This is a genomic window from Streptomyces sp. NPDC044003, assembly GCF_056435185.1.
On the sequence record NZ_JBWKFA010000001.1, the window covers coordinates 170888 to 228558 of the forward strand.

Consider the following 57671-nt stretch of genomic DNA (forward strand, 5'->3'; position numbering starts at 1 on the left):
CCCGTGGCTACCTGAACTTCACCGACGAGTACAGCACCAAGATCTCCGCCATGAACCGCATCGAGCGAGGTCTGCTCGGTGACATGGAGACCATGGCGCGTGAGCTGAAGCAGGAGTCGCAGCGCGACGCCATCATCAACGGTGCGCTGATCCTCCTCGTCCTCGGCGTCTCGCTCATCGGCGCCTTCGTCGTGGCCCGGTCCATGATCCGCTCGCTGCGCAGGCTCCAGGACACCGCGACCAAGGTCGCCCAGGACCGTCTGCCCGAGCTCGTCAAGCAGCTCTCCGAGTCCGACCCGCAGGACGTCGACACCTCCGTCGAGTCCGTCGGTGTGCACTCCCGGGACGAGATCGGCCAGGTGGCCGCGGCCTTCGACGACGTGCACCGCGAGGCGGTCCGCCTCGCCGCCGAGCAGGCCCTCCTCCGGGGCAACGTCAACGCGATGTTCACCAACCTCTCGCGCCGTTCCCAGGGCCTCATCCAGCGTCAGCTCTCGCTCATCTCCGAGCTGGAGTCCCGCGAGGCCGACCCGGACCAGCTCTCCTCGCTGTTCAAGCTCGACCACCTCGCGACCCGTATGCGCCGGAACGGCGAGAACCTCCTCGTCCTCGCCGGCGAGGAGCCGGGCCGCCGCTGGACCCGTCCGGTCCCGCTGGTCGACGTCCTCCGTGCCGCCGCCTCCGAGGTGGAGCAGTACGAGCGCATCGAACTGGCCGCGGTCCCGGCGACCGAGGTCGCCGGCCGGGTCGTCAACGACCTCGTGCACCTCCTCGCCGAGCTGCTGGAGAACGCCACGTCGTTCTCCTCGCCGCAGACGAAGGTCCGGGTCACCGGTCACGCGCTGCCCGACGGCCGCGTGCTCGTCGAGATCCACGACACCGGCATCGGCCTCTCCCCCGAGGACCTCGCCGCGATCAACGAGCGGCTCGCCTCGCCGCCCACCGTGGACGTCTCCGTCTCCCGCCGCATGGGTCTGTTCGTGGTCGGCCGCCTGTCCCTGCGACACGGCATCCGGATCCAGCTGCGCCCGTCCGACTCGGGCGGCACCACCGCGCTCGTCATGCTCCCCGTCGACGTCGCCCAGGGCGGCAAGAAGCCCATGCCCAAGCCGGGCGCGGGCGGCCAGGGTGCGATGCCGCAGGGTGCCTCCGCCCCCGGCGGCCGTCTCCCCGGCGGCCCCGGCGCGGCCGGCGGTCCCGGTGCTCCGGGCATCCCCGGCGGGCGTCCGGGCCAGGGCGGTGCCCCGTCCTCGGCGGCCGGCCGTCTCGGCGCCGGTGCCGGCGCCGGGCGCGGTCAGGTCGGTACGAGCGGTCCCCGGGCCGCGCTGCCCGCCCGTGACGGTGCCCCGCTCGCCGGCGGCCCGCAGGGCGCGCCGCAGTCCCGCACCCCGCAGCCGCAGAACGCGCAGCTGGACCAGACCGGCCGACTGCCGCAGGCCCCGCAGGCTCCCCAGTCGCCCGACGCGCAGCGTCCGGGCCCCGGCGGGGGCGGCCTCATCGGCGGCGCCGCGAGCGCCATCCCGTCCCGTACGGACGTGTGGGGCAACCAGTCCGGACCCGCCGCGCAGCAGCCGCAGCAGCCGCAGCAGCAGGGCCAGGCCCAGCAGGGTGGTTACGACTTCCCGCGCGCCGAGCTTCCCGGCGGGAACCCCCAGCCGCAGCGCCCGCAGGCCGCGAGCTGGGGCAACGACCCGCAGCAGCAGCCGGTCCGGCGCCCGCAGCAGGAGATGTCCCCGCTGGACGCCCCGCGCGGTCACGAGGAGCCGGAGTCGGCGGGCCTGTTCGGCGGGCCGGCGGCTCCGCAGGGTCCCGGTTCCACGGGCCAGTTCCCGCGCCCGGACTTCGGCGCCCCGCAGCAGCCGCAGGCTCCCCAGCAGCCGCAGGCCCCGCAGGGGTACCAGCAGGACCCGGCGTCGACGGCGCAGTTCCCGCGCCCCGACTTCGGTGCCCCGCAGGGCCCCGGCTCCACCGGTCAGTTCCCGCGCCCGGACTTCGGCGCCCCGCAGCAGCAGGCTCCCCAGCAGCCGCAGGCCCCGCAGCCCCAGGCGTACCAGGGCGGACAGCAGCAGCAGTTCGGCCGCCAGCCCTTCGTACCGCAGGCGCAGCAGCAGGCCCAGGCCCCGGCGCCGCGTCAGCGGACCGGCGAGGACTTCAGTGCCCCGCGTCCGGCCGAGCCGGTCCGGCAGCCGCAGCAGCAGCCGCAGCTCCAGCAGCCGCGCCGTCCGGAGGCCCTGCCGCCGGCCGGAGGCCCGGGCGAGGGTCGTGCCCCGCTGAACGACCCGCTGGAAGGCAACTGGTACGCCCAGCAGCAGGCCCAGCAGGTGGACCTGACGCAGACGATGCCGACCCCGGTCGTGTCGCAGCCATCCGCTCCGGCGGCCCGTCCGGCCGGTGACCCGGCCACCGACGGCCGCCAGAACGGCGGGGCCGCCTGGCGGACCTCGCCCAACGACGAGCTGGTGCGCCAGGCGGAGCGGGTGCGCAAGCCCGCGGCCGGCGGCGTCACCACCTCCGGTCTTCCGCGCCGTGTGCCGAAGGCCAACCTCGTACCCGGGACCGCACAGGAGCAGGCCCACACGGCCGGCCCCCAGGTCTCGCGTGCACCCGACGACGTCCGCGGCCGGCTCACGAATCTGCGCCGCGGCATCCAGCAGGGCCGCCAGGCCGGCAACTCGACCACGGGTAGCCACCACCTCGGTCCGAACCATCAGCAGGAGCGTTAGTTGAACGCGATGAGCCAGGCGGCGCAGAATCTGAACTGGTTGATCACCAACTTCGTGGACAACACCCCCGGGGTGTCCCACACGGTGGTGGTCTCCGCCGACGGACTCCTGCTGGCCATGTCCGAAGGATTCCCCCGCGACCGCGCCGACCAGCTGGCGGCGGTCGCATCCGGACTGACCTCGCTGACCGCGGGCGCGTCCCGGATCTTCGAGGGCGGACCCGTCGCACAGACCGTGGTGGAGATGGAGCGCGGCTTCCTCTTCCTCATGCAGGTGTCCGACGGCTCCTCGCTGGCCGTGCTCGCGCACCCCGAGTGCGACATCGGTCTCGTGGGCTACGAGATGGCGCTGCTGGTCGACCGGGCCGGCAGCGTCCTCACCCCGGATCTCCGTGCGGAGCTCCAGGGCAGCCTGCTCCACTAGGTCACGCACGGCGGACGGACCCCACATCCGTCCGCCTCGACCGACCCGCAGGGCGGTACGCCCCTCCGTACCGTTCTGGGCACTGTTCATCGTCCGGCCGCCCCACCCGGCCCCCCACCGGCCCCATCAGACGGCAGAAGTCTTGCTGTCACGCCCGGAGGATTCATGACCCCGCCCCCCGCCTCTCACGATCCGTACGGCGCCTCAGTCGACGAGTACGGACACGAGGGCGACCAGCCGCTGGTGCGTCCTTATGCGATGACCGGCGGCCGGACCCGGCCGCGCTACCAGCTCGCCATCGAGGCGCTGGTCAGCACCACGGCCGACCCGGCACACCTCGCCACGCTCCTGCCGGAGCACCAGCGGATCTGCCACCTCTGCCGCGAGGTCAAGTCGGTGGCCGAGGTGTCGGCCCTCCTGTCGATGCCGCTCGGTGTCGCCCGGATCCTCGTGGCCGACCTGGCGGAGGCCGGCATGGTGGCGATCCACCAGCCGGGCAACGGAGAGACCGGCGGCACGCCGGACGTGACACTGCTCGAAAGGGTGCTCAGTGGACTTCGCAAGCTCTAGCGGCGGCGCGGCCAGATCGACCACCAGCGCGAAGATCGTGGTGGCGGGCGGCTTCGGCGTGGGCAAGACCACGTTCGTCGGCGCCGTCTCGGAGATCAACCCGCTGCGTACCGAAGCCGTCATGACCTCCGCTTCCGCGGGCATCGACGACCTCACCCACACCGGCGGCAAGACGACGACGACCGTCGCCATGGACTTCGGCCGCATCACCCTGGACCAGGACCTGATCCTGTACCTCTTCGGTACGCCCGGACAGGACCGCTTCTGGTTCATGTGGGACGACCTGGTCCGCGGCGCCATCGGCGCCGTCGTGCTGGTCGACACCCGCCGCCTCGCCGACTGCTTCCCCGCCGTCGACTACTTCGAGAACAGCGGGCTGCCGTTCGTCATCGCCCTGAACGGCTTCGACGGCGCCCAGCCGTACCAGCCGGAAGAGGTCCGCGAGGCCCTCCAGATCGGCCCCGACACCCCCATCATCACCACCGACGCCCGCCACCGCGCCGACGCCAAGAGCGCGCTCATCACTCTCGTGGAGCACGCGCTGATGGCCCGCCTCAAGTAGAGGGACGGGGCAGGGCAGTTGTCATATGCCGCTGCCAGGGGCGGTCTGTGTCCTTCGACACGGCCGCCCGCGCGTTCATAACATTTCGACAGAGAATTGGGGCGCCTCGGACACCCGACGCATCCGATCGGTGTCACTGCGCTCACCTGAGCCCCGCCATTTGGCGGGGCTCGTTCTTTATGCCCGTTTTATGTGAGGCCTGGACCACTGGAAGGGGCCGCTTCCCACTGTTTGGAACGGACCCCCTTCACGTGCTGCAATTCATGAACTCCCGAGTAGTACGGCCCTGAACGAAACACCGGCACAACGTAGGTGCCGACGCCGAGAGGTTGTTGGTCGAGTGAGGCGAAGCAAGGAAAGCTCCGCGGAGCAGGAGACGCGGGGCAACTTCACGCCGCCGTCGCGGACGGCGATGTCGCCCGCGGACGTGCCCGTGACGCCGCCCCCTGTCGAGGCGCCCAAGGGAAGCTCCAGCAAGCTGTCGCCCCGCAACTGGCGGGTGCCCACCCGCCTGAACGCGATCCTCTGCATACCCGTGCTCGTCGGCCTCGTCATGGGCAGTTTCCAGGTCAAGGCGGCGATCGACACCTGGCAGGAGGCGCAGGACGCCGAGAAGACGGCGCTCATCGTGCGCGCCGCCTCGGAGTACAGCACCGCCCTCCTCAACGAGCGCGACCTGACCGCCGGCCCCCTGCTCGCCGCGAAGAACCCCGAGGACCGCAAGGCCGACGAGGTCACGCAGGCGTACGCCGCGACCGACGCCGCCAAGGCGAAGTTCGACGAGGCCGTCAAGAACATGCCGTCGGGCCAGGGCCTGGAGCGCCGTCTGCGGCTGTTCCAGGACGAGGAGCCGAAGCTGGCGGCGCTGCGCAAGACCGCGTACACCGCCTCGCTCGACCCGGTGAACACCCAGCTCGGGTACACGAGCGTCCAGCACTACCTCACCGAGTTCTCCAACGAGCTCGGCCTGGGCACCGGCAACGTCACCAGCTACGGCCGCAGCGTCTACGCGATCCAGCTCTCGAAGGGTGCGGAGTCCCTCCAGCGCTCCATCGGCACGCAGCTCCTGGTCCGGCCCAGCCAGAAGGCGAACGTCTTCGCCCAGCAGTCCGTGGCGTTCAACTCGTACAACTACCTGGAGCAGATCGCCCTCGGCGAGTTCGCCTCCGGTGGTCTGCCCGAGGACGTCGAGCTGCTGAAGAAGGTCATGGCCGGCAAGGCCGCCGAGGGCGAGAAGCGGATGTCCGCGGCCGGCGTCGAGCTGCCCAAGGGCAAGGACGGCTCCGTCTACTCCGGCGTCGCCTCGCAGATCGGCACCGCCAAGGGTCCCGAGGGCATCGCGGCCCTGAAGGGCAAGGGCATCACCCCCGAGACCTGGATGGCCGTCGCCACCGCCAAGTTCGACGGCTACAGCGAGGTCGAGAAGGCCCTCGTGGACAAGGCCGTGGCCGAGGCCGCCAGGGTCTCCGACGAGGCCAAGACGGACGCCTGGGTCAACGGCGGCATCGTCGTCGTCGCCCTGCTCGCCGCCTTCATCCTCGCCGGGATGATGGCCCGCCAGATGAGCCGCTCGATGCGCGAGCTGCGGACCGCCGCCTTCGGCATCGCCGAGCAGCGCCTGCCGATGCTGGTCGACCAGCTCTCCCGTACGGAGCCGGGCCGGGTCGACACCCGCGTCCAGCCCATCCCGATCGACTCGCAGGACGAGATCGGCGAGGTCGCCCGCGCCTTCGACCAGGTCCACCGCGAGGCCGTCCGGCTCGCCGCCGAGCAGGCCATGCTCCGCGGCAACGTCAACGCGATCTTCACCAACCTCTCGCGCCGCAACCAGTCGCTGATCGAGGGCCAGCTGACCCTCATCACCGACCTGGAGAACAACGAGGCCGACCCGGACCAGCTGGAGAACCTCTTCCGCCTGGACCACCTGGCCACCCGTATGCGCCGCAACGGCGAGAACCTCCTCGTCCTCGCCGGCGAGGAGCCCGGCCGCCGCTGGGACCAGCCGGTCCCGCTGGTCGACGTCATGCGCGCCGCCTCCTCCGAGGTGGAGCAGTACGAGCGCATCGAGCTGGCCGGCGTGCCGGAGGCCGAGATCCACGGCCAGGCCGTGACCGACCTCGTGCACCTGCTCGCCGAGCTCCTGGAGAACGCCACCACGTTCTCCTCCCCGCAGACCAAGGTCCGCGTCACCGCGACCCGTCTCCCCGACGGCCGCGTCATGGTCGAGATCCACGACAAGGGCATCGGCCTCACCGCCGAGGACTTCGCGGACATCAACCACAAGCTGGCGAACCCGCCGACCGTCGACGCCGCCGTCTCGCAGCGCATGGGCCTCTTCGTGGTCGGCCGGCTCGCCGACCGGCACGGCATCCGGGTCCAGCTCCGCCCCTCGGGCGAGCAGGCCGGAACGACCTCGCTGGTCATGCTGCCGGACGCGATCACGCACGGTGGTGGCGGCGAGCAGCCGCTCCAGGACGACTTCACCGTCTCGCAGATCATTCCGCAGCAGCAGCTGCAGAACGCCTTCGAGGCCCCCGCCGCGCAGCCGATGCTCACGGCGGCCGATCTCGGCTTCGACGACTCGCGCTACGAGCAGCCGGCCGAGGACGAGCGCCAGCTCGACCCGGTCAACCGCTCGCTGCAGCGCGAGGAGCGGCGTGCCGCCCTTGAGGCGCAGGCGCAGGGCGACAGCCGTCCGCTCTTCCGCGACGAGGCGGAGCCGGCCGAGCAGTACGGCCAGGCCCAGGGGTACGACCAGGGTCAGGAGTACGGGCAGCAGCAGGCCCAGGAGTACCCGGCGGAGCAGTACCCGGCGCAGGAGTACGCGCAGCCCCAGCAGGCGCAGGAGTACGGCCAGGAGTACGCGGCCGGCTACCCGCAGCAGGACGGCTACGACTACTCCCAGCAGGGCTACGAGACCTACCCGCAGCAGGGCTATGCGGAAGCCTCGTACGAGACGCCGGGAACCGAACACCAGCAGTACGGCAATGCGTTCGATACCCAGCCCCACCAGGCAGAGTGGCCGGATCAGAACGCTTACCAGGGCGGCTACGGACAGGATTTCGGAGCGGAATCGGAATCTGCTCCGAGCGCTCCCGAACAGGCCCCCGACCGCGTAGGCTTCGACCGTCCGGGTCCGACCTCGAGTCCCGCCCCGGACGCCGGACACGCGCTGACCGACGCAGGTCTGCCGCGCCGCGGCAGCGTCGCCCCGCAGACGCAGCAGGTGCCGCAGCAGGCGCCGCAGCAGCCGAAGCCCGCGCAGCCGGTACAGCAGCAGGACGAAGCCGACGGCTCCGACGAATGGCGCTCGACCAACGACGAGCGCTGGCAGCGGGCCGGAAAGCTCAAGGACCCCAAGGCGGGCGGGGTCACCTCGTCCGGTCTCCCCCGGCGGGTCCCGAAGGCCAACCTGGTCGAGGGCACGGCTGAGCAGACCCCGCAGGGCGGCCCCCAGGTCTCCCGCGCACCCGAGGACGTACGGGGCAGGTTGAGCAACCTGCGCCGGGGCGTCCAGCAGGGACGCAACGCGGGAACGGACACGAACGGATCGGGCCTCGGCCCGGGCAGTACCTACAACCAGGAGCGTTAGTGTGAGCATGAGCCAGGCGGCGCAGAATCTGAACTGGTTGATCACCAACTTCGTGGACAACACCCCCGGGGTGTCGCACACGGTGGTGGTCTCCGCCGACGGACTCCTGCTGGCGATGTCCGAGGGTTTCCCCCGTGACCGCGCCGACCAGCTGGCGGCCGTCGCCTCCGGACTGACCTCGCTGACCGCGGGCGCGTCCCGGATCTTCGAGGGCGGTGCGGTCAACCAGACCGTGGTGGAGATGGAGCGCGGCTTCCTCTTCATCATGTCGATCTCGGACGGTTCCTCGCTGGCCGTCCTCGCCCACCCGGAGGCCGACATCGGTCTCGTGGGCTACGAGATGGCCCTGCTCGTGGATCGCGCGGGCACGGTTCTGACCCCCGACCTCCGGGCGGAACTTCAGGGAAGTCTTCTCAACTAACAGACAGACAGTGCGTTTCGTGCCACCGCACCGTAGGGTGCGGTGGCGCGGTTTCCAAGGGACATGGGACCGCGAGGCAGTCGGAGGAGGAGACCAGACGTGGGTACACCACCGGGCGCGAGCCCTTACAACGGCTATGACGCGCACCAGGCGCCGATGGGCGACACCACGCAGAACCGCTTCAACTTTCCCTCCGCCCCGAGCAGACAGGGCGTGTCGCAGCCCTACGCGCAGCCTCAGGTCCCGACGACGGCCGCGGGTTCACCGGCCGCCTCGCGCGGCCCGTCCGCCGCGGGCGGTTCCGGCGGCCACAACCCGCTGGTGCGTCCCTACGCGATGACCGGCGGCCGGACCCGGCCGCGCTACCAGCTCGCCATCGAGGCGCTGGTCAGTACGACGGCCGATCCCTCCCGGCTGCAGGGGCAGTTGCCCGAGCACCAGCGGATCTGCCGGCTCTGCTTCGAGATCAAGTCGGTCGCGGAGATCTCGGCACTTCTCTCCATTCCCCTCGGCGTCGCCCGAATCCTCGTCGCCGACCTGGCCGAGGCCGGACTTGTCGCCATCCACCAGCCCGGCGGCGACGAGGCCGCCGGCGGTCAGCCAGACGTGACACTGCTCGAAAGGGTGCTCAGTGGACTTCGCAAGCTCTAGCGGCGGCGCGGCCCGTTCAACCACCAGCGCGAAGATCGTGGTGGCGGGCGGCTTCGGCGTGGGCAAGACCACGTTCGTCGGCGCCGTCTCGGAGATCAACCCGCTGCGTACCGAAGCCGTCATGACCTCCGCTTCCGCGGGCATCGACGACCTCACCCACACCGGCGACAAGACGACGACGACCGTCGCCATGGACTTCGGCCGCATCACCCTGGACCAGGACCTGATCCTGTACCTCTTCGGTACGCCCGGACAGGACCGCTTCTGGTTCATGTGGGACGACCTGGTCCGCGGCGCCATCGGCGCCGTCGTGCTGGTCGACACCCGCCGCCTCGCCGACTGCTTCCCCGCCGTCGACTACTTCGAGAACAGCGGGCTGCCGTTCGTCATCGCCCTCAACGGCTTCGACGGCAACCAGCCCTACCAGCCCGAGGAAGTCCGCGAGGCCCTCCAGATCGGCCCCGACACCCCCATCATCACCACCGACGCCCGCCACCGCGCCGACGCCAAGAGCGCGCTCATCACTCTCGTGGAGCACGCGCTGATGGCCCGCCTGCGGTAAGTCCCCGACGGACGCACGGTAAGAGGCCCCGCACCGGAAACGGTGCGGGGCCTTCGTGTCGTGGGCCTCCGGAGCGGACGCGCCCGCAAGGGCGCCGTTCCGTTGTGCCCACCCTCCCCCAAGCTCTCGGCTTCGCTCGAGCAGGGGGCGCCCCCATCGCCCGTGCGGAACGATTGCCCACAACGTGCCGAAGGGCCCCGCACCGGTCTCGGTGCGGGGCCCTTCCGTACAGCGGGGCGTCAGCGCCAGCTGTGCGGCGCGCGGAAGCCGTGCTCGCGCTCCAGGCGGCGCCAGCCGGCCGTCGTGCGGCCGTGCGGGGCGGTCTCGGCGGGCTGGGAGGCCGCGCGGGCGAGCAGCACGGCCGTGATGGCGGCGAGCTCCTCGGGGTCGGCGGTGCCCTTCTCGACGCGGAGAAGGTTGGCAGGCGTGGTCACGTGGATGACTCCTCTTACTGAGGCGGGTTGCCGTGCTTGCGGGACGGCAGGTCGGCGTGCTTGGTGCGGAGCATCGCGAGGGACCTGATGAGCACCTGGCGGGTGTCGGCGGGGTCGATGACGTCGTCGACCAGGCCGCGCTCCGCCGCGTAGTACGGGTGCATCAGCTCGGCCTTGTACTCCTTGACCATGCGGGCCCGCATGGCCTCGGGGTCCTCGGCCTCCGCGATCTGCTTGCGGAAGATGACGTTGGCGGCGCCTTCGGCGCCCATGACCGCGATTTCGTTGGTGGGCCAGGCGTACGTCAGGTCGGCGCCGATGGACTGGGAGTCCATCACGATGTACGCGCCGCCGTAGGCCTTGCGCAGGATCAGGGAGATCCGGGGCACGGTCGCGTTGCAGTACGCGTACAGCAGCTTCGCGCCGTGCCTGATGATTCCACCGTGCTCCTGGTCGACGCCCGGCAGGAAGCCGGGTACGTCCAGAAGGGTGATGATCGGGATGTTGAAGGCGTCGCACATCTGCACGAAGCGCGCGGCCTTCTCGGAGGCCTCGATGTCGAGGACGCCGGCCAGCGACTGGGGCTGGTTGGCGACGATGCCGACGACCTGGCCGTCGAGCCGGGCCAGGGCGCAGATGATGTTGCGGGCCCAGCGCTCGTGGATCTCCAGGTAGTCGCCGTCGTCGACGAGCTCCTCGATGACCTTGTGCATGTCGTACGGGCGGTTGCCGTCGGCGGGCACGAGGTCGAGGAGGACGTCGGAGCGGCGGTCGGCCGGGTCCTCGGAGGCGACGGTCGGCGGGTTCTCGCGGTTGTTCTGCGGGAGCATCGACAGGAGGTAGCGGACCTCGGCGATGCAGGTCTCCTCGTCGTCGTACGCGAAGTGCGCGACGCCCGAGGTCTCGGCGTGGACGTCGGCGCCGCCGAGGCCGTTCTGGGTGATCTCCTCGCCGGTGACCGCCTTGACGACGTCCGGGCCGGTGATGAACATCTGCGAGGTCTCGCGGACCATGAAGACGAAGTCCGTGAGGGCCGGGCTGTAGGCCGCGCCGCCGGCGCACGGGCCGAGCATCACCGAGATCTGCGGGATGACACCCGAGGCCTTGGTGTTGCGCTGGAAGATGCCGCCGTAACCGGCGAGGGCGGAGACGCCCTCCTGGATGCGGGCGCCGGCGCCGTCGTTCAGGGAGACCAGCGGCGCACCGGCCGCGATGGCCATGTCCATGATCTTGTGGATCTTGGTGGCGTGGGCCTCGCCGAGGGCGCCGCCGAAGATCCGGAAGTCGTGCGCGTAGACGAAGACCGTGCGGCCCTCGACCGTGCCCCAGCCGGTGATGACACCGTCGGTGTACGGCTTCTTGGCCTCCAGGCCGAAGCCCTGCGCGCGGTGCCGGCGCAGCTGCTCGACCTCGTTGAAGGAACCAGGGTCGAGCAGCAGCTCGATGCGCTCACGCGCCGTCAGCTTGCCCTTCGCGTGCTGGGCCTCGGTGGCGCGCTCACTCGGGCCACGGAGCGCCTGCTCGCGCAGGACGTGCAGCTCGGCCACTCGGCCACGGGCGTCAGCGGGCTCGCTCGGGATCTGGTCCACAACGGTCATGTTCCGACCCTACGAAGTCACGCAAGAAAACCCCGCCGTCGACTCCGTACAGTCTCGCGTGTCGAATCCTGGTGGGGCTGGACAGAACCCTGGTCCGTCCAGCCCGAGTCAACAGCCAGACACCCCCTGTGTTTGTGGGGTTCCGACATAGACCTAGAGGAGAACCTCGCAACCTTGGGTCGTTCCCCCGGTACCCGGGGTGATCCGCAGCCGCAGCGCGGGCCCGGTGGCGAGGACCTCCACCGAGGGGTCGTGGCGGACGACGGCGCGGACCGGACGGTTCCACACCAGCTCCAGCGGCTGCCCCGTGCGGAGCGGCTCGGAGACCCTCAGGTCGAGGACGGAGCGGCGGCGCCGGACGAGGACGCTCGCGGGCGCGGTGACGGTGAGGGGTCCCACCGTACCGGCCTGCCAGAAGTTGGCCGCGGTCAGTCCGAGGGACGGGACGGCGACCGCCTGCCGCTCGGCGGTGTTGTCGAGAACCTGCAGCCAGTCCGGGTCGGCGGCCCGGGCGGCGAGCGTTCTTGCGGAGGCGCCCGGCATCAGGAGGTACGCGTAGGAGGCGGCGACCGGGTCGGTGCCGTGGTCCAGCCAGAGGGTCTGGTAGCGGCGGGTCCTGCGCTCGGTGGAGCTGGTGGTGTTGATGTCGCTCCAGGCGCCGGTGCGGTCCTCGCGCAGGCTCCGCAGGTTCGCCGTCCCCTCGGGGAAGACCCAGCCGCCGTGGCCCTCCAGGTGGGCCCAGCCGTCGCCGGTGGTGAAGGCCTGGGTGCCTCCCTCCCCGAGGAGGCGGTTGTCCACCACCGTCTCGACGGGCACGCCGTCGGTCGCGGTGATCCCGGCCCCCAGGCAGACGACCGCGTCCGCCGCGCAGAACCAGGACTTGCGGGCCTCCAGGGTGGAGCCGAGGCCCTTGAGGTGCTGGCCGACGGCCGCGTACTCGCCGTCGGTGGCCCCGCCGACCCAGCGGACGGCCGGCCGGGCCGCGCCCCAGTCGCCGCCCGCCCGGTCGGCGAGGCGCTTGGTCGAGACGGTGGTGCCGGGGAGGCGGTACGGGTCGACGGTGGGCCAGAACCAGTCGGTGTACTGGTCGCCGAGGTCCGGGGTCCACCAGGAGAGCATCCCGGCGCCGGTGTGCCAGCCGCGCGGGTTCTCGCCGTTGCCGCACTCGTAGTACGTGATCCGGTTCGAGGCCATGGAGATGTTCGCGGCCCAGCCGGGGCGGCGGTGGACGGCCCGGTCCATGGCGGCGAAGAGCCGGTGCCCGGTCGGTTCGGGGGCGGCGGGGACGGGGGACGCGGCCACGGCGTGCAGCCGGGCGAGGTCGGCGACGCCGAACTGGCGGGCGGCCAGGATCGGGGAGACGGTGTCGCGTGCGATCCACCCCTTCACGCGCGCGTGCCACCGGTCCCGCTCGGCGGCGGACGCCCCGCCCGCGAGGAGGGCGATGGCCGCGATGACGCCCTGGCCGTGGAAGTGGTCGGAGCGCATGATCCGCCGGTCGTCGTTCTTGAGGTAGCCACGGCTGATGGCGCGTCCGTTGACGCTGTCCATCATCAGGCCGTCGTAGATGAAGGGCGCGTAGGCCTTCTCGACGCTGTCGAGGACGATCTGCCGGTTCGGGTCGGTGACGGCCCAGGTGGAGCCGGCGAGGAGGGTGAAGAGCCGGCCGAGGCCGTCGAGCATGACCTGCCCGTAGGTGCCGGAGTAGGCGACCCAGGTGTGCTGGACGAAGGAGCCGTCGGCGTAGAGGCCGTCGCCCTGGGTCACGTACGGGAAGACGGGCGAGAGGGCGTCGCGGGCGAGCGCGATCTTGGCGGGGTTCGCGCCGAGGACCCCGCGCAGGGCGACCGAGCGGCAGAGGTCGACGCGGTTGGCACCGGTGGAGGTGCCGGAGTAGGTCGCGAGGACGGAGTCGGGTACGAAGTGGTCGACGGCGGCGCAGGCGGCGGCGATGCGCTCGGCGCCGAGGCGGGGGTGGAGCGCGGCGACGATGTCCATGAGGAGCCGGGGCGCCCCGATCTGCCACTCCCACCAGTTGCCGTAGCGCGGGGCGCCCGCCCTGTAGACCGTGGCGGAGAGGTGGTCGAGGCCGCGGAGCACGTCGGCGAGCAGGCCCTCGTCGCCGGTGAGGCCGGTGCCGGGCTGCAGGTACGCCTGGGTCATGGTCCACAGGCGGCTGTAGCTCTGGGAGATGCCGGCCGGCGGGTCGAAGGGGGCGTCGGGCCAGAGCGAGGTGGGGGTGGGGGCCATGCTCGCGCGGAAGGTACGCGCGAGCGTGCCCGTCTCGGCGAGCTTGCCGGCGTAGGGCTCGGCCCCGGCGTCGAAGCCGGAGCCGAGCTGGAGGTCGAGCCAGCGGAGCCGCAACGCCTCGAACTCGTCGGCCGAGGCGGCCGCGTGGGCGGAGGGGGACAGCGTGAGGGCGGCCGCTGCGGCGGCCGTCGTGCTCAGGAAGGTGCGGCGGGACCAGAGGGGCAGGGACACGGGAGCCTCCCGGGGGAAGTGGTGGAGACCGGTCGGCGCCCGGTGTAACACCCTGTTTCCGACGCAATCAATGAGCACGGCAGCAAGCGCTTACTGGCCGTCAGCCTCCGCAGTGGAAGCGGGCGCTGCCCCAGTCCGCGTGGTCGTTGCCGTTCCCGTCGCCGCCGTCGCCGACCACCAGGTCGACGTAGGAGGCGCCGGTGACGTCGGCGGTGAGCTGCCAGGCCGGGTCCGCGGCCCTGAGGACCGGGGACTTCACCTTCTCCGCGCCGTCCGCGAGGACGCTGAACTGGACGCTGCCCCGGGTGGTCTGGACGTCGTCCACGCCGACCTCGGCGGTGAGCGAGGTGCACCGGCCGCCGAGGTAGTAGCGGACCTTGGCCGGGGCGTGGGTGCCGAGACCCTTGGCGTAGGCCACACCGCCGATCCCCAGCGGGGAGCCGTCGCCGGTGCCGGTCTCGCCGTTGGAGAGGTCCCGCTCGACGGGTCCCCAGCCGTTGGTGGCCGAGGTCCAGTCGAGGTCGCTGGCCCAGCTGTCGGCGGTGGGCGGCGGGGGCAGGGTGCGGACGGTGGTGGCGGCGGTCAGCTTCCGCTGCCCTCCCCCGATCCCGTACGCGACGGAGGCGCCCAGCGCGTACGGCTGGTAGGCCGCGTCCACCGGCGGCGTCACCTGCCAGGTCGCGGTGGCCTCGGCGCCCGGGGCGACCGTGCCGAGGGCGACGGGCGCGGCGGGCTCGGCGGTCCAGCCCTCGGGGAGGGCGAGGACGGCCTGGGCGCCGGTGACGTCGGCGGCCTCGTCGTTGGCGAAGGTGGCCGTGACCTGGTTCGGGTGGCCGGGTTCCAGGGTGTCGGGCGCGGTGACGGTGAGCGTGCCGCAGGCGGCGCGCTCGGCGGCGGGTCCGAGGTCGGTGACGGTGAAGCCGTCCAGGACGAAGTCGGCGCCCTCCGGGGCGTCCTCGCGCTTGCGCAGGCCGGTCCAGGTGTCGCCGCAGCCGGCGGTGACGGTCTCGGCGAAGTGCCCGGTGCCCCTCCCCCAGCTACCGCTGGGAGGTGCCCCCAGCTGCCCGAGGGGGGTGCGGCGGGTCTCGACGGCCGGTCCGTTGCCGTTCGTACGGTCGTAGCCGGTGACCCACTCGTACGCGCCCGCGTGGCTGGACTGGTAGTCGTACTCCACGCGGTAGCTGTGGCCGTCCTTCATCGGGACGGTCCAGGGCGCGGTCCGGTAGACGAGTCCGCTGTTCTCGTCGTGCGACTTGAGGCTCTCGGCGCCGCCGATCACGTCGTCGATCAGCTTTCCGTTCCAGCCGGCCTGGGTGTACGGGGCGTGCAGTTGGGCGATGTGGGTGCGCGGGTCGGTGATGCCGCCCGCGTCGCCCTTGAGGAAGGGGCCCCAGCCCTGGTCGACGGCCTCGAAGTCCTCGTACGCGACCGTGCCCGCCTTCGTCGCCGGGTCATCGGCGACGATCCTCACGTCGTCGATCCGGACGGTCGCCGGGCTGCCGCTCGCGGCCTCGATCCGCAGGGGGACGGAGCCGTCGGCGGGTGCGGTGAAGGTGACCTTGGCGCGCTGGAGGCGGGTGCCGTTCCAGTCGGAGGCGGCGACCTGGTTCTCCAGGGAGGACCGCTCGACGGTGACGGAGGCGCCGCCGGCGGAGAGGGTGGTGGGGCGGGTCTTTCCGGGTTCGACCTCGATGAGGGCGGAGGCGGTGTACCGCTTGCCGGGGGTGAGGCCGGTGATCTGCTGACGGACCGAGGCGGTGGCGGTGCCGCCGATCTTCGCGCTGTTGCGGCCCTGGTCGTCGGTGTCACGGGCGACGGTGCCGGCCTTGGTCCAGGCGCCGAGCTTCGCGTCGTTGAAGCCGGGGTCCTTCACCGGGGTGCCCTGGCCCCACTGGGGGGCGGCCTGCGCGGGCGCGCTGTCGGGGTAGAGGACGTAGGGCTGTCCGGCGACGGCGTCGAGGGTGATGCGCCCGCCGGAGGGGCGCACGGTGGCGGTCTTCACGCGCCCGTTGTCGGTGAGCTTGTACACGGTGTACGCGCGCGTGGAGCCGGGGACGGCCCAACTGGTCTTCCCGCCGGACTTGTTGAAGTGGTAGAGCTTCTTGCCGCCGTCCCAGGGGAGCAGGTAGCTCTCGCCGTCGAGGACCTTGCGGCCGTTCTCGTAGAAGGTGCGGCGGCCGTTCTCGACGGTGCCGCGGACGCCTCCGGTGAAGGTGATGTCGTCGCCGTTCCAGCGGGTGATCTTCTGCTGCTGCAGGTACTTGGCGGGCAGGTTCCGCTGCCAGATGTTGGCGGAGAAGGCGTTCCAGTCGGTCTCGCCGGTCCAGCCCTCGAAGTCGACGAGGGCGGTCTGGCCGAGGACCGGGTGGTTGTTCCAGACGTCCTTCTCACCGTTGCGGATGAAGCGGATGATCTTCGAGTTGAGGCCCTTGTTGGTGGCGCCGCCGTAGTCGAGGTCGTTGGCCCAGTGGGACCAGAGGGAGGCCCGCTCGAACTTCTCGGACCACTCGGTGGCGACGTTCCAGCCCTGCGCCTGGACGGCCTGCATCGTCTTGTCGGCGATCCAGCCGTGCGTGTAGTAGACGTCGATGTAGAGCATCGACAGGTTGGGGTCGGTCTCGTCGCGGAGCTGCTTGAAGCGGCGGGCGAGGTCGCCGCTGTTCACGTCCCGGCGCTGGTCGATGTAGTAGCTCTGGTTGAGCCAGTTCCAGCCGGGCTTGGTCTTGTCGACGAGGGTCTCGCTGAAGTTCTTCGCCTCGGGGTACGACTCGGTGGCGTTCACGTGGACGCCGAAGCCGGCGCCCCACTTCTTGCCCTCCCTGAGGAGGGTGTTGAGGTCGGCGAGGCCGCCGGCCCGCTTGTTGTAGTTGCCGCCGTAGTCGGGGTGGGCGGAGTCGTGGCCCTCGGAGCCGTACCCCTTGAGCAGCGCGAACTGGCCGAGTCCGTCGGTGGAGAGCGAGATCCGCTTGACGTCGTCGAGGGTGCGCAGGAAGGGGTGGGTGGCCTGGGAGGCGAAGTTGAACGGGATGTGGGCGACGACCCGGTTCGGGGTCTGGTCGCTGCCGGGGGCCTTGATCCCGATCGTACGGAAGGCGACGGCGCCGTCCTGCCAGTCGACGGCTCCGTCGGCGTTGGCGTCGGGGGTGACGACGACCTTCGCCCAGGGCAGGTTGTCGCCGCTCTCGGGCTGCGGGGCGCCGGCGCCGCGGTAGGTCCACTGGCCGGACCAGACGCCGACGCGGGTCTCGGTGCCGCTCCTGCGGGCCTGGTGCCAGAAGCGGGCGCCGTCGCGGGCGGAGGCGCCGGAGGGCTTGTCGTAGCTGGAGTTGGACTCGACGGCGGCGGCGAGCTGCCCGCTGTTGACGATCGCGTAGCTCGCGCCGACCGGGTTCGCCTCGGCGGCGGTCGCGTCGGTGACCTGGGCGAAGACGTCGGCGGTACGGGTGGAGTCGGGGTCGAGCCGGGTGAACGCGGTCGCGGCGCCGGCGTCCGAGGAGCCGACGGAGACCAGGTCGTGGCCGGGGACGTCGATGGTGCCGACGCGGAGGGTCTCGGTGTCGCGGACGGCGGTCACCTCGAAGGTGGTGGTCCGGCCGTCGACGCTCAGCCGGGCGTCGATCTCGACCCCGGGCAGGTCGGGGAAGGCGAGGGTGTACGCGGCGGAGGTCGCGGTCAGGACGGGGGCGCCCTTGGCCTGGACGGCGTGGGCGGTGCCGTTGAGCACGACCTGCGTGACCGGGGCCGTACTCCCGAGGAGGCGGGCGCCGCTCGCGCGGTCGGTGTACGAGAGGACGCGGGGGAAGTCCTCGGCGACGGCGACGGAGAGCTGGTCGGAGCCGATGACGGCGTCGGCGGCCGTGACGGTGCCGGCCGTGGCGCCTTCGGCGAGGGCGGGCCCGGACAGGGCGAACACCGTGGCCGAGGCGGCCGCGAGCGCGCAGGCCGCACGGAGTCTGGGTGAGAGGGGGAGGGACATGCGGACCAGTCAGCCGCGCCGCGGCGGCAGCGTCAACGAGATCGCGCCGCGCGGGCCTCTCCAGTCCAAGAACCCCCTTCGGTTAGTCCAAGTGACTGCCGAAGGGGGTGCATGGGGGGCTGGTACGAGGATCAGCAGCCGCCGCAGTTGTAGAAGGTCACGTCCCAGTGGCTGCCCTCGTCGGCGTAGACGTTGCCCGCGCCGGACTTCCACTGCGGGGCCCCGTCGCCGCGCAGCCCGATGTAGCTGAAGGTGTTCTTGATGTAGTTCCCGACGCAGGTGTACTTGCTGAGGTCCAGCTTGTAGCCGTTCCAGTGCGAGTACGTGCCGCTCGCGTGCCCGACCTCGGTACCGCCGGTGATGTTGAGGGCGCAGCCGCTGGCGCTCTTGAGGGTCTGGGCGCCCTGGGCGGTGGCGAGGTTGAGCTGCTCGAAGGACGTGCAGGTGGAGTTGTAGCGGTCCGAGCAGTTGCCGGACGAGGACCAGGTGATCCCGGACGAGCGGAACATCGAGGTCGCGGTGGCGTGGCTGATCTTGGTGACGGCGTGGGCGTCGGTGGCGGTGGAGAGGGCGCCGAATCCGGGGGCGAAGAGCGCGCCCAGGACGAGGCCGAGTGCGGTGAGGACGGAGCGGAGCTTCACGGGGTTGCCTCCTGCTGGTGACCGTGACGGGTGGGGACGGCTGTGCAGGTGGTGCTCGTCGCGCAGGGAGATGGTGCCGTAGTTCTACGCGCGTCCGCCAGAGGGCGTCGGTGCACGGGGAATCTCGCCCGGGTGAACTTCTTCCACAGATGTTGAATGTTGAACGGAATAGGGTTACAGTCGTTCTCGTTGAAGGTTCAACAAACACCGACAAGGAGCACGTCATGGGTCTCTTCGGCCGCAAGAACACCGAGTCCGCCGTCGCCACCGCCACCCTCCCCGTGGACCCCGCCCTCGCCGCCCTGACCGGCGACTACACCATCGACCCGGCCCACAGCAGCATCGGCTTCACCGTCCGTCACGCGATGGTCACCAACGTCCGCGGCACCTTCGCCGAGCACGAGGGCTCGCTGAAGCTCGACGGCTCGAACCCGGGCGCCTCCACCGCCTCGATCGACGTCAAGATCGCCTCCGTCGACACCGGCATCGGTGACCGTGACGGCCACCTGCGCAGCGGCGACTTCTTCGACGCCGAGCAGTTCCCGCTGATGAGCTTCCGCTCCACGAGCGCCGAGCAGCTGGGCGGCGACAAGTACCGCGTCACCGGCGACCTGACCATCAAGGACGTCACGAAGCCGCTCGCCATCGACCTGGAGTTCAACGGCACCGCGACGGACGTCTACGGCAACGAGCGCGTCGGCTTCGAGGGCTCCGCCGAGATCCTGCGCTCCGCGTGGGGCCTGACCTGGAACGCGGCCCTGGAAACCGGTGGCGTCATGGTCAGCGACAAGGTCAAGCTGAACTTCGACATCTCCGCGATCAAGAACGCCGCCTGACCCCTTCCGGGAACCTCCGGACACACGAGCGCGCCCGTCCTCCGCAGCAGCTTCAGCGGAAGACGGGCGCTCGGCGTTTCCCGGGGTACGGCGCGTCAGCCGCGCTTCTCGGCGGCGGTACGGAAGGCGAGGGCGGTCTTCGCGGCCTCGGCGAGGTCGCCGTCTCCCCCGATCAGCACACTGCCGAAGGTCTCGGCATCGGTCCACGCGCACAGCGCCGGCCGCGTCTCGGACGCCGCGAGGGTCCCGCAGCTCAGCTCCCCGCCCCAGGGGCCGGCGTCGAATGCGGTGACGTCCTCCGCCTCGGCTCCGGCGAAGAAGTTCCGCAGCTCCTGGTCGAGCGTGTCCTTCTGCTTCTGCGCGACGAGCGAGGGGTCCCATTCGACGGCGTCGATGCCGAGCATCAGGTCCGGGGCGCCGTTGCCGTCACGGTCGTAGTACCACTGCTTGCCCCTGGGCTTCTTCTTCCCCTGCAACGGGTCCTCCCCCGTGAGGATGCGGTACTCGCCGACCCGGGCGGGCCCCTCGATGACCCGGGCCCGGACGGTCTCCCCCGGCTTCGCCGTGGCCAGGGCCGCCTCGGTGGAACCGGCGCCCGACTCCGCCGCCGGAGGCCGGCCCTCGTACGAGAGCGCCTTCGTGACCCCGAGGGCGACGATCGCCGCGACGGCGCCGAAGGCGATCAGCCGCCGGCGCCGGGCGCGCGCCCAGGAACCGTCGGCGCCGCCGTCCGTGACATGCGCGTCGGCCACCGCGGCCTCGGCGAGCGGCAGGGGCGCGGCGGGGCCACTCCGGCCCGGGGTCTCGTGGCGCCAGGAGCGGGTGAGGCGCCAGACCAGGGCTGCGACCAGGAGGGTGACCAGGAGGGTCCCGATGGCCTGGCCCTGGGCGAACGCCTCCGAGGAGGGGTCGACGGCAAGGGTGATCATGACGAGGATCGTAGGGGCGCGGCGGACCCGCGCCGGTTACGATCTCGCATCACCCGGCAGCACAATTGCGCAGGTCAGACGGCCTTTGCGACCGGCCTCCACGACGGCCGGGACCAGCCGGTCGCTCTCCGGCGCGCCCGGACCCGCCGGGAAGCCGAAGCGGCGGCGGGTGCAGCTGTACGCGAGACCGGTCGACGGATCGGCGAAGGCATGGGCGCGGACGGTCCGGGAGTCGGCGTACCCGCCGATGTCGAACGGCGGATCGGCGTGGTCGAACGCGATCGCCCGGAAGCTGTCCGGGGCGATCGGCCCTGGTCAACGCCACTGTCAGTGGCGGCGACTAGCGTCGTCGGCATGGAACTCCGCATCGACAGCACCGTGTTGACGGACGCCGTGGCCTGGGCCGCGCGCGTCCTGCCGGTCCGCTCCCCCCTGCCCGTCCTCGGCGGTCTGCTCCTGGAGGCGGCGGACGGCGGACTGCGCGTCTCCGGACTCGACCACGAGGCCTCGGCCCGCGTCGAGGTCGAGGCCGACACCGCCGTCGAGGGCCGGGCGCTCGTCCTCGGCCGACGCCTGCTCGACATCTGCAAGGTGCTGCCCAAGGGCCACACCGAGCTCGCCGTGGAGGGCGCCCGCCTCTCGGTGACCTCGGGCGACGCCCGCTTCGGCCTCTCCCTGCTGCCGCTCGACGACTACCCGGCGGCGCCCGCGCTGCCCGAGGTGCGGGGGCTCGTGGACGGGGACGCCTTCGCCGCGGCGGTCGGCCAGGTCGCCGTCGCCGCGGGCCGTGACGACTCGCTGCCCGTCCTGACCGGGATACGGCTCGCCCTGGACGGCGCGACGATGACGCTGGCCGCCACCGACCGCTATCGGTACGCGGTCCGCACCCTGGAGTGGCAGCCGGAGGCCGGCGCCGCCGCGGAGGCCGCCGACGTGGTCGTCCCGGCCCGCCGCCTCACCGAGATCGCCCGCTCTCTCGCCGGCACGGGTCCCGCCCGCCTCGCCCTCGACTCCGGCTCCCTCGGCTTCGAGAGCGCCGGTACCCGCACCACCACCCGGCTGCTCGACGGCCGGCTCCCCCGCCACGACAAGCTCTTCGCCCTCGGCGAGCACGCCCTCGCCGTCACCGAGCGGGCGCCGCTGACCGAGGCCGTCAAGCGGGTCGCGGTCGTCGCGGAGGGCGACAGCCCGGTCCAGCTGGCCTTCTCCCCCACCGGCCTCCATCTCCAGGCGGGCTACGAGGACGACGTGGCCTCCCAGCGCCTCCCCGCCGGCCTCACCGGCTCGGAGTCCCTGACGGTCGCCTTCAACCCGGGATACCTCCTCGACGCCCTGGGCTCCCTGGACGCCCCCGAGGTCCACTTCCACCTCCTGGGCCCGGGCCAGCGCGCCCTTCTCACCGACGGCCCGGCCGCCACCCACCGCCATCTGCTGATGTCGGTGAAGCCGCTGGTCTGACCCGCCTGGAGAGGCGGCTAGAACCCGCCGCCGCCGTCGAAGCCGCCGCCCCCGCCGAAGTCCCCGCCGCCCCCGAAGTCGCCGCCGCCGAAGTCGCCGGAGCTGAAGTCCGCGCCGGAGAAGTCGCCGCCCTGGAAGTCCCCGCCGCCGTATTCGGAGGCGTACGCCGGGGTGGAGAGCATAGAGCCGAGCATGGTGCCCACGAGGAGACCGGGGAGCATGCCGCCGCCGAAGTAGCCGCCGGCCCAGGGGCCGTAGGCGGGGCCCGCCTCCCAGTAGGGGCGGCGGCCGGTGTCGGTGTCGACGGTGCGGGCCACGGGGTCGAGGCCGTCGTCGAGGCGGGCCGCGTCGGCGGCGCAGACCGGGACCTCGCGGGCGGAACCGGCGGGCGGGGTCCAGGTGCGGTCCTCGGTGGAGGGGCCGTGCCGCGGGTCGAAGAAGCAGGGCGGCCGGCGCTCGGGGAGCGGGCGGGACTCGCGGCGGGCGGCCAGGACGGCGAGGGAGAAGCGGCCGTCCTCCAGGGCCTGGGTGACGCCGCGGACCTCGTGCGGCCGGGTGACCGCGCCCATGAGGGACTTGGCCCGGTCGTAGGAGTCGAGGGCGCGCTCGTAGTCGCCGCGCATGGCGTCGTCGGCGCCGCGCTCGGCGGGGTGGAAGTCGAGGCGTTCGAGTTCCTCACCGAAGGCGGTGATGTCCTCGTCGACGACGACCCGGAGCCGGTCGAGCGCGGCGCGCTCCTCGGCCTCCTTGCGGAGCCGGTTGCGGCGGACGACGGCGTAGGCGCCCGCGCCGCCCGCGACGACGACCGCGCCGAGGGTGACGAGTCCGGCGACGGGGACCCCGGAGTCGTTCGTGCCGACGGAGCCCCAGGACGCGGGGGCGGAGCCGCGCATCACGGGCAGGGCCTGGTCGACGAAGTTGTTGAGCTCGGTGGCCGCGTCGGCGCCGGGCTGGCGTACGGCGGTGACGAGGTTGTCCACCGCAGCCCGGGACAGCACCGAGCGGTCGGCGCCCGCGTCGAAGCCGTTGCCGAGGCGGACGGCGTAGAGGCCGGTGATTCCGGTCTGGGTGCGCAGGTTCTGCAGCAGATTCTCCGGCGGGAACTGCGCGTTCGCCGGGAGCACGGCCACGAAGAGCGGCTTGTCCGCGTCCTTGATCTTCTGCGCGAGGGCGTTCGCGTCGGCCGTGGAGAGCTGGCCGGCGGCGCCCGGGTCGACGTAGACCGGGCCCTGTTTCAGGGCGGCGGCCGCGTCGGGTATGCCGGTGGCCCTGGCGCTCGCGAGGGGCGCCAGGACCAGCAGCAGGAGCAGGAGCAGCCCGCCGAGGGCCGACCCCGTGGATATCGCCCTGGTCCTCATGGTTCGACGCTACCCGAATCGGGACGAACCAGACATGGCGGATTATTCGGCCGGGTCGATCCCGGCGCGCAGCAGGCCGTACGTGAAGGCGTCCTCCAGGGCCTGCCAGGACGCGGCGATGACGTTCTCGCCGACGCCGACCGTGGACCACTCGCCGTTGCCGTCACTCGTGGTGATCAGGACCCGGGTCGTGGACTCGGTGCCGTGGCGGCCCTCCAGGATGCGGACCTTGTAGTCGACCAGCTCGAACTTGGCGAGCTGCGGGTAGATCCGCTCCAGGCCGACCCGGATCGCCTTGTCGAGGGCGTTGACCGGGCCGTTGCCCTCGGCGGTGGCGACGATCCGCTCGCCCTTGGCCCAGAGCTTGACCGTGGCCTCGTTGGCGTGGATGCCGTCGGGGCGGTCCTCGACGATCGCCCGCCAGGACTCCGTACGGAAGTAGCGGCGGGCCCGGCCCTCGGCCTCCTCGCGGAGCAGCAGCTCGAAGGAGGCGTCGGCGGCCTCGTACGTGTAGCCCTTGAGCTCGCGCTCCTTGACCCGCTCCACGACCCGGGCGACGAGCTCGCGGTCGCCGCCCAGGTCGACGCCGAGCTCCTTGCCCTTGAGCTCGATGGAGGCGCGGCCCGCCATGTCGGAGACGAGCATCCGCATGGTGTTGCCGACCAGCTCGGGGTCGATGTGCTGGTAGAGGTCGGGGTCCACCTTGATCGCGGAGGCGTGCAGTCCGGCCTTGTGGGCGAAGGCGGAGACGCCGACGTACGGCTGGTGGGTGGAGGGGGTGAGGTTGACGACCTCGGCGATGGCGTGCGAGATCCGGGTCATCTCGGCGAGCGCGCCCTCGGGGAGGACCTTCTTGCCGTACTTGAGCTCCAGGGCCGCGACGACGGGGAAGAGGTTGGCGTTGCCGACCCGCTCGCCGTAGCCGTTGGCGGTGCACTGGACGTGGGTGGCGCCCGCGTCGACGGCGGCGAGGGTGTTGGCGACGGCGCAGCCGGTGTCGTCCTGGGCGTGGATGCCGAGCCGGGCGCCGGTGTCGGCGATGACGGTGGCGACGACGGCCTGGATCTGGGCGGGCAGCATGCCGCCGTTGGTGTCGCAGAGGATGACGACGTCGGCGCCGGCCTCGTGCGCGGCGCGGACCACGGCCTTGGCGTAGTCCGGGTTCGCCTTGTAGCCGTCGAAGAAGTGCTCGCAGTCGACGAAGACCCGGCGGCCCTGGGAGACCAGGTGGGAGACGGTGTCGCGGACCATCTCCAGGTTCTCGTCGAGCGTGGTGCGCAGGGCCAGCTCGACGTGCCGGTCGTGCGACTTGGCGACCAGGGTGATCACCGGGGCGCCGGAGTCGAGGAGGGCCTTGACCTGCGGGTCCTCGGCGGCGTTGCCGCCGGCCCTGCGGGTGGCGCCGAAGGCGACGAGCTGCGCGTTCTTGAACGCGATCTCCTGCCGGGCGCGGGCGAAGAACTCCGTGTCGCGCGGGTTGGCGCCGGGCCAGCCGCCCTCGATGAAGCCGACGCCGAACTCGTCGAGGTGCCGGGCGATGGTCAGCTTGTCCGCGACGGTGAGGTTGATGCCTTCACGCTGCGCCCCGTCGCGCAGCGTCGTGTCGAAGACATGGAAGCTGTCGTCGAGGCGCGAGCCCTCGGCGTTCTCCGTGGTCATGGCTGTGATGGCTCCTGTCGGATGTGGCTCCGGAAGGTATGGATCCACTTGCCCCCATTCTCACGCGTCGTCCGCTTCCGGCATGGGTGGGGCCGGAAAACGAAAAAACCCCTCGCGGGTGCGAGAGGTCTGCGCGCGGGTCTGGGGCACGGTGTCCACTGCCGCGGGGGTCGTGCCGCGATTCAGTGGCCACTGCGGACCGGCGCGCTGCTGCCGATAATCATCGTGGTAGCAAGCACGCCGGAAGTCTGACACAGGTGGGGGACCGGCGGGACGGCGGTCTCACGATACGGGCAGTTGATCTCGCTTCTGCCCCGGGAGGGCGGCGCCGACGCGGCCCAGGTCGATGTCGCGGGTCTCCCGCATCGCGAGGTAGACGACCAGGGAGACGGCCGCGCAGCCCGCCACGTACCAGGAGAAGCCCGACTCGATGCCGGCGTTCTTGAACCAGAGCGCCACGTATTCGGCGGTGCCGCCGAAGAGGGCGTTGGCGATCGCGTACGGCAGGGCGACGCCGAGGGCGCGGATGCCGGTCGGGAAGAGCTCGGCCTTCACGCAGGCGTTGATCGAGGTGTAGCCGGTGACGACGACCAGCGCGAGGAGCGAGAGGCCGAGGGCCGGCCAGAAGGACCCGGCGCGCTTGAGGAGCGACAGGATCGGGACGGTGAGGAGGGTGGAGCCGACCGCGAAGGTGATGAGGAGCGGGCGGCGCCCGATCCGGTCGGAGAGCCGGCCGGCGAGCGGCTGCAGACAGGCGAAGACGATCAGGGCGCAGAAGGAGACCAGGGTGGCGGTCTGCTTGGGCAGTCCGGCGGAGTTGGACAGGTACTTGGTGAGGTAGGTGGTGTACGTGTAGTACGCCACGGTCCCGCCCATGGTGAGCGCGACGACGAGGAAGGCCTCCCGCCTGTGCGCCCACAGGGCCTTGAGGGTGCCCTGCTGTCCCTGGGCGACCCCGGCGTCGGCGGTCGCCTCGTACACCTCCGTCTCCAGCATGTTCCGGCGCAGATAGAAGACGACGGCCGCGCCGAGGGCGCCGACGACGAAGGGGATGCGCCAGCCCCACCCGTGCAGGGCCTCGGCGGAGAGGGTGTGCTGGAGGACGAGGAGCAGGCCGAGGCCGAGGATCTGTCCGGCGGTCATCGAGACGTACTGGAAGCTGGAGGCGAAGCCGCGGTGCTCGGGCGCGGAGGCCTCGGTGAGGTAGGTGGCGCTGGCCGCGTACTCGCCGCCGACGGAGAGGCCCTGGAGGAGGCGGGCGACGAGGAGGACGACGGCGCCGCCGTATCCGGCGACGGAGTACGTCGGCGCGACGGCGATCAGGACGGCGGAGGCGGACATCAGCGTCACGGTGAGGGTGAGCGCCGCCTTGCGGCCCTTCCGGTCGCCGACCCGGCCGAGGAGCCAGCCGCCGACGGGGCGCATGAAGAAGCCGACGGCGAAGATGCCGGCGGTGTTCATGAGCTTGGCGGTGTCGTCGCCCTCGGGGAAGAAGGCCCCCGCGAAGTAGGTGGCGAAGCTCGCGTACACGAACCAGTCGAACCACTCGACCATGTTGCCCGCCGAGCCGACCCAGATCTTCTTCCAGTGCTCTCGTCCCATGGGCAGGAACCGTGCCGGAGATCACGCGGGGCCAACAAGGCTGTAGCGGGCAACGATCGGGTGTACTTACGTGCGTTACGGTCGCGACAGCAGGCTCTGCTCGATGAACTCCCGTACGTGCGCGAGGACCTGCTCTCTCCCCGTGCCCGGGATGCCGACGGCGACGTGCACGCTGAAGCCGTCGAGGAGGGCCCGCATCCGGGTGGCGAAGCGGTCCGGGTCGACGGCCCGGAACTCCCCGCGCGAGACGCCCTCGGCGAGGATCGCGACCAGGTCCCGGTGCCAGGCCCCCTCGATGGCGGCCTGCCGGGCGCGGGCGTCGTCGTCGGCGTTCTGCGAGCGGTTCCAGACCTCCAGCCAGAGGGTCCAGTGCGGGTCCCGGGGCCCGACGGGCACGTACACCTCGACATAGCCGTCGAGCCGGTCGCGCACCGACCCCGGCCGGGACAGCAGCGCGCTCCGCTCGGCCCCGAGCCGCCCCTCGCTCCACTCCAGGGTCTGCAGGAGCAGCTCATCCTTGGTGCGGAAGTAGTAGAGCAGATGCCCACTGCTCATCCCGACCTCACGCCCGAGCCCGGCCATGGTCAGCCCGTCGAGCCCGCGCTCGGCGATGGTGTCCATGGCCGCGGCGAGCAGGTCCTCCCGGGGCGGGGCGGCCTGGTTCCGGCGGCGGGGGTGGGAGGGGGAAGGAGAGGGGTTGCTGCTCTGACTCACTCGTACGTTCTACAGGATGTGGCCGTCGGACCTCGCGCGAAGGCCGTGGCCAGGGCAGGATGGCCCGGTCACGTAGAGGATCCGGGGGGATCATGCGCCACCGCACCACCATGGCCTGCGCGCTCGCGGCCGGACTGCTACTCACCGTCACGGCGTGCGGGTCGGCCGAGGACGACAGGGCGGCCTGCAAGGCGGAGGTACTGAGGACGCTCGACGACCCCGGCTGGGTCGACAGCCCCGAGTTCCGGGCGGACTGTGAGGGGTTCGACGAGGAGGAGCGTCTCCGCATCACCCGCGAGGCCGCCGAAGAGTGGGGCAAGGCCCACTCCTAGACGACCGCCGACGGGACGGCCGGCGCGAACCCTTGAGGGGCGAGGCGCCCGCCCCGTCGGCGAGGCGCCCCACCTCGCTACACCGCCGGCTGCTGCTGCGTGATGCAGTGGATGCCGCCACCGCCCGCGAAGATCGTGCGGGCGTCGACCAGGACGACCTCGCGCTCCGGGAAGAGGCGGCGGAAGATCTCCGCGGCGAGCTCGTCGTGCGGGTCGTCGAAGGCGCAGAGGACGACGGCGCCGTTGCACAGGTAGTGGTTGATGTACGAGTAGTCGACCCAGTCGCCCTCCTCGTCCTTGAGGACCGTCGGGGCCGGGACCTCGATGACCTCCAGCGGGCGGCCCTGGGCGTCGGTCTCGCCGCGCAGGATGTTCACGTACATCCTGGACCGCTCGTAGTCCGGGTGGGCCGGGTCCTGCTGGCTGTGGACGAGGACCGTGCCGGGGCGGGCGAAGGCGGCGACGATGTCGACGTGGCCCTGGGTGCCGTAGAGGCCGTAGTCGCCGGCGAGGCCGTGCGGGAGCCAGATCGCCTTCGTCGTGCCGAGCTTGGCGTGGATCTCCTGCTCGACCTGCTCGCGGGTCCACTCGGGGTTGCGGCCGGAGCCGAGCTGGACGGTGTCGGTGAGGAGGACGGTGCCCTCGCCGTCGACGTGGATCGCGCCGCCCTCGTTCACGAGGGGGGAGGAGAGTACGGGGACTCCCGCCACGTCCGCGACATGGCGGGCGATCTTGGAGTCGTGCTCCCAGCGGGCCCAGTCCTGGGCGCCCCAGCCGTTGAACACCCAGTCCACGGCGGCGAGTTCGGTGCCGTCGGTGACGAAGGTCGGGCCGATGTCCCGCATCCAGGCGTCGTCGAGCTCGCGCTCGACCAGGTCGATCTCCGGGCCGAGGAGTGCACGGGCCGAGTCGGCGTCGCCGGGCGCGACGACCACCGTCACCGGCTCGAAGCGGCGGACGGCGCGGGCCACGGACGCCCAGGCCTCGCGGGCCTCGGCGAGCTCCTCCTCGTTGGTGAAGGTGGGGTTGGTGCTGGGCCAGGCCATCCAGGTGCGCTCGTGCGGCATCCACTCGGCGGGCATGCGGAAGGTCATGAGTCAGGTCCTAGAGGAAGTAGAGGCGGTTGAGGGAGACGGACTCGGCCGCCTCGGAACGGATCGGCGAGCCGTCGAGCGAGACGAGGCCCGTCCGGCCGTCGACCTGCACGTCGCCGACGCGGGAGTTGAAGACCAGGTCGGCGGGGCCGATGCCGCGGGTGCCGCGCACGGCCACCCGGCGGCGGCGGGTCGGCATCGCGTCGGAGCCGAGGTCGACGGCGGCCTGGGCGACGAAGGCGACGGAGATGTCGGCCGGGGTCGCTCCGTGGGCGCCGAACAGCGGTCCGAGGACGAGCGGTTCACAGGTGTCGGTGGCGGCGTTCGGATCGCCCACGACCCCCCACGCGGGGAAGCCGTTCTTGATGACCATCTGCGGCTTGGCGCCGAAGAACTCCGGCCGCCACAGCACGATGTCGGCCATCTTCCCGACCTCGATCGAGCCGATCTCGTGGGCGAGGCCGTGGGCGATCGCCGGGTTGACGGTGAGCTTGGCGATGTAGCGGAGGACGCGCGCGTTGTCGTCGTGCGCGCCGTCGCCTTCCATCGGGCCCAGCTCGGCCTTCATCTTCCCGGCCATGGCGAAGGTCCGGCGTACGGTCTCGCCGGCCCTTCCCATCCCCTGCGCGTCGGAGGAGGTGATCCCGATCGCGCCGAGGTCGTGCAGGACGTCCTCCGCGCCCATGGTCCCGGCCCGGATCCGGTCGCGCGCCATGGCGGCGTCGCCCGGGAGGTCGGTCTTCAGGTCGTGGACGGAGACGATCATCCCGTAGTGCTCGGCGACCGCGTCGCGGCCGAAGGGCAGGGTGGGGTTGGTGGAGGAGCCGATGACGTTCGGCACGCCCGCCATCTTCAGGACGTTGGGGACGTGTCCGCCGCCGCAGCCCTCGATGTGGAAGGCGTGGATCGTACGGCCTTCCAGGACCTTCAGGGTGTCCTCGACCGACAGACACTCGTTGAGGCCGTCCGAGTGCAGCGCGACCTGGACGTCGTGCTCCTCCGCGACCCGCAGGGCGGTGTCGAGGGCCCGGGTGTGGGCGCCCATGTCCTCGTGGACCTTGAAGCCCGAGGCACCGCCCTCGGCGAGCGCCTCGACGAGCGGCACTGGGTCCGAGGAGGAGCCACGGGCCAGGAAGCCGATGTTGACCGGCCACGCGTCGAAGGCGCTGAAGGCGTGCTTGAGGGCCCAGGGCGAGTTGACGCCGACGCCCCAGACGGGGCCGAACTCCTGGCCGATGATCGTGGTGACGCCGCTGGCGAGCGAGGCCTCCATGATCCGGGGCGACAGCAGGTGGACGTGGGTGTCGACGGCTCCGGCGGTGGCGATGAGGCCCTCGCCGGAGACGATCGAGGTGCCGGTGCCGACGACGACGTCGACGCCGTCGAGGGTGTCGGGGTTGCCGGCCCGCCCGATGGCGTGGATCCGGCCCTCGCGGATGCCGATGGACACCTTGCGGATGCCCTGCACGGCGTCGATGACCAGGACGTTGCTGATGACGACGTCGCAGGTCTCGCGGACGGCCGCGGCCTTGAGGTGGAGGCCGTCGCGGGCGGTCTTGCCGAAGCCGGCGAGGAACTCGTCACCGGGCTTCTGGGAGTCCGACTCGACACGCACGACGAGTCCGGAGTCGCCCAGGACGACCCGGTCGCCGGCGCGTGGGCCGTGCACGGAGGCGTACTCGTACGGGTCCATCAGTTGCCCTCCTCGTCGGGCGAGATTCCCAGGTAGCCGCAGGCGCGGGCCCTGCGCAGGGCCTCTTCCCGCGCGCCGGGCGCGTCCAGCGGGCCGTCGACCAGGCCCGCGAAGCCGATGGCGACGCGGGCGCCGCCGATCGGCACGAGCCCGACCTCGGCCTCGCCGCCCGGGTCGAAGCGGAAGGAGGCTCCGGCCGGGATGGCGAGCCGCATGCCGTAGGCGGCGGCCCGGTCGAAGTCGAGGCGCGGGTTGACCTCGAAGAAGTGGAAGTGGGAGGTGACGCTCACCGGGACCGTCGCCGTGTTCCGGACGCGTACGACGAGCGCCGGTTCGGCCTCCTCGTACGCGGGGCCGGGCAGCAGCGCGCCCGGCGCCTCGGCGCCCAGGCCGCCCCCGCCGATCGGGTCGGAGACGACCGCGAGCCGTGAGCCGTCGTCGAAGACGGCCTCGACGTGGACCTCGGTGACGACGTCGGCGACGCCCGGCAGGACGTCGTCGGGGCCGAGGACGGAGCGGGCCGCCTCGATGGCCTCGGCGAGTCGCTTGCCGTCGCGGGCCGCCTCGCAGACGGTGTCCGCGATGAGCGCCGTCGCCTCGGGCACATTGAGCCGCAGGCCACGGGCCCTGCGGGCGCGGGCGAGCTCGGCGGCGCCGAAGAGCAGCAGCCGATCGCGTTCCGTGGGGGTCAGTCGCACGCCCCAAACACCTCCTGCAATTCCGACACGTTTGAGCGACACTCTAAATGTTGAGACGCAAGCTTCCAAGCATTGACGTCGCCGACAGGCGTAGGTCACATTGAGCGCCGCTCTAAATTCGTCCCGTCCGCCCCCGCAGGGAGTCCTCATGCCGATAGAACAGCGCGGAGTCGACACCATCCCCGAGGCCGAACGCACCAGCGGCCCCCGCGACCTCGTCTCGATCCTGCTCGGATCCAACCTCTGTCTGGGGGTGATCGTCTTCGGCTGGCTGCCGGTCTCCTTCGGACTCGGCTTCTGGGCCTCGGTGAGCTCCGTCGTCACCGGCACCCTCGTCGGCGTCGCGGTCACCGCCCCGCTCGCGCTCGTGTCCCTCCGTACCGCGACCAACCTCTCCACCTCCTCCGGCGCCTTCTTCGGCGTCCGGGGCCGGCTCGTCGGCTCCGTGGTCGGGCTGCTGCTCTCGCTCGGCTACACCGCGCTGACCCTCTGGATCGGCGGCGACGTGATGGTGGGCACACTCGCCCGCCTGATCGGCCTGCCGACCGGCGGCGCGGCCCACGCCACCGTCTACGCGGTCCTGGCCGCCTGCACCGTGGTGGGCGCGGTGTACGGCTACCGGCTGCTGCTCCGGCTGAGCAAGGCGCTCGCGATCGGCATGACGGTGCTCCTCGCCGTCGGCCTGGCCGCCTACGCCGGCGACTTCACGACGGCGGCGGTGCCGGACACCCCGTACCTGCTCGGCTCCTTCTGGCCGACCTGGCTGCTCTCGGCCGTCGCGGCGGGGCTCAGCGGACCGGTCGCCTTCATCACCCTGCTCGGCGACTACACCCGGTACGTCTCCCCCGAGCGGCACAGCACGAAGACCGTGTTCCGGGCGACCTGCCTGGGTCTGACGGTGGGTCTGCTCGTGCCGCAGCTCTTCGGCACGTTCACCGCCCTGGCGGCGCGCGGCGGCCTGGAGTACGCGGGCCCGCTCGTCGACGCGTCCCCCGTCTGGTATCTCGTACCGCTGTTCGTCGCCGCCACCGCCGGCTCCGTCGGCAACGCCGGTCTGATGCTGTACTCGATGGGGCTCGACCTCGACGCGATCCTGCCGAAGGCCACGCGCGCGCGTGCCACCCTCGTCGTCGCGGCGGTGGCCACGGCCTTCGTCTTCGCCGGCCACTTCGCCTCGGACGCCCAGACGGCGATGACCTCGTTCGTGCTGCTGCTCACCGCGATCGGCACGCCGTGGGCGGTGATCACCCTCATCGGGCACGCGCGCTGTGGCGGGACGTACGACCCGGAGGCGCTCCAGGTCTTCAACAACCGCTCGCGCGGCGGGATCTACTGGTTCTCGGCGGGCTGGCACCCGCGCGCCACCGTCTCCTGGGCGATCGGTGCGGCCGTCGGCCTGGCCGCGGTGTCGACGCCGCTCTACGAGGGGCCGCTGCTCGCCCTGACCGGCGGGATCGACTGCAGCTTCGTGTTCTCGGGGATCGTGGGCGGCGCGCTGTACGCCGTCCTGACGCCGAACAGGGCTCCCGGGACCGTGACGACGGCCCCGGAAGCCCTGGCGGCGACGGAGTAGCTCCTACTTGCCGAGTTCGTGCATCCAGCCGTGGACGTCCTCGGACTTCCCGGTCTGGATGGCGAGCAGCGCCTCGCGCAGCTTCATCGTGACCTCGCCGGGCTCGCCGCCCGACTGCTGCCACTCGCCCCGGGCGGACTTGACCGTGCCGACCGGGGTGATGACGGCGGCGGTACCGCAGGCGAAGACCTCGGTGAGGGTGCCGTTCTCGGTGTCGGCCTGCCACTGGTCGATGGAGACGCGGCCTTCCTCGGGCTCGTACCCCAGGTCCTGGGCGAGCCGGAGGAGGGAGTCGCGGGTGATGCCCTCCAGGATGGAGCCGGTGAGGGCCGGGGTGACGATCTTGTTGCCGTACACGAAGTACAGGTTCATGCCGCCGAGTTCCTCGACCCACTTGTGCTCGACCGCGTCGAGGTAGCAGACCTGGTCGCAGCCCTTGGCCGCCGCCTCGGCCTGCGCGAGCAGCGAGGCCGCGTAGTTGCCGCCGGTCTTGGCGTCACCCATGCCACCGGGGACGGCGCGGACGCGGTCCTCCGAGGCCCAGATGGAGACGGGCTTCACGCCGCCGGGGAAGTACGGGCCGGCCGGCGAGGCGATGACGACGAAGAGGTACTCGTTGGCGGGGCGGACGCCCAGGCCGACCTCGGTCGCGATCATGAACGGACGCAGGTAGAGCGAGGACTCGCCGCCGTGCGCCGGAACCCAGGCCTCGTCGTGCCGGACGAGGACGTCACAGGCCTCGACGAAGGTCTCGACCGGCAGTTCGGGCATGCCGAGGCGGTGCGCCGAGCGCTGGAAACGGCGGGCGTTGGCGTCGGGACGGAAGGTGGCGACCGAGCCGTCGGGGCGGCGGTAGGCCTTCAGGCCCTCGAAGATCTCCTGCGCGTAGTGCAGGACGTTCGTGGCGGGGTCCAGGGAGAGCGGACCGTACGGCACGAGCTGGGCGTCGTGCCAGCCGCGGCCCTCGGTCCACCGGACGGTGACCATGTGGTCGGTGAAGTGGCGGCCGAATCCCGGGTTGGCCAGGATCGCCTCGCGCTCCGCGGCGGACAGCGGGCTGGAGGAGGGCTTGAGCTCGATCGTGGGCGTCGTCATGAGTGCGTGTCCTTCACCGGTTGTGATGGGGAGGACCGCGCGCGCACGTCGCTGCCGGGGACGACTGTCCCTGACGAGGCGGCGTCCGGGCATGCCCGTATGCCGCGGCCCCACGTTCGATTATCGCCCGTGGGGACCGCTGCGGAAAACGGGTGAGCGCGGTCCGGAGTTCGGGGGGAGCGCCCCGCGGCCGCGCATGGGGCAGCCGCCGGGCGCTGATGCGACCCGGCGGCTGCTGCTGATGTCAGTCGGCGCGGGTCAGCTCGCTACTCGCGCGGCGAGCGCGTCGCCGATCTCGTCCGTGGTGCGGACGCTGTCGCCGCGCTCGGTGAGGTCGGCCGCGACGGCCTCCTCGACCCGGGCGGCCTCGGTCTCGTAGCCGAGGTGGCGGAGCAGGAGGGCGACGGAGAGGACGGTGGCCGTGGGGTCGGCCTTGCCCTGGCCCGCGATGTCCGGCGCGGAGCCGTGGACCGGCTCGAACATGGACGGGAAGTCGCCGCTCGGGTTGATGTTGCCGGAGGCGGCGACGCCGATGCCGCCGGAGACGGCAGCGGCGAGGTCGGTGATGATGTCGCCGAAGAGGTTGTCGGTGACGATCACGTCGAAGCGGGCCGGGTCGGTGACGAGGAAGATCGTCGCGGCGTCGACGTGCAGGTAGTCGGTCGTGACCTCGGGGAACTCGGCCGCGACCTTGTTGAAGATGTTCGTCCAGAGGTGGCCGGCGAAGGTCAGCACGTTGTTCTTGTGGACCAGCGTCAGCTTCTTGCGCGGACGGGCCTGGGCGCGGGCGAACGCGTCCCGGACCACGCGCTCGACACCGAAGGCGGTGTTGACCGAGACCTCGGTGGCGACCTCGTGCTCGGTGCCCTTGCGGATGGTGCCGCCGTTGCCCGTGTACGGGCCCTCGGTGCCCTCGCGGACCACGACGAAGTCGATCTCGGGCTGCCCGGCGAGCGGGGTGGCGACGCCGGGGAGCAGCTTCGAGGGACGCAGGTTCACGTGGTGGTCGAAGGCGAAGCGGAGCTTCAGCAGGAAGCCGCGCTCCAGGACGCCGGACGGCACCGACGGGTCGCCGATGGCGCCGAGCAGGATGGCGTCGTGCTTCCTGAGGGAGTCGAGGTCGGCGTCGGTGAGGGTCTCACCGGTGGCGTGGTAGCGCTTGGCGCCGAAGTCGTACTCCTCGGTCTCCAGCTTCACGTCCTGGGGAAGGACGGCCGAGAGGATCTTGAGGCCCTGGGCCACGACCTCCTGGCCGATGCCGTCGCCGGGAATGACTGCGAGATTGATGCTGTGAGACATGTCGGCACCCTACTCTTCGTCCCATCGTCTGACACGTAACGTCCACCATGTGGACGAAGCGCCATGTCGGACGAGCGCGGACTCAGTGGCCGGTGGAGCCGCCGTTGTCACGGCGGTCGAGGGCGCGCTGGAGGGCGGCGGCGGCGTTCTGGCGGGCCTCGTCGCTGGGGCGGTTGACGGAGTGGCGGACGCGGCGGGCGGTCTGAGCGGCCATGAGGGATCGACTCCTTGAGATCAGTGGTGATCCGGATGTGCGGAGATCAGTGGTGATCGAAGGCGCCGGAAGGGGCGGGGAGCGCCGCCGCAGGGGTTGCCTGCACAGGGCGTCGCGCTCTCGACCGCCATTCGCTCGATGAAGCGAGACGTTCGGCTTCTACAAAGCTAGGGCAGGCCTCCTCATCTGTCTCCACAATTACTCGGACTTCCTACTATCTGAGACGGCGCTCAACGCTCCGTGGCCCGCAGCTCGCGGATGAGCGACCGCACGGCGAGGGATTTCGCCAGCTCAGGGGTGGTGACGTAGCCCACCGAGCGCGTCGGGCGCGCCGGACCGAGATCGGTGATCTCCACCGAGGGCGGTGCTCCGATCAGGGACAGTTCCGGCATCACGGCCATCCCGAAACCGGTGCCCACCATCGAGAGCACCGCGCCGTCGTCCTCGGCCTCCACGGTCGCCGCGGGCAGCCATTCCTGGGCCGCCCACCACTCCCGGGTGTACGAGGTGCAGTTCTCCGCCCAGTCGACCAGCGGCAGGGTGCGCGGCGCCGGATGCCCGGCGGGGTGCACGAGCGCGTACCCCTCCTCCAGGAGGACGCCCCCGACCAGCCCGGGCGGCACCGGCGAGGTGGTCCCGACGGTCGCGATGCCGATGTCGGCCCGCCCGTCGAGGACTTCACCCGCCGTGCCGCGCCCCACCTCCCGTACGATCCGCACCTCGGGCACGACCTCCGGGTGGCGGGCCGTCAGCCGCTCCAGCGCCCGGGGAAGCAGGTGCAGGGCGGCGCTGCGGAAGACGGCGATCCGCAGCGGTCCCGCGAGGGTGCCGTTCGCCGCCCCCCGCACCTCCGCGCCCATCACCTCGAGGAGCCGCAGCACCCGCCGGGCATGGCCGAGCGCCCGCTCCCCCGCCGGCCCCGCGCAACCTCTTCGACCTGGTCGGCAAGAGCATCCGGCTCGAAGGCTTCCTGGTCCGCAACCACATGGACGCCCAGGAGGAGCTGTACGACCTGGCCGTGCCGCACCTGCGGAGCGGGGCGCTGCCGCTGGATGTGACGGTGGTGGAGGGCTTCGAGCACATCGTGACCGCGTTCCTGGGGATGCTGCGCGGCGAGAACCTCGGAAAGATGCTGGTCGCCGCAGAGTAGCCGTACAGCTATCTAGATTGCATTCCTACCTAGCTGGTGATCCAATAGCCCCATGGCCGCAGACCGCAGATCCAGCTGGCTCAAGGGAGTCCTCGACCTGCTCGTCCTCTCCCGCCTGACCGACGGCGAGAGTTACGGGTACGAGATCGCCAAGGCGCTCGCCGAAGCGGGGCTCGGTGAGATCAAGGGCGGGACGCTCTATCCCGTACTGAACCGCCTGGAGGAGGCCGGCCTCGTGGAGGCGGAGTTCCGCGCCGCCGAGCGCGGCCCCGGCCGCCGCTACTACCGGCTCACGCCCCTCGGGCGGGAGCGGCTCACCGCCGAGAGCGGGGCGTGGCTGACCTTCCACCGCGCCGTACGGACCATGCTCAGCCCAGGGGGAACGACACGATGACCACCGACGCCTACTTCGCCGAGCTCTCCGGCTCACTGCGCGCCGCGCACGTGCCGGACGAGCAGATCGCCGCCACCGTCGAGGACCTGCGGGCCCACCTCGCGGAGACGGGCACGGCCCCGGAGGAGGAGTTCGGCCCCGCCGCCGCGTTCGCCGCGCAGCTCGGCGGCCTCGCGCCCGCGCCCGGCGAACCGGACGAGCGCGCGGAGAACTGGACCTGGACCGCCGACCTCTTCAACGACCGGCGGATGCTGGCCGTCCACGGCGACCAGGGCTGGGAGGTGGAGTCGCTCGACGCGGTCGGCCGGTTCGTCTGCCGCCGGTCGCCCGGCTCGGCGCTGCGCTGGGAGTACCGCCGCGAGGTGATCGCCGGGCGCCGGCGGAGCCGCGTACTCGACGAGCTCACGCCGGAGGGCTGGGAGCTGTGCGGGGAGTGGCTGGTGTACGGCTACTTCAAGCGGCCGTGCGCGGCGACCGCGGGCCCGGCCGGCACCGTGGGGACCCCGCCGGCCACCCCGCAGCGGTGGCTGTTCCTGAGCCGCCGGGGCAAGGCGGTGCTCGCGGCCTGGTGCGTCCTGGTCGGCGGCGCGCTGTCGGCCTTCTTCATCGGGGTGCTCGGCACCGGCGGGCTCGCGATCACCATCGCCCTCGCCTCCATGCTCTCGGCCGTCTACACCTCGCACCTGGAGACGGCCGCGGGCCGCGCCCGGAACCGGGGCTGACGCACCCTCACATCACGTCGCCGTCCCGCCAGTCGAAGACCAGCGGGGCGGCGGGGTCCGGCAGGGCCAGGCGGCCCGCCGGGCGCAGGAAGACGGAGCCCTCCTCCTCGGCGAGGCGGACGATCCCCTCGGGCCCGAGCACCTCGAGCCGCCCTTCCCAGACCTGCCAGCCGCGCGCCCGGTAGAGCGCGGCCCCCGCGTCGGAGGCGCTGAGCGCCCCGAAGGCGTACGTCCCGTCGACGACCCGTTCCAGCTCGGCCATCACGGCGCCGCCGAGCCCCTGCCGTCTGCGATCGTCCCGGACGGCGACCCCTTCGACGTATCCGACGCGGTGCGAGCGCCCCCGGTGGAGCACCCGGCGCTGCGCGACGGCGCCGTGGGCGGCGATGCCCCGCTCGTCCTCGATCCAGGCGTGGACGCCGCCGAGGGTGTGGTCCCAGTCGTCCTCGAAGAAGTCGCCCTCGAAGGCGGTGTCGAGCATCTCGCGTACGGAGCGGAGCCGGGCCGCGCCGAGTTCATGGGTGGGAGCCATCCTCACGGTCATCCACCCACACTAACCCCTCACATGCCATTGACAGGTTACCTATGCCCTGCTTGAATTCACCTCATAACCAGTGAACGGCATTTAAGGGGTTAGGGATAATGTCCACGCTGCCGATCCACCACCGCACCGTCACCGTCCGGGGTCACGAGATCGCCTACCGCGAGGCCGGCCCGGCCGACGCCCCCGTCCTGCTCCTGCTGCACGGCTTCCCCACCAGCTCGCACATGTTCCGCGACCTGATCCCGCTGCTCGCCGACTCCTACCGGCTGATCGCCCCCGACCACCTGGGCTTCGGCCGCAGCGCCGCACCCTCCGCCACCGACTTCGACTACTCCTTCGCCGAACTGGCCGCACTCACCGCCGAGTTCACCGAGGCCCTCGACCTGGACCGGTTCGCGCTCTACATCCAGGACTACGGCGCCCCCATCGGCCTGCGCCTCGCCCTCGCCCACCCCGAGCGGATCACCGCGATCGTCACCCAGAACGGAAACGCCTACGAGGAGGGCCTCGGCGCCGAGGCCTGGGCCCCCGTCCTCGCCCTGATCGAGGAGCGCACCCCCGAGACCGAGGAGCCGGTCCGCGCCCTCCTCTCCCTGGAGGGCATCCGGTGGCAGTACGAGACGGGCGTCCCCGCCGAGTACCGGGACCTGCTCAGCCCCGACGCCTGGCACCACGACGCCGCCCTGGTGGCCCGCGAGGGCCAGGACGGCATCCAGCTGGGCCTGCTCGCCGACTACGGCACCAACTTCGACCTGTACCCGGCCTTCCACGAGTACTTCCGCACGAGCCGGGTCCCCCTCCTCGCCGTCTGGGGCGAGGGCGACCAGGTCTTCGTCCCCGCGGGCGCCGAGGCCTTCCGCCGCGACCTCCCGGACGCCGAGGTCCACCTCCTGCCCACGGGCCACTTCGCCCTGGAGACCCACGCGCCGGCGATCGCCGAGCTGATCGGCGACTTCCTCAAGCGTCACGTGGGGGCATGAGAAACGGAGGACCGAGAAAGGGGGAATGAGAACCGCCCCCGTCCTCAATTGGGGGTAGAGGAGGGGGGCGGTGATCAGGGGCCGCTCACGCGGCGGGCGGGCGTCAGCCCATGTGCGGGTAGCCGTACTCCGTCGGCGGGACCAGCGTCTCCTTGATGGCGCGGGTCAGCGTCCAGCGCATCAGGTTCTGCGGGGCACCGGCCTTGTCGTTGGTGCCGGAGGCGCGGCCGCCGCCGAAGGGCTGCTGGCCGACGACGGCGCCGGTCGACTTGTCGTTGATGTAGAAGTTGCCCGCGGCGAAGCGGAGCTTCTCCATCGTGTACGCGGCGGCCGCACGGTCGCCGGAGATGACCGAGCCGGTGAGGGCGTAGTCCGAGACCGACTCCATCTGGGTCAGCATCTCGTCGTACTTGTCGTCCTCGTAGACGTGGATCGCCAGGATCGGGCCGAAGTACTCGGCCTTGAAGACCTCGTTCTCCGGGTCGTCGCAGACGATGACGGTCGGGCGGACGAAGTAGCCCACCGAGTCGTCGTAGGTGCCACCGGCGATGATCGTGCAGCTCGGGTCGGCCGCGGCACGGTCGATCGCCGCCTTGTTCTTGGCGAACGAGCGCTCGTCGATGACGGCACCGATGAAGTTCGACAGGTCGGTGACGTCACCCATGGTGATGCCGTCGATCTCGGCCGCGAACTCCTCCTTGAAGCCGTCGTTCCAGATGGACGCCGGGACGTACGCGCGGGAGGACGCGGAGCACTTCTGGCCCTGGAACTCGAAGGAGCCGCGGTTCAGCGCGGTCTTCAGGACGGCGCGGTCGGCGCTGGGGTGGGCGACGACGAAGTCCTTGCCGCCGGTCTCGCCGACGATCCGCGGGTACGAGCGGTACTTCTCGATGTTGTTGCCGACCGTCTTCCACAGGTGCTGGAAGGTCTTGGTCGAGCCGGTGAAGTGGATACCGGCCAGGTCGCGGTGGTTCAGGGCCACCTCGGAGACGGCGATGCCGTCGCCGGTCACCAGGTTGATGACGCCCTTCGGCAGGCCGGCCTCCTCCAGGAGCTCCATGAGGAGCACGGCGGAGTGGGTCTGCGTCGGGGACGGCTTCCAGACCACCACGTTGCCCATGAGGGCGGGGGCGGTGGGCAGGTTGCCCGCGATGGCCGTGAAGTTGAACGGCGTGATCGCGTAGACGAAGCCCTCCAGCGGGCGGTGGTCCAGACGGTTCCACACACCCGGGGAGTTCGCCGGCGGCTGCTCGGCGAGGATCTGGCGGGCGTACGCCACGTTGAAGCGCCAGAAGTCGACGAGCTCGCACGGGGTGTCGATCTCGGCCTGCTGGGCGGTCTTCGACTGGCCGAGCATGGTCGACGCGGCCAGCGTCTCGCGCCACGGGCCGGCGAGCAGCTCGGCGGCGCGCAGGATGATCGCGGCGCGGTCGTCGAAGGACATCGCGCGCCAGGCCGGGGCCGCGGCCAGAGCGGCGTCGATGGCGTCCTGGGCGTCCTGCTCGGTGGCGCCGCGGAAGGTGCCGATGACGGCCTTGTGGTTGTGCGGCTGGACGACCTTGAACTCCTCGCCGCCGCCGAGGCGCTTCACGCCACCGATGGTCATCGGCAGCTCGCGCGGGTTCTCGGCCAGCTCCTTGAGCTTGACCTCAAGACGGGCGCGCTCGGGCGAACCGGGGGCGTAGCTGTGCACCGGCTCGTTGACCGGAGCGGGGACCTGGGTGACAGCGTCCATGAGTCTCGATACTCCTTGTGAGAGGTGGGCTCAGCCCTTGGTGAGGATGGAGCGGACGAAGAAGAGGAGGTTGGCCGGCTTCTCCGCGAGGCGGCGCATGAAGTAGCCGTACCAGTCGGTGCCGTACGCGGTGTAGACGCGCATGCGGTGGCCCTCGGCGGCGAGCCGGTTCTGCTCCTCGGAGCGGATGCCGTACAGCATCTGGAACTCGTACTCGTCCAGCTTGCGGCCGGCGCGGCGGGCCAGCTCCTGGCCGATGGAGATCAGGCGCGGGTCGTGCGAGCCGATCATCGGGTAGCCCTCGCCGTCCATCAGGATCTTCATGATCCGGACGTACGCCTTGTCGATCTCGGGCTTGTCCTGGATGGCGACGGAGGCGGGCTCCTTGTAGGCGCCCTTCACGATGCGCACGCGGGAGCCGTTCGCGGCGAGGCGGCGGGCGTCGTCCTCCGTGCGGAAGAGGTACGCCTGGATGACGCAGCCGGTCTGCGGGAAGTCCTTCCGCAGCTCCTCGTGGATGGCGAACATCGAGTCGAGGGTGGTGTGGTCCTCGGCGTCCAGGGTGACGGTGGTGCCGATCTCGGCGGCGGCCTCGACGACCGGGCGGACGTTCGCGAGGGCCAGCTCGTGGCCGTTCTCCAGGGACTGGCCGAACATCGACAGCTTCACGGACATCTCGGCGCGGGCGCCGAGGCCCAGCTCCTTGAGGCGGCCGATGAGCTCCAGGTAGGCGTCCCGGGCGGCGTACGACTGCTCGACGGTGGTGATGTCCTCACCGACGACGTCGAGGGTGACCTCCAGGCCGCGGCCGCTCAGCTCGGAGACGATCGGGACGACGTCGTCGACCGTCTCACCGGCGATGAAGCGGGCGACGACCTGCTTGGTCCCGGGGGCGGCCGAAACGAGACGGCGCATCTTGTCGCTGCGCGACGCGGCGAGGATCACGGGACCCAGCACGGGGCACCTCCAAAAGGCAAAGGTAGGACGGGGCCATAACCGGATCAAGGGAACGAACCGGGAACAGCACGGAGAACCACCGTGAAACCTATGGATCGCTCCGATCCTCTGCCATCGACAGCTGTCACGCATCCGCGCACGGCATCTCATACACATGTCTGAAGGGGTGCGAGAATGGCGCTGTGAAGGGCGATTACCAAGAACTGGTCGACGAGATCTCCGCGCTGCTCGGCGCCCCCGCCACGCTGGAGAACCGCGACTTCGGACTGATCGCCTTCGGGGCGCACGACAGCGACGACGACGCCGCGATGGACCCCGTCCGGACGCGGTCGATCCTGACCCGGAAGTCCACGCCGGCGGTCCGCGCCTGGTTCGAGGGTTTCGGCATCACCCGGGCCACCGGCCCGGTCCGCATCCCGGCCGCCCCGGACGCGGGGGTGTTCCGGGACCGGATCTGCCTTCCCGTACGCCATCGGGGGGTGGTCCTCGGATACGTGTGGCTGCTCGACGCGGAGCCCGGCCCCCCGCCCGAGCGGCTGACCGCCGCGATGGACGTCGCCGCCCGCATCGGCGACCTCCTCGCCGACGAGGAGCGCGCGGACGCCGACCTCTCCCGCGAGTTCGTCGCGGTGCTGACCGCCGGGCGCGGCTGGCAGAGCGACATGGCCGTCGCCGCCCTCCGGGCGGCCCTCGGCCCCAGCGCGGACGGCCTGCACACCCTCGTCTGCGTGACCCCCTGGCACGGCGAGGCCCCCTCGATCCGCGCGGTCCCCGGCGCGGCGGCGGTCGCCGCGCTGCCCGAGGGCGACTCCCTCGCCGTCCTCGTACGGCTGCGCACGGCCGAGGACCTCTCCCCCGCCCACACGGCCGCCGACCGGCTGCGCGGCACCGCGCCGGCCGGCGTCGCGACCCCCCGCCGGGGCCTCGCGGACCTCCCGGCGGCCTGGCGCGAAGCCAACACGGCGGCCCGGGCCGCCGCGGCGCAGCCGACGCTCGGACCGGTCGCCGACTGGGCCGGGATCGGCCCGTACCGCCTGCTCGCGGCGCTCTACCACCCCGAGATCGACCCCGTCGTCGCCCCGCTCCTCGCCCCCGCCCACACCGAACTGGCCCGCACCGCCGAGGTCTTCCTCGACAACGCCGGCCAGGCGGGCCGCACGGCGGCCGCCCTCGGCATCCACCGCCAGACCCTCTACTACCGGCTGTCCCGCGTCGAACAGCTCACCGGCCTGGACCTCGACGACGGCGAGGACCGCCTCCTGCTCCACATGTCGCTGAAGTCGGCCCGTCTGTAGGCCTCCGGGTCGACGGCGCCTCAGGGCCGTGTCCGGGTCGTCCCTGATGTCCCGGCGCCGCCGGAGGCCCTACCGTCTTGAGTGGTGTGAGCGTCGGACGGCGAACGGGCGAGGGGCGTCATGAAGGCATGGGTGCAGGACCGGTACGGATCGGCGGACGTGCTGGAGTTCGCGGAGGTCGAGCGGCCGGTGCCGGGCGAGCGGGAGGTGCTCGTCCGCGTCCACGCCGCCGCCGTGAACGCGGCGGACTGGCACCTGATGCGGGGCGACCCCTATGTGGCCCGGCTCGCCCTCGGCCTGCGAAGACCGAAGGAGCGGATCCGGGGCAGGGACTTCGCGGGCCGCGTCGAGGCCGTGGGCGCCGGGGTGACCGGGCTGCGCCCCGGGGACGAGGTCTTCGGGGAGGCCCCCGGGACCTTCGCCGAATACGTCTGCGCCTCCGAGGAGGCGACGGAGCGCAAGCCGGCCGGCCTGACCTTCGAGCAGGCGGCGGCGATACCGCTGGCGGGCAACACCGCCCTGATGGGGCTGCGGGACCTGGGGAAGGTGCGGCCGGGCGCGAAGGTACTGATCAACGGGGCTTCGGGGGGCGTCGGCACCTTCGCCGTCCAGCTCGCGAAGGCCTTCGGCGCCGAGGTGACGGGGGTGTGCAGCACCCGGAACGCGGCGCTGGTCCTCGGGCTCGGCGCGGACCGCGTCGTCGACTACACCCGCGAGGACTTCACCACCGGCGGGGACCGCTACGACCTGGTGTTCGACCTGGTGGGCAACCGGTCACTGTCCGAGCTCCGGCGGGTCCTCTCCCCCGCGGGCGTGCTCGTCCTGTCCGGCGGCGGGGTCTTCGAGGGGGGCAGCGCCTTCGGGCCGATGGGGCTGATCCTCAAGGGCCGGTGGCTCTCCTTGTTCTCCGGCCGCCGGCTCCGCGTCCTCACGGCGGAGCCGCGCCGGGAGAACCTGGCGGCGCTGCGGGAACTCGCCGAGAGCGGCGGCATCGCCCCGGCGGTCGAGCGGACCTATCCGCTGGACCAGGCGGCGCGGGCCCTGCGGTACGTCGAGGAGGAGCACGCCCGCGCGAAGGTCGTCCTCAGCTGTCCTCCCCCATCAGGACCTTGAGGCCCGCGGTGAGGTCGTCCGCGGTCGGCGCCGTCTCCGGGTCGACCATCCACTGGATCATGACGCCGGTGGCGAGGGCCTGACAGAGCAGTCCCGCGACCCGGGCCTTCTCGGGGTCGGCGTCGGGGTCGAGGCCCAGGAAGCCCTCGGCCATCCCCAGCCGGCCCTCGCGCTGCGGCTCCTTGATGGCGTCGCGGAGCTTCTCGTCGTCGTCGAGCCGGGTGACGATCTCGGTCTGGAGCTTCCAGACCGGCCTGCTCGCCTCGGCCGCGCCGATGACCTGCTCCCAGACGGCGTGGAAGCGCCGGTACGGGTCGGCCGGGAGCGCCTCGGCGCCCTCCGCGGCCGCGGCCCCGGCCTGCTCCCCCCACTCCTCGGTGAGGGCGAGGAAGGCCTGCTGGAGCAGGGCGTCCTTGGAGCCGTAGTGGTAGCCGATGGAGGCCAGGTTGGTGCCGGACGCGGCGACGATGTCGCGCGCCGTGGTGCGTCCGTACCCCTTCTCCAGGAGGCAGCGCTTGGCGCCTTCGAGGAGGTCTTCCTTGTGTCCCATGACAGCACTGTACCCGGTCGATAGACGCTTGTGTAAGACGAGCGTCTATCGACCGGGTACGGGGTGCGCCGGAAGCGTCAGATCAGGTTGACCGAGCGGGCCGAGGCCGCGCCGATCTCCTCCGCGATCTCCGCGAGCACAGCGGCCGGGACGGTGTCGTCCACGGTGAGGACGACGAGCGCCTCGCCGCCCTCCTCCGCGCGCGCCACCTGCATGCCGGCGATGTTCAGACCGGCCTCGCCGAGGATCCGGCCGACGGTGCCGACGACACCCGGACGGTCCTCGTAGCGCAGCACGACCATGTGGTCGGCGAGCGCCACGTCCACGTCGTAGTCGCCGACCGCGACGATCTTCTGGAGGTGCTTGGGACCGGCGAGCGTACCGGAGACCGCGACCTCCTCGCCGCTCGAGAGCGTGCCGCGCACGGTGACCACGTTGCGGTGGTCGGGCGACTCGGAGCTCGTCGTCAGACGGACCTCGACACCGCGCTCCTGCGCGAACAGCGGAGCGTTGACGTACGACACGGTCTCGTCGACCACGTCCTCGAACACGCCCTTGAGCGCGGAGAGTTCGAGCACCTTCACGTCGTGCTGGGTGATCTCGCCGTACACCTCGACGTCGAGACGGGCCGCGACCTCGCCCGCGAGGGCGGTGAAGATCCGGCCGAGCTTCTCGGCGAGCGGCAGACCCGGCTTCACGTCCTCGGCGATGACACCGCCCTGGACGTTGACCGCGTCCGGGACCAGCTCGCCGGCGAGCGCCAGGCGCACCGAACGGGCGACCGCGATGCCGGCCTTCTCCTGGGCCTCGTCCGTGGAGGCGCCGAGGTGCGGGGTGCAGACGACCTGGTCGAGCTCGAAGAGCGGGGAGTCCGTGCAGGGCTCCTTGGCGTACACGTCGAGGCCCGCGCCGGCGACCCGGCCCTCCTTGAGCGCCGAGTACAGCGCCGCCTCGTCCACGATCCCGCCGCGCGCGGCGTTGACGATGCGGACCGAGGGCTTGACCTTGTGCAGGGCCTCGTCGCCGATGAGACCGATGGTCTCCGGGGTCTTCGGCAGGTGGACGGTGATGAAGTCGGCGGCCTCGAGGAGCTCGTCCAGGGCGAGGAGCTTCACGCCCATCTGGGCGGCGCGGGCCGGCTGCACGTAGGGGTCGTACGCGACGATCTTCATGCCGAAGGCGGACATGCGCTGGGCGACCAGGACGCCGATGCGGCCGAGGCCGACGACACCGAGGGTCTTCTCGCTCAGCTCGACGCCCGTGTACTTGTTGCGCTTCCACTCGCCGTTCTTCAGCGCGGTGTTGGCCTGCGGGATGTTGCGCGCGGTGGCGACCAGCAGACCGCACGCGAGCTCGGCGGCGGTGACGATGTTCGAGGTCGGGGCGTTGACGACCATCACGCCGGCCTTGGTGGCGGCGGAGACGTCGACGTTGTCCAGGCCGACACCGGCGCGGGCGACGACCCGCAGCTTCTCGGCGGCGGCGATGGCCTCGGCGTCGACCTTGGTCGCGGAGCGGACCAGGATCGCGTCCACATCGGCGATGGCGGGGATCAGCTCGGCGCGGTCGGCGCCGTTGCAGTGCCGGATCTCGAAGTCCGGGCCCAGCGCGTCGACGGTGGCGGGCGACAGCTCTTCAGCGATGAGTACGACAGGTTTCGAGCTCACGTGAGTCCTCACAGGTCCAGTGCGGACGGCCGTCCCGACGGCCGCAGGCGGTGGAGGGGGCTTGCCGCGTGAAAGCGCACGACGCTGTGGGCCTGACGCGTATGTTGTTGAGAAGTGTAGTGGTGCACCGGCGCACTTCATGCGCCTCGTTGGAAGGATCACCCGTCCGTGGTTGGACGGGGTGTCCAACGATGTGGGAAGGGGCCGGACAGTGTGTCCGGCCCCCACCCGGAAGGCTTACGCCTCCTCGTCGTTCACCCAGCTCATGAGCTTGCGCAGCTCCTTGCCGGTGGTCTCCAGGAGGTGGTCGGCGTCCTGCTTCTTGTACTCGTTGTACTTCTTCAGACCGCCGTGGTACTCGGCCATCCACTCCTTGGCGAAGGTGCCGTCCTGGATCTCCGCGAGGACCTTCTTCATCTCGGCCTTGGTGGCGTCGGTGATGATCCGCGGGCCGGTGACGTAGTCGCCCCACTCGGCGGTCTCGGAGACCGACCAGCGCATCTTCTCCAGGCCGCCCTCGTACATGAGGTCGACGATGAGCTTCAGCTCGTGGAGGCACTCGAAGTAGGCGATCTCCGGCTGGTAGCCGGCCTCGGTCAGGGTCTCGAAGCCCGCCTTGACCAGAGCCGCGGTGCCACCGCAGAGGACGGCCTGCTCACCGAACAGGTCGGTCTCGGTCTCCTCGGTGAAGGTCGTCTTGATGACGCCGGCGCGGGTGCCGCCGATGCCCTTGGCGTACGAGAGGGCCAGCGCGAAGGCGTTGCCCGTCGCGTCCTGCTCGACGGCCGCGATGCACGGAACGCCGCGGCCCTCCTCGTACTGACGACGGACCAGGTGGCCCGGGCCCTTCGGGGCGACGAGGGCGACGTCGATGCCCTCGGGCACCTTGATGAAGCCGTAGCGGACGTTCAGACCGTGGCCGAAGAAGAGCGCGTCGCCCTCCTTCAGGTGGTCCTTGATGGACTCCTCGTAGACCTGGGCCTGGATCGGGTCCGGGGTCAGGATCATGATGAGGTCGGCCTCTTCGGCCGCCTGGGCGACGGAGACGACGCGCAGGCCCTGCTCCTCGGCCTTGGCCTTGGACTTGGAGCCCTCCTGGAGACCGACGCGGACGTCGACACCGGAGTCACGGAGCGACAGCGCGTGGGCGTGGCCCTGGCTGCCGTAGCCGATCACAGCGACCTTGCGGCCCTGGATGATGGACAGGTCGGCGTCGGCGTCGTAGAACAGCTCGGCCACTGGGATTCTCCTTGAGGTGCTGGTGTTGCATCCCACCGTACGGCGGGGAGCGGGAGGAAAGTTTTCGGGTCTCGTCAGTCGGACCGCCGGACGGACCGGCGGTTGACCGTCGACGACTCAGGCGCTGCGGTCGAGGGCCCGCAGGGACCGGTCCGTGATGGACCGGGCGCCACGCCCTATGGCGATCGTGCCGGACTGCACGAGCTCCTTGACGCCGAACTGCTCCAGCATCTTGAGCATGGCGTCGAGCTTGTCACTCGAACCGGTGGCCTCGATGGTGACCGCCTCGGGCGAGACGTCCACGGTCTTGGCGCGGAACAGCTGCACGATCTCGACGATCTGGGAGCGGGTCTCGTTGTCGGCGCGGACCTTCACCAGGACGAGCTCGCGCTGGATCGCAGCGCTGGGCTCGAGTTCGACGATCTTCAGGACGTTGACCAGCTTGTTGAGCTGCTTGGTCACCTGCTCCAGGGGCAGGTCCTCGACATTGACCACGATGGTGATGCGGGAGATGTCGGGGTGCTCGGTGACGCCCACGGCGAGCGAGTCGATGTTGAAGCCGCGACGGGAGAACAGGGCGGCGATCCGGGCGAGGATGCCGGGCGTGTTCTCGACGAGAACGGAGAGCGTGTGCTTGGTGGACATGTCTGGGTCTCTTCCTTTTCGCTCTGCTCGCTCAGTCGTCTTCGCCGTCGCCGAAGTCGGGGCGGACGCCCCGCGCGGCCATGACCTCGTCGTTCGAGGTGCCGGCGGCGACCATCGGCCAGACCTGGGCGTCCTCGTGGACGATGAAGTCGATCACGACCGGGCGGTCGTTGATGGCGTTGGCCTCGGCGATGACCTTGTCCAGGTCGGCCGGGTCCTCACAGCGCAGGGCGACACAGCCCATGGCCTCGGAGAGCTTGACGAAGTCGGGGACGCGGGTGCCCTTGTTCGCCTGGATGTCGTCCGGGCCGGAGTGCAGGACGGTGTTCGAGTAGCGCTGGTTGTAGAAGAGCGTCTGCCACTGACGGACCATGCCCAGGGCGCCGTTGTTGATGATGGCGACCTTGATCGGGATGTTGTTCAGGGCGCAGGTGGTGAGCTCCTGATTGGTCATCTGGAAGCAGCCGTCGCCGTCGATCGCCCAGACGGTGCGGTCCGGCATGCCGGCCTTGGCGCCCATCGCGGCGGGGACCGCGTAGCCCATCGTCCCGGCGCCGCCGGAGTTCAGCCAGGTGGCCGGCTGCTCGTAGTCGATGAAGTGGGCGGCCCACATCTGGTGCTGGCCGACGCCCGCGGCGAAGATCGTGCCCTCGGGGGCGAGCTGGCCGACGCGCTGGATGACCTGCTGCGGTGAGAGGCTGCCGTCCTCCGGCAGGTCGTAGCCGAGCGGGTAGGTCTCGCGCCAGCGGCTCAGGTCGCTCCACCAGGCGCTGTAGTCGCCCTTGTTGCCCTCGCTGTGCTCGGCCTGGACGGCCTGGACCAGGTCGGCGATGACCTCGCGGGCGTCACCGACGATCGGGACGTCGGCGGCGCGGTTCTTGCCGATCTCGGCCGGGTCGATGTCCGCGTGGACGATCTTGGCGTACGGGGCGAAGCTGTCGAGCTTGCCGGTGACGCGGTCGTCGAAGCGGGCGCCGAGGGCGACGATCAGGTCGGCCTTCTGCAGCGCGGTGACGGCGGTGACCGCGCCGTGCATGCCGGGCATGCCGACGTGCAGGGGGTGGCTGTCGGGGAACGCGCCGAGCGCCATCAGGGTGGTGGTGACCGGGGCGCCGGTGAGCTCGGCGAGGATCTTCAGCTCGGCGGTGGCACCGGCCTTGATGACGCCGCCGCCGACGTACAGGACGGGCCGCTTGGCGGCGCTGATCAGCTTGGCGGCCTCGCGGATCTGCTTGGCGTGCGGCTTGGTCACCGGGCGGTAGCCGGGCAGGTCGGTCTGCGGCGGCCAGCTGAAGGTGGTCTTCGCCTGGAGGGCGTCCTTGGCGATGTCGACCAGGACCGGGCCCGGGCGGCCGGTGGAGGCGATGTGGAAGGCCTCGGCGATCGTCCGCGGGATGTCCTCGGCCTTGGTGACGAGGAAGTTGTGCTTGGTGATCGGCATCGTGATGCCGCAGATGTCCGCCTCCTGGAAGGCGTCCGTGCCGATGGCCTTCGAGGCGACCTGGCCGGTGATCGCGACGAGCGGGACCGAGTCCATGTGCGCGTCGGCGATCGGGGTGACCAGGTTGGTCGCGCCGGGGCCCGAGGTCGCCATGCAGACGCCGACCTTGCCGGTGGCCTGGGCGTAACCGGTGGCGGCGTGGCCCGCCCCCTGCTCGTGGCGGACGAGGATGTGACGCACCCGCTGCGAGTCCATCATCGGGTCGTAGGCGGGGAGGATCGCGCCGCCGGGGATGCCGAAGACGGTGTCGGCGCCCACTTCCTCGAGAGAACGGATGAGGGACTGCGCACCCGTGACGTGCTCGACGGTGGCGGCGGGCTGCGCGCCGTTACGGGGCCGCGGCTGCGGATGGTGCCCGGTGGCCTGCTCGGTCATCAGCTTCTCTTCTCGAGGCAGAGGGTTTTTGCGAGGGTTTGGGACGCTTTTGGGGTGAGCCAGTGCAACAAAAAACCCCTCGTGCCGTGAGGCAAGCGAGGGGAGCGCGTCGGGTGCGTTCTCAGCGGGCCTCAGGGGCCCTGCTTCAGCCGACGCGCTTTCCAAGTACGAGAATTCGGGTGCGCATGGCACTGACCCTCCCTCTCCGCCCTCACCACTGTCAAGTGGGTGGGACGGGCGTCTCAGTATTTGAGCGGATCGGGGGACGGTTTCCGACACGCACGGGCACCGCTCCGGGCAGCGGGTACTCGTCCCGTACGAGGGCCCTGCGCAGGCGGTACTCGTCGAGCGGGCCCGAGAAGGCCATGCCCTGGGCGTGGCTGCAGCCCATCGCGCGCAGGGCGATGACCTGCTCCGGGACGTCGACTCCCTCGGCGACGGTCTGCATGCCGAGCTCGCCGGCGATGCGCAGCACCCCGCGGGTGATCTTGCGGAGCCGGGCCGACTCGACCACGCCTTCGACGAGTCCCCGGTCCAGCTTCAGTATGTCGACGGGGAGCCTCCGCAGGGCGTTGATCGCCACGTGTCCGCTGCCGAACCCGTCGAGGGCGATCCGCACCCCGAGGCGGCGCAGGGCGACCAGTCGCTGTTCCAGCTCGTCGAGGGAGGTCCGGGGGTCGCTGTCGGCGAGCTCGACGATCAGCGAGCCGGACGGCAGCCCGTGCCGGGTGAGTAGCGACTCGACGGAGCCGAGCGGCAGTGAGCGGTCGAGCAGGCGCCGGGCGGAGAGCCGGATGGACACGGGCGTACGGTGGCCGATTCCCGCCCGCTCGGCGGCCTGCTCGACGGCTTCTTCGAGGAGCCAGCGGCCGAGCTCGGCGGTGCGCTCGCCGTCGTCGGTGACCCGGAGGTACTCGGCCGGGGTGAAGAGGATGCCCTGACTGGAGCGCCAGCGCGCCTGGGCGCTGACGGCGGAGATGCGGCCGGTGGCGAGGTCGACGACCGGCTGGTGGAGCAGGGCGAACTCGCCGTCGTGCAGGGCGGTGCGCAGCCGGGCCGCAAGTTCGGTGCGTCGGACGACGTCGGCCTGCATCTGCGGGGCGTAGAGCTCGACGCGGTCCTTGCCCGCGGCCTTGGCCCGGTACATGGCCAGGTCGGCGTTGCGCAGGAGGTCGCCGGCCTCGATGCCGGGCTCGGCGAAGGCGACGCCGATGGAGGCGGCGACCCGGACCTCGTTGCCGCCGTCGACGCGGTAGGGCTGGGAGAGGGTGAGCCGGAGCCGGTCGGCGATCTCCTGGACCTGGTTCCGCCGGGCGGTGCGGTCGCGGCCGCCGTCGCCGAGGATGAGGGCGGCGAACTCGTCGCCGCCGAGCCGGGCGGCGGTGTCCCCGGCCCGTACGGAGTCGTGGAGGCGGCGGGCGGCCTGGACGAGGAGGTCGTCCCCCGCCTGGTGGCCGAGCCGGTCGTTGACCCCCTTGAAGCCGTCGAGGTCGATGAAGAGCACGGCGGTGCCGGGGTCGGAGGAGCGGCGGCCGCTGAGCGCCTGCCGGACCCGTCGGGTGAAGAGGGCCCGGTTGGGCAGGTCGGTGAGCGGGTCGTGCTCGGCGTTGTGCTGCAACTGGGCCTGGAGCCGGACGCGTTCGGTGACGTCCCGGCTGTTGAAGATCAGGCCGCCCTGGTGCCGGTTGACGGTCGACTCGACGTTGAGCCAGTCTCCGCGGCCCGAGCGGAAGCGGCACTCGATCCGGGTGGTGGGCTCCTCGGCGGGCGAGACGGCCAGGAAGCGCCGTACCTCGTGGACGACGGCGCCGAGGTCCTCGGGGTGGATGAGGGAGGCGAGCTCGGAGCCGACGAGGTCCTCGGCGTCCCGTCCGTACACGCCGGAGGCGGCCGGGCTGACGTAGCGGAGCATCCCGGTGGGCGCGGCGATCATGATGACGTCGCTGGAGCCCTGCACGAGCGACCTGAAGTGGTTCTCCTTCTGGGCCAGTTCGTGGGTGAGGGCGATGTTGTCGAGGAGCATGATGCCCTGGCGTACGACGAGGGCGAGCACCACCGTGCAGCCGGTGAGGACGACGACGCGGTCGACCCGGCGCCCCTCGACGACGTTGTACAGGATGCCGAGGGTGCAGACCGCCGCGGCGAGGTACGGGGTGAGGGCGGCGAGCGAGCCGGCGACCGGGCGGCTGTGGAGCCACGGGCCGCGCGCCGTGGCCGTGCTGTCCGGCGGCCGGCGCACGCCCCAGGGCGCGTAGGCCAGCAGCAGCGAGCCGGCGAACCAGCCGGCGTCGAGCAGCTGGCCGGAGGCGTAGTTCTCGCGGAGCAGCGGCGAGGTGAACAGGGCGTCGCACAGCACGGTGAGGGCGAGCGCGGCGATCGCGGTGTTCGTCGCCGAGCGGTTCGCCTGTGAGCGCCGGAAGTGCAGGACGAGGACCATGCTGACGAGCACGATGTCGAGCAGCGGGTACGCGAGCGACAGCGCGGCCTGGGCGACGGACTCGCCCTCGAAGTGCGCGGTGCGGGCGAGGGCGAGGCTCCAGGAGAGCGTGAGCAGGGAGCCTCCGATGAGCCAGGCGTCGAGCCCCAGGCACACCCAGCCGGCCCGGGTGACGGGCTTCTTGGCGAGGACGAGGAGGCCCACGATGGCGGGCGGCGCGAAGAGTAAGAAGCAGAGGTCGGCGACGGAGTAGTCGGGCACGTCGGTGCGGAGCACGACCTCGTACCAGCCCCACACGGCGTTCCCCGCGGCCGCCATGAAGGAGGAGAAGGCGAAGAGCAGCCAGGCCGGGCGGGCGCTGCCGCGGTGGCCGCGGCCGTAGAGGAAGCAGGAGACCGCGGCGGTGAGCGCGGCGGCGCTCAGCCCGAAGTCGCCCATGAAGAGCGCCAGTCGGGGGGAGCCCCAGCCGAGGGAGGCACCGGTGGTGTAGCCCGCGCAGACGAGCCCGAGCGCGATCTGGGCGACGGCCCCGCCGAGGCGCGGGCGGTCGGGGTCCGGGTGGCGGGGGCCGCCGCCGAGGGGGCGGCGGGTGATGACCGCCCCGGGCGCGCTCACCGGATCCTCCGGTGCCGGCCCGCCGCACCCGGCCGCGTCGTGCGGCCGGGCCGTCGGCTCGTCGCCCCGCCCGTGGGCGTGCCCGTCGCAGTCGCGCGGGCGGGCGGAGTCCCGTACGGCGGGCGGGGCGGGCGGACGGCTGTCCGCGCGGGCCTCGCGGTCCGGCAGATCCGCGTGGGCGTCACCGGGCTCGCGGTCCGGCAGATCCGGGTGGGCGTCGCAGGGCTCACGGTCCGGAAGATCCGCGTGGGCGTCACCGGACTGCCGGTCCGGCAGATCCGCGTGGGCGTCACCGGTGGCGGCGCCGAGCGGCGGCGCGGTGCCGTCGGCTCCGGTCGTGGTGCCCTGCCCGGGGTCCCGCGGCGTGGCGGCGCGGGGCGCCCGGTGCGGCGCCGCCTGGTCCGGCACCGAGCGTGCGAGGTCGGCGGTGAGGCGTGGAAGGCTCGCCGGCGGCGGCGCCGCGTCGGATCGTCGGTCCTCCGGCCGTGCTCCACCCGTCGCCCCCCTCGGAATCTGATGTCCCGTCACTTCGCTCCCCAGCGTCAGCCCGTTCTCGACGCAGTCCCCCGCCACGGGACGATACACCAGGACCGTCACTCAGGGACAGGGTCGCAGTACTCTCCGTGACGGCCAGGGGGCTTGTGCACGGCGCGTGTCGGGGGCGCGCATCACCCGTCCGGCCGAACACGGCCTCCGGTCAGCCGGTGGTGAGGAGGACGTTGGCCAGTTCCTCGCCCGCCGCGAACCGCCGCAGCTGTCCCGCGATCAGCCGCTTCGCCCTCGGCATGAAGGCCGAAGTGGAACCTCCCACATGGGGACTGATCAGGACACCGGGAGCGTGCCACAAAGGGTGCCCGGCCGGCAGCGGTTCGGGGTCGGTGACGTCGAGCGCCGCCGTGATCCGACCGCTCTCCACCTCCTTGAGCAGCGCGGTCGTGTCGACGACCGGGCCCCGCGCGACGTTCACGAGGAGCGCCCCGTCCTTCATCCGCCCCAGGAAGCCGGCGTCGACGAGATGCGTGGTCGCGGGCGTGAGCGGAGTGGAGAGCACGACCACGTCGGCCTCCGGCAGCAGCGCCGGCAGGTCCGTCAGGGCGTGCACCGGGCCGCGCTCTGTGGTGCGCGCGGAGCGTGCGACGCGCGCCACCCGCGCGCACTCGAAGGGCGCGAGCCGGTCCTCGATGGCGGAGCCGATCGATCCGTACCCGACGATCAGCACGGACTTGTCGGCGAGGGCCGGATAGAAGCCGGCCCGCCACTCCTCGGCGTCCTGGCCGCGCACGAATCCGGGGATGCCGCGCAGCGAGGCCAGGATCAGGGCGAGCGTGAGCTCGGCGGTGCTGGCCTCGTGGACGCCCTTCGCGTTGCAGAGGGCGACCCCGGGCCGCAGCGAGCCGATGCCCGGCGTGACGTGGTCGATGCCGGCGGAGAGGGTCTGCACGACACGGAGCGAGGTCATCCCGGCCAGCGGCCGTACGGCGATCTCCGAGCCCTTCATGTACGGGACGACGTAGAACGCGCAGCGCGCCGGATCGGCGGGGAACTCGGGACCGCCGTCCCACAAGCGGTAGTTCAGGCCCGACTCGCCCGGTGCGGGGAGTCCCTCGATCTCGTCCGCCGGAATCGGAAGCCACACGTCAGCGGTCGTGTCTTCGAATCTCATGACCGGGAGGCTATGCGAAGAATCCCTCGCTCCATTGGTTACTTTGGGGGACGGCACAGGGAGGGGTACCGGCAGGTGGAGCGCAGGACTATCGGGGCGACGGCGCTCGACGTGGGTGCGATCGGCCTGGGGTGCATGCCGATGAGCTGGGCGTACAGCCGTTCGGAACAGCGGGGGGACCGCTCGCTGCGGACCGTGCACGCGGCGCTCGACGCCGGGGTGAGCCTGCTCGACACCGCCGACATGTACGGGCCGTTCACCAACGAGCTTCTGGTGGGGCGGGTGTTGAAGGAGCGGCGGTCCGAGGCCTTCGTCTCGACGAAGTGCGGACTGCTCGTCGGCGACCAGCACGTCGTCGCCAACGGCAGGCCGGGGTACGTGCGCCGGGCCTGCGACGCCTCGCTGCGAAGGCTCCAGACCGACGTCATCGACCTCTACCAGCTGCACCGCGCGGACCCCGAGGTGCCGGTCGAGGAGACCTGGGGCGCCATGGCCGAACTGGTCTCGGCGGGCAAGGTGCGGGCACTCGGCCTGTGTGCCGTGGGCGCGCGGGCGGTCCGGCGCGGGGGCGACCTGCATGAAGGAACGATCCGCCAACTGGAGCGGATCCAGCAGGTCTTCCCGGTCGCGGCCGTCGAGGCGGAGCTGTCGGTGTGGTCGCGGGAGGCGCTGGTGCGGCTGCTGCCCTGGTGCGCGGCGCGGGGCGTCGGCTTCCTGGCGGCGATGCCGCTGGGGAACGGCTTCCTGACCGGGACGCTGACCCCGGGCGGCGGCTTCGAGCCGGACGACCCGCGGGCCCGGCACTCCCGGTTCACGGCCGAGATGATGGCGGCCAACCAGCCGATCGTCGCGGGGCTGCGGCGGGTGGCGGCGCGGCACGGGGAGGACGTCACGCCGGCGCAGGTGGCGCTCGCGTGGGTGCTCGGCCTCGGGCGGCACGTGGTGCCGGTGCCGGGGGCGAAGCGGGAGCGATGGGTGGTGGAGAACGCCGGGGCGGCCGCGCTGCGGCTCACGGCGGAGGACCTGACGGAGATCGCGGCGCTTCCGGCGCCGCGCGGGTCCTGGGACTGAACGCCGTGCGGACAAGGCGGGTCCGGCGGCCGGGAACCTGATCGGGTCGAGCGGTGTATCAAGGGTGAAGGGATGCCGCTCGACTCGTCGAAGGGGACCGGACCATGAGCCGTCCTGCTGTTGTGAGGGCCCTGTGGGGCGCTGCCGTACTGGTGCTGGTGGCCGGCTGCTCCTCGGGAGGTACCGAGGAGCGCCCGGGTTCGGCTCCACCGACGACCGTCTCCGTGTCCCCGTCCCCCTCCCCGTCCGCCGCCGGCCGGGTGTCGGTGGTGGGCACGCTCACCGAGGGGCTGAAGTCGCCCTGGGGGCTCGCGGAGCTGCCCGGCGGGGATCTGCTGGTCTCCTCGCGGGACGAGCGGACGATCACCCGGATCGACGGGCGGACCGGCGCGAAGACCCTGCTCGGCGAGGTGCCGGGGGTGGTGCCGGGCGGCGAGGGCGGACTGCTGGGGCTCGCGGTCCGGGACGGCTGGGTGTACGCGTATCTGACGGCCGCCTCGGACAACCGCATCGTGCGCATGCGGTACGGCGGCGGGGAGGCCGACCGGCTCGGCCCGCCGGAGCCGGTGCTCACCGGCATCCCGAAGGGGATCATCCACAACGGCGGACGGATCGCGTTCGGGCCGGACGGGATGCTGTACGCGGGGACGGGCGAGACGGGCCGGACCGGTCTGGCCCAGGACCGGGCGTCGCTGGGCGGGAAAATCCTGCGGATGACACCGGAGGGCAGGCCGGCACCCGGCAACCCCTTCGCCGGCTCGGTGGTCTATTCGTACGGTCACCGCAATGTGCAGGGGCTCGCCTGGGACCCGGCGGGCCGGCTGTGGGCGGCCGAGTTCGGGCAGAACACCTGGGACGAGCTGAACCTGGTGGAGCCGGGGCGGAACTACGGCTGGCCGGAGGTCGAGGGACGGGCCGGGCGGGCCGGGTTCACGGACCCGGTGGCCCAGTGGCCGCCCTCGGAGGCCTCCCCGAGCGGGATCGCGTACGCGCGGGGCGCGATCTGGATGGCCGGGCTCAGAGGCGAGCGGCTGTGGCGCGTGCCGCTCTCCGGAGCGAGGAGATCCGGAGAGCCCGAGGCGTTCCTGACCGGCGAGTACGGACGCCTGCGCACCGTACTCGCCGCGGGCGACGGCCGCCTGTGGCTGGTGACCAGCGAGACCGACACCCGGGGGACGCCCGGGCCCGGCGACGACCGGATCCTCCGGTTGGAGGTGAGGTGATCCTCGGCTGGAGGTGAGGTGATCCTCCGGCTGGAGGTGAGACGAGGTGAGGGGTCGGAGGGGTCAGAGGGGCGTGTCGAGGAGGTGCAGACGGTGGGCCAGGGCGGCGGCCTCGCCCCGGCCGGCGACGCCGAGCTTGGCGAGGATGTTGGAGACGTGGACGCTGGCCGTCTTCGGTGAGATGAACAGCTCCTCGGCGATCTGACGGTTGGTGCGGCCGGCCGCGACCAGGCGCAGCACGTCCTGTTCCCGGGGCGTCAGGCCGAAGCCGTCCTCGCCCGGCTCCGCCGGTGCCGGTGCCTGCTTCTCGGGGGTGAGGGAGAGGCGGGCGCGGGCGGCGAGGAGTTCCACGTCCTCGCGGAGCGGGCGGGCGCCGAGGGCGACGGCGGTGGCGTGGGCCTCGCGGAGCAGGGCCGCGGCCTCCTCGCGGCGGCCGCCCTCGACGAGCAGGGCGTCGGCGAGGCGGTGGCGGGCGCGGGCCAGCTGGTGGGGGCGTTCGAGCGGCTCGTAGGCGTCGACGACCTCGGTCCAGCGGGCGGCGGTCTCACGGCCCTCGGCGCGGGCGAGCTCCTCGGACACCTGGCGGGAGTGGGCCTCCCAGACCGGG

General features: G+C 71.7%; 47 protein-coding genes (2 of these 47 running past the window's edge). 19 read left to right on the forward strand and 28 right to left on the reverse strand.

Annotation, left to right across the window (positions count from 1 at the left end; genetic code table 11):
• From AC07AW_RS00810 to AC07AW_RS00845, 8 genes are all read left to right on the forward strand, one after another.
• Positions 1–2723, forward strand: the 3' portion of a protein-coding gene (locus tag AC07AW_RS00810; protein ID WP_478813392.1) for a sensor histidine kinase. Its footprint begins 1087 nt before the window's first position; the window shows 2723 of its 3810 coding nt (coding positions 1088–3810); the start codon falls outside the window, past its left edge; the stop codon is at positions 2721–2723.
• 9 nt (positions 2724–2732) lie between these two features.
• Positions 2733–3146: a roadblock/LC7 domain-containing protein gene (locus tag AC07AW_RS00815; RefSeq protein WP_015036421.1), complete on the forward strand. Its 414-nt coding sequence runs from the start codon at positions 2733–2735 to the stop codon at positions 3144–3146.
• Between the two features lie 165 nt (positions 3147–3311).
• Positions 3312–3716, forward strand: a complete 405-nt coding sequence (locus AC07AW_RS00820) for a DUF742 domain-containing protein (protein ID WP_017235980.1) — start codon at positions 3312–3314, stop codon at positions 3714–3716.
• Positions 3697–4278, forward strand: a complete 582-nt coding sequence (locus AC07AW_RS00825; RefSeq protein WP_017235981.1) for a GTP-binding protein — start codon at positions 3697–3699, stop codon at positions 4276–4278. Before AC07AW_RS00820 ends, AC07AW_RS00825 begins: the two co-directional genes overlap by 20 nt.
• Before the next feature lie 340 nt (positions 4279–4618).
• On the forward strand, positions 4619–7870 hold the full coding sequence (locus AC07AW_RS00830) for a sensor histidine kinase (RefSeq protein WP_478813393.1): 3252 nt from the start codon (positions 4619–4621) through the stop codon (positions 7868–7870).
• 7 nt (positions 7871–7877) lie between these two features.
• Positions 7878–8291 carry a roadblock/LC7 domain-containing protein gene (locus AC07AW_RS00835; RefSeq protein ID WP_026057603.1) on the forward strand — a complete coding sequence of 138 codons (414 nt, stop codon included), beginning with the start codon at positions 7878–7880 and terminating at the stop codon, positions 8289–8291.
• 99 nt (positions 8292–8390) lie between these two features.
• Positions 8391–8942 carry a DUF742 domain-containing protein gene (locus AC07AW_RS00840; protein WP_478813394.1) on the forward strand — a complete coding sequence of 184 codons (552 nt, stop codon included), beginning with the start codon at positions 8391–8393 and terminating at the stop codon, positions 8940–8942.
• Positions 8923–9504, forward strand: a complete 582-nt coding sequence (locus tag AC07AW_RS00845; protein ID WP_015036414.1) for a GTP-binding protein — start codon at positions 8923–8925, stop codon at positions 9502–9504. Before AC07AW_RS00840 ends, AC07AW_RS00845 begins: the two co-directional genes overlap by 20 nt.
• A gap of 239 nt (positions 9505–9743) precedes the next feature.
• Here AC07AW_RS00845 and AC07AW_RS00850 read toward each other — a convergent pair whose 3' ends face one another.
• The 5 genes from AC07AW_RS00850 to AC07AW_RS00870 form a co-directional block, all read right to left on the reverse strand.
• The gene (locus AC07AW_RS00850; protein WP_392156835.1) at positions 9744–9938 is read right to left on the reverse strand and encodes an acyl-CoA carboxylase subunit epsilon; all 195 of its coding nucleotides are present in this window, start codon (positions 9936–9938) and stop codon (positions 9744–9746) included.
• Between the two features lie 14 nt (positions 9939–9952).
• Positions 9953–11536, reverse strand: a complete 1584-nt coding sequence (locus AC07AW_RS00855) for an acyl-CoA carboxylase subunit beta (protein ID WP_478813395.1) — start codon at positions 11534–11536, stop codon at positions 9953–9955.
• 153 nt (positions 11537–11689) lie between these two features.
• Positions 11690–14011: a polysaccharide lyase 8 family protein gene (locus tag AC07AW_RS00860; RefSeq protein WP_478814359.1), complete on the reverse strand. Its 2322-nt coding sequence runs from the start codon at positions 14009–14011 to the stop codon at positions 11690–11692.
• 106 nt (positions 14012–14117) lie between these two features.
• Complete coding sequence (locus AC07AW_RS00865; protein ID WP_478813396.1) at positions 14118–17993, reverse strand: endo-alpha-N-acetylgalactosaminidase family protein; 3876 nt, start codon at positions 17991–17993, stop codon at positions 14118–14120.
• 131 nt (positions 17994–18124) lie between these two features.
• On the reverse strand, positions 18125–18634 hold the full coding sequence (locus AC07AW_RS00870) for a hypothetical protein (RefSeq protein WP_478813397.1): 510 nt from the start codon (positions 18632–18634) through the stop codon (positions 18125–18127).
• A 224-nt stretch (positions 18635–18858) separates the two neighbouring features.
• On the opposite strand from AC07AW_RS00870, the gene AC07AW_RS00875 reads away from it, so the two are divergent.
• Positions 18859–19470 carry a YceI family protein gene (locus AC07AW_RS00875; protein WP_478813398.1) on the forward strand — a complete coding sequence of 204 codons (612 nt, stop codon included), beginning with the start codon at positions 18859–18861 and terminating at the stop codon, positions 19468–19470.
• 95 nt (positions 19471–19565) lie between these two features.
• Here AC07AW_RS00875 and AC07AW_RS00880 read toward each other — a convergent pair whose 3' ends face one another.
• Positions 19566–20399: a hypothetical protein gene (locus AC07AW_RS00880; RefSeq protein ID WP_478813399.1), complete on the reverse strand. Its 834-nt coding sequence runs from the start codon at positions 20397–20399 to the stop codon at positions 19566–19568.
• Positions 20400–20753: 354 nt separating this feature from the next.
• On the opposite strand from AC07AW_RS00880, the gene dnaN reads away from it, so the two are divergent.
• On the forward strand, positions 20754–21857 hold the full coding sequence (gene dnaN, locus AC07AW_RS00885) for a DNA polymerase III subunit beta (RefSeq protein WP_478813400.1): 1104 nt from the start codon (positions 20754–20756) through the stop codon (positions 21855–21857).
• A gap of 17 nt (positions 21858–21874) precedes the next feature.
• Here dnaN and AC07AW_RS00890 read toward each other — a convergent pair whose 3' ends face one another.
• The 4 genes from AC07AW_RS00890 to AC07AW_RS00905 form a co-directional block, all read right to left on the reverse strand.
• Entirely contained in the window at positions 21875–23215 is a 1341-nt protein-coding gene (locus AC07AW_RS00890; RefSeq protein WP_478813401.1) for a hypothetical protein, read from the reverse strand.
• Between the two features lie 42 nt (positions 23216–23257).
• Positions 23258–24874: a citramalate synthase gene (cimA, locus tag AC07AW_RS00895; RefSeq protein WP_478813402.1), complete on the reverse strand. Its 1617-nt coding sequence runs from the start codon at positions 24872–24874 to the stop codon at positions 23258–23260.
• Between the two features lie 282 nt (positions 24875–25156).
• Positions 25157–26476: an MFS transporter gene (locus AC07AW_RS00900; protein ID WP_478813403.1), complete on the reverse strand. Its 1320-nt coding sequence runs from the start codon at positions 26474–26476 to the stop codon at positions 25157–25159.
• A 75-nt stretch (positions 26477–26551) separates the two neighbouring features.
• Complete coding sequence (locus tag AC07AW_RS00905; protein WP_478814360.1) at positions 26552–27112, reverse strand: TetR/AcrR family transcriptional regulator; 561 nt, start codon at positions 27110–27112, stop codon at positions 26552–26554.
• 170 nt (positions 27113–27282) lie between these two features.
• Between AC07AW_RS00905 and AC07AW_RS00910 the strand changes: the two genes are divergently transcribed.
• On the forward strand, positions 27283–27522 hold the full coding sequence (locus AC07AW_RS00910) for a hypothetical protein (RefSeq protein WP_478813404.1): 240 nt from the start codon (positions 27283–27285) through the stop codon (positions 27520–27522).
• 77 nt (positions 27523–27599) lie between these two features.
• Here the strand turns inward: AC07AW_RS00910 and AC07AW_RS00915 are convergent, their stop codons facing one another.
• From AC07AW_RS00915 to ureA, 3 genes are read right to left on the reverse strand one after another with little or no spacing between them, the layout of a single operon-like run.
• On the reverse strand, positions 27600–28616 hold the full coding sequence (locus AC07AW_RS00915) for an agmatine deiminase family protein (RefSeq protein ID WP_478813405.1): 1017 nt from the start codon (positions 28614–28616) through the stop codon (positions 27600–27602).
• 10 nt (positions 28617–28626) lie between these two features.
• Entirely contained in the window at positions 28627–30309 is a 1683-nt protein-coding gene (locus AC07AW_RS00920) for an urease subunit alpha (protein ID WP_478813406.1), read from the reverse strand.
• A complete protein-coding gene (gene ureA / locus AC07AW_RS00925; RefSeq protein WP_478813407.1) occupies positions 30309–31007 on the reverse strand; it encodes an urease subunit gamma in 699 nt (232 codons plus the stop codon). The genes AC07AW_RS00920 and ureA overlap by 1 nt, the downstream gene beginning before the upstream one ends.
• Positions 31008–31155: 148 nt before the next feature.
• Here ureA and AC07AW_RS00930 point away from each other — a divergent pair, with 148 nt between their 5' ends.
• Positions 31156–32580 carry a cytosine permease gene (locus AC07AW_RS00930; protein WP_478813408.1) on the forward strand — a complete coding sequence of 475 codons (1425 nt, stop codon included), beginning with the start codon at positions 31156–31158 and terminating at the stop codon, positions 32578–32580.
• 3 nt (positions 32581–32583) lie between these two features.
• Here the strand turns inward: AC07AW_RS00930 and AC07AW_RS00935 are convergent, their stop codons facing one another.
• From AC07AW_RS00935 to AC07AW_RS00950, 4 genes are all read right to left on the reverse strand, one after another.
• Positions 32584–33675, reverse strand: a complete 1092-nt coding sequence (locus AC07AW_RS00935; RefSeq protein ID WP_478813409.1) for a branched-chain amino acid aminotransferase — start codon at positions 33673–33675, stop codon at positions 32584–32586.
• 258 nt (positions 33676–33933) lie between these two features.
• Positions 33934–34974 carry a 3-isopropylmalate dehydrogenase gene (locus AC07AW_RS00940; RefSeq protein WP_478813410.1) on the reverse strand — a complete coding sequence of 347 codons (1041 nt, stop codon included), beginning with the start codon at positions 34972–34974 and terminating at the stop codon, positions 33934–33936.
• A gap of 82 nt (positions 34975–35056) precedes the next feature.
• A complete protein-coding gene (locus tag AC07AW_RS00945) occupies positions 35057–35188 on the reverse strand; it encodes a hypothetical protein (RefSeq protein WP_256961924.1) in 132 nt (43 codons plus the stop codon).
• 230 nt (positions 35189–35418) lie between these two features.
• The gene (locus AC07AW_RS00950; RefSeq protein WP_478814361.1) at positions 35419–36333 is read right to left on the reverse strand and encodes a LysR family transcriptional regulator; all 915 of its coding nucleotides are present in this window, start codon (positions 36331–36333) and stop codon (positions 35419–35421) included.
• Positions 36334–36390: 57 nt separating this feature from the next.
• Here AC07AW_RS00950 and AC07AW_RS00955 point away from each other — a divergent pair, with 57 nt between their 5' ends.
• Both AC07AW_RS00955 and AC07AW_RS00960 read left to right on the forward strand, forming a co-directional pair.
• Positions 36391–36732 carry a PadR family transcriptional regulator gene (locus tag AC07AW_RS00955; protein ID WP_478813411.1) on the forward strand — a complete coding sequence of 114 codons (342 nt, stop codon included), beginning with the start codon at positions 36391–36393 and terminating at the stop codon, positions 36730–36732.
• The gene (locus AC07AW_RS00960) at positions 36729–37454 is read left to right on the forward strand and encodes a hypothetical protein (RefSeq protein WP_478813412.1); all 726 of its coding nucleotides are present in this window, start codon (positions 36729–36731) and stop codon (positions 37452–37454) included. The genes AC07AW_RS00955 and AC07AW_RS00960 overlap by 4 nt, the downstream gene beginning before the upstream one ends.
• A gap of 7 nt (positions 37455–37461) precedes the next feature.
• On the opposite strand, the gene AC07AW_RS00965 is transcribed toward AC07AW_RS00960, so the two are convergent.
• On the reverse strand, positions 37462–37998 hold the full coding sequence (locus AC07AW_RS00965; RefSeq protein WP_478813413.1) for a GNAT family N-acetyltransferase: 537 nt from the start codon (positions 37996–37998) through the stop codon (positions 37462–37464).
• A gap of 98 nt (positions 37999–38096) precedes the next feature.
• Here AC07AW_RS00965 and AC07AW_RS00970 point away from each other — a divergent pair, with 98 nt between their 5' ends.
• Positions 38097–38978 (forward strand): alpha/beta fold hydrolase, encoded by an 882-nt coding sequence (locus AC07AW_RS00970; RefSeq protein ID WP_478813414.1) that lies wholly within the window; start codon positions 38097–38099, stop codon positions 38976–38978.
• A gap of 103 nt (positions 38979–39081) precedes the next feature.
• On the opposite strand, the gene pruA is transcribed toward AC07AW_RS00970, so the two are convergent.
• Together pruA and AC07AW_RS00980 are read right to left on the reverse strand one after the other, a co-directional pair.
• Positions 39082–40713 carry an L-glutamate gamma-semialdehyde dehydrogenase gene (pruA, locus tag AC07AW_RS00975; RefSeq protein WP_478813415.1) on the reverse strand — a complete coding sequence of 544 codons (1632 nt, stop codon included), beginning with the start codon at positions 40711–40713 and terminating at the stop codon, positions 39082–39084.
• A gap of 30 nt (positions 40714–40743) precedes the next feature.
• On the reverse strand, positions 40744–41670 hold the full coding sequence (locus AC07AW_RS00980; RefSeq protein WP_123455539.1) for a proline dehydrogenase family protein: 927 nt from the start codon (positions 41668–41670) through the stop codon (positions 40744–40746).
• Between the two features lie 182 nt (positions 41671–41852).
• On the opposite strand from AC07AW_RS00980, the gene AC07AW_RS00985 reads away from it, so the two are divergent.
• A complete protein-coding gene (locus AC07AW_RS00985; RefSeq protein WP_478813416.1) occupies positions 41853–42965 on the forward strand; it encodes a PucR family transcriptional regulator in 1113 nt (370 codons plus the stop codon).
• Positions 42966–43085: 120 nt separating this feature from the next.
• On the forward strand, positions 43086–44078 hold the full coding sequence (locus tag AC07AW_RS00990) for an NAD(P)-dependent alcohol dehydrogenase (RefSeq protein WP_478813417.1): 993 nt from the start codon (positions 43086–43088) through the stop codon (positions 44076–44078).
• On the opposite strand, the gene AC07AW_RS00995 is transcribed toward AC07AW_RS00990, so the two are convergent.
• From AC07AW_RS00995 to AC07AW_RS01025, 7 genes are all read right to left on the reverse strand, one after another.
• Positions 44050–44628, reverse strand: coding sequence for a TetR/AcrR family transcriptional regulator (locus AC07AW_RS00995; protein WP_478813418.1), 579 nt, complete (start codon positions 44626–44628; stop codon positions 44050–44052). The genes AC07AW_RS00990 and AC07AW_RS00995 overlap by 29 nt on opposite strands.
• 77 nt (positions 44629–44705) lie before the next feature.
• Positions 44706–46295: a phosphoglycerate dehydrogenase gene (gene serA / locus AC07AW_RS01000; protein ID WP_478813419.1), complete on the reverse strand. Its 1590-nt coding sequence runs from the start codon at positions 46293–46295 to the stop codon at positions 44706–44708.
• A gap of 237 nt (positions 46296–46532) precedes the next feature.
• Positions 46533–47534 carry a ketol-acid reductoisomerase gene (gene ilvC / locus AC07AW_RS01005; protein WP_478813420.1) on the reverse strand — a complete coding sequence of 334 codons (1002 nt, stop codon included), beginning with the start codon at positions 47532–47534 and terminating at the stop codon, positions 46533–46535.
• 117 nt (positions 47535–47651) lie between these two features.
• Positions 47652–48179: an acetolactate synthase small subunit gene (gene ilvN / locus AC07AW_RS01010; RefSeq protein WP_030222540.1), complete on the reverse strand. Its 528-nt coding sequence runs from the start codon at positions 48177–48179 to the stop codon at positions 47652–47654.
• A gap of 31 nt (positions 48180–48210) precedes the next feature.
• Positions 48211–50055 carry an acetolactate synthase large subunit gene (locus AC07AW_RS01015; RefSeq protein ID WP_392156791.1) on the reverse strand — a complete coding sequence of 615 codons (1845 nt, stop codon included), beginning with the start codon at positions 50053–50055 and terminating at the stop codon, positions 48211–48213.
• Positions 50056–50275: 220 nt separating this feature from the next.
• Positions 50276–53107: a putative bifunctional diguanylate cyclase/phosphodiesterase gene (locus tag AC07AW_RS01020; RefSeq protein WP_478814362.1), complete on the reverse strand. Its 2832-nt coding sequence runs from the start codon at positions 53105–53107 to the stop codon at positions 50276–50278.
• A 697-nt stretch (positions 53108–53804) separates the two neighbouring features.
• Positions 53805–54770, reverse strand: coding sequence for a 2-hydroxyacid dehydrogenase (locus AC07AW_RS01025; protein WP_478813421.1), 966 nt, complete (start codon positions 54768–54770; stop codon positions 53805–53807).
• A gap of 75 nt (positions 54771–54845) precedes the next feature.
• Here AC07AW_RS01025 and AC07AW_RS01030 point away from each other — a divergent pair, with 75 nt between their 5' ends.
• Positions 54846–55841, forward strand: coding sequence for an aldo/keto reductase (locus AC07AW_RS01030; protein WP_478813422.1), 996 nt, complete (start codon positions 54846–54848; stop codon positions 55839–55841).
• 104 nt (positions 55842–55945) lie between these two features.
• A complete protein-coding gene (locus AC07AW_RS01035) occupies positions 55946–57064 on the forward strand; it encodes a PQQ-dependent sugar dehydrogenase (RefSeq protein ID WP_478813423.1) in 1119 nt (372 codons plus the stop codon).
• 63 nt (positions 57065–57127) lie between these two features.
• On the opposite strand, the gene AC07AW_RS01040 is transcribed toward AC07AW_RS01035, so the two are convergent.
• Positions 57128–57671, reverse strand: partial view of a helix-turn-helix transcriptional regulator gene (locus tag AC07AW_RS01040; RefSeq protein ID WP_478813424.1) — the final stretch only. 2513 nt of this gene lie beyond the right edge of the window; 544 of the gene's 3057 nt are visible here — the last part of the coding sequence; its start codon lies beyond the right edge, outside the window — the gene reads right to left on this strand; the stop codon is at positions 57128–57130.

Coding starts and splice junctions, on each gene's coding strand:
- AC07AW_RS00930 (WP_478813408.1), top strand. CDS start 31,156: ATGCCGATAGAACAGCGCGGAGTCGACACCATCCCCGAGGCCGAACGC.
- AC07AW_RS00995 (WP_478813418.1), bottom strand. CDS start 44,628: ATGGGACACAAGGAAGACCTCCTCGAAGGCGCCAAGCGCTGCCTCCTG.
- AC07AW_RS00970 (WP_478813414.1), top strand. CDS start 38,097: ATGTCCACGCTGCCGATCCACCACCGCACCGTCACCGTCCGGGGTCAC.
- AC07AW_RS00945 (WP_256961924.1), bottom strand. CDS start 35,188: ATGGCCGCTCAGACCGCCCGCCGCGTCCGCCACTCCGTCAACCGCCCC.
- pruA (WP_478813415.1), bottom strand. CDS start 40,713: ATGGACGCTGTCACCCAGGTCCCCGCTCCGGTCAACGAGCCGGTGCAC.
- ilvN (WP_030222540.1), bottom strand. CDS start 48,179: ATGTCCACCAAGCACACGCTCTCCGTTCTCGTCGAGAACACGCCCGGC.
- AC07AW_RS00875 (WP_478813398.1), top strand. CDS start 18,859: ATGGGTCTCTTCGGCCGCAAGAACACCGAGTCCGCCGTCGCCACCGCC.
- AC07AW_RS00990 (WP_478813417.1), top strand. CDS start 43,086: ATGAAGGCATGGGTGCAGGACCGGTACGGATCGGCGGACGTGCTGGAG.
- AC07AW_RS00920 (WP_478813406.1), bottom strand. CDS start 30,309: ATGGACCCGTACGAGTACGCCTCCGTGCACGGCCCACGCGCCGGCGAC.
- AC07AW_RS00865 (WP_478813396.1), bottom strand. CDS start 17,993: ATGTCCCTCCCCCTCTCACCCAGACTCCGTGCGGCCTGCGCGCTCGCG.
- AC07AW_RS00835 (WP_026057603.1), top strand. CDS start 7,878: ATGAGCCAGGCGGCGCAGAATCTGAACTGGTTGATCACCAACTTCGTG.
- AC07AW_RS00965 (WP_478813413.1), bottom strand. CDS start 37,998: ATGACCGTGAGGATGGCTCCCACCCATGAACTCGGCGCGGCCCGGCTC.
- AC07AW_RS00900 (WP_478813403.1), bottom strand. CDS start 26,476: ATGGGACGAGAGCACTGGAAGAAGATCTGGGTCGGCTCGGCGGGCAAC.
- AC07AW_RS00960 (WP_478813412.1), top strand. CDS start 36,729: ATGACCACCGACGCCTACTTCGCCGAGCTCTCCGGCTCACTGCGCGCC.
- AC07AW_RS00820 (WP_017235980.1), top strand. CDS start 3,312: ATGACCCCGCCCCCCGCCTCTCACGATCCGTACGGCGCCTCAGTCGAC.
- cimA (WP_478813402.1), bottom strand. CDS start 24,874: ATGACCACGGAGAACGCCGAGGGCTCGCGCCTCGACGACAGCTTCCAT.
- AC07AW_RS00880 (WP_478813399.1), bottom strand. CDS start 20,399: ATGATCACCCTTGCCGTCGACCCCTCCTCGGAGGCGTTCGCCCAGGGC.
- dnaN (WP_478813400.1), top strand. CDS start 20,754: ATGGAACTCCGCATCGACAGCACCGTGTTGACGGACGCCGTGGCCTGG.
- AC07AW_RS00915 (WP_478813405.1), bottom strand. CDS start 28,616: ATGACCTTCCGCATGCCCGCCGAGTGGATGCCGCACGAGCGCACCTGG.
- AC07AW_RS00855 (WP_478813395.1), bottom strand. CDS start 11,536: ATGACCGTTGTGGACCAGATCCCGAGCGAGCCCGCTGACGCCCGTGGC.
- AC07AW_RS01015 (WP_392156791.1), bottom strand. CDS start 50,055: ATGACCGAGCAGGCCACCGGGCACCATCCGCAGCCGCGGCCCCGTAAC.
- AC07AW_RS01035 (WP_478813423.1), top strand. CDS start 55,946: ATGAGCCGTCCTGCTGTTGTGAGGGCCCTGTGGGGCGCTGCCGTACTG.
- AC07AW_RS00910 (WP_478813404.1), top strand. CDS start 27,283: ATGCGCCACCGCACCACCATGGCCTGCGCGCTCGCGGCCGGACTGCTA.
- AC07AW_RS00815 (WP_015036421.1), top strand. CDS start 2,733: ATGAGCCAGGCGGCGCAGAATCTGAACTGGTTGATCACCAACTTCGTG.
- AC07AW_RS00890 (WP_478813401.1), bottom strand. CDS start 23,215: ATGAGGACCAGGGCGATATCCACGGGGTCGGCCCTCGGCGGGCTGCTC.
- AC07AW_RS00935 (WP_478813409.1), bottom strand. CDS start 33,675: ATGACGACGCCCACGATCGAGCTCAAGCCCTCCTCCAGCCCGCTGTCC.
- AC07AW_RS00940 (WP_478813410.1), bottom strand. CDS start 34,974: ATGTCTCACAGCATCAATCTCGCAGTCATTCCCGGCGACGGCATCGGC.
- AC07AW_RS01025 (WP_478813421.1), bottom strand. CDS start 54,770: ATGAGATTCGAAGACACGACCGCTGACGTGTGGCTTCCGATTCCGGCG.
- AC07AW_RS00955 (WP_478813411.1), top strand. CDS start 36,391: ATGGCCGCAGACCGCAGATCCAGCTGGCTCAAGGGAGTCCTCGACCTG.